Origin of the sequence: Pseudomonas morbosilactucae (assembly GCF_023241715.1) — a bacterium.
Classification (GTDB): Bacteria; Pseudomonadota; Gammaproteobacteria; order Pseudomonadales; family Pseudomonadaceae; genus Aquipseudomonas; species Aquipseudomonas morbosilactucae.
In genome coordinates this window covers 1-57,671 of record NZ_JALQCW010000006.1, presented here as the reverse complement: position 1 = coordinate 57,671, position 57,671 = coordinate 1, and the positions used below count along the sequence as shown (strand labels likewise).

Here is a 57,671-nt window from a genome sequence, read left to right as displayed (position 1 = left end):
CGAGAAGATCAAGCCGGCGGCGCTGGTGCTGTTTTCCAACCATGCGCCGGCCGCCGAGCTGCCACGACGCCTGAATCGCCTGGCCATGACCCTGGATTGCCCTTTGATGCTGGCCGGCGATACCGCCGAACTGGCCCAGGACAGTCTCGCCACTTCACCGGTGGCCTGCCTGGGTAACGACGCACGGGTGATCCCACAACGGCTGCGGCAGTTTCTCAGCGGCAAATTGGATACCTGAGCGCGGGTCAGGCGTGAAGGGCGGGATGGGTCAGGCGATGTTGTTGCAGGATGAACTGGCGTAGCCGCTCGGTTTCTTCCAGATCGCTCTGGTCCAGGCGGTAGGCATAAAAGCCGCTGTCAGTCTCGCGCTCGAACTTGCCATGCAAGGCGATGCGCTCATAACCCGAGGGGCTGAACCACAAGGCGAACTGCTTGGGCGGTTTGGTGCGGTTGCGGATCTCCAGCAGTACCCCTTTGAACGACACCTCGTGAACCCACAGCTGCCCGGGTTGGCCTTTGGCGTTTTCCAGGGCCACCGGCTCATCCAGAATCAGGCGCCATGGCCGCACCATCGGGCCGTCCTCGTAGATGCTCGGCACGCCCAGGCGCAGGTGCAGGGCATGGAACTCGTCTTCCACGAGGTGCAGGGGGAAGGTCATTTGCTGATTTTCGAAATGCGCCTGGATGGTGACCTTTTCATTGGCGGCCAGCCGCGTGAGCAAATCACGAATCTGCGCGCCACCGTTGACCATCAGGCTCGAGTTGGCATCCCGCATGTTGAGTTGCGGGTTGTGCTGCATGGTCTGAATGAAGTCCAGTTCATCCTGGGTCAGTAGGGCATCGCGCATGGTCTGCTCGAAAGAAAAGGTTACAAAGTCGTCGGGGGAATATAGCTACTGACCACTAATTCGATAAATTGTTTTCGCCGTTTGTCGCCTTTATTGCGGCCAGCTCAGCCTGGGCTTCGGCCAGTTGCTGCTCCAGCTGGGCCAGCCGCTGTTGTGCCTTGACCTGCGCGGTGACGTCTTTCTGCACCCCAATGAAGTAGGTCAGTTGGTCGCTGTCGTTGAACACCGGGGTGATCGACAGCTCATTCCAGAAGTGGCTGCCGTCCTTGCGGTAATTGCGCAGGACCTGACGGCACGGCTGGCCTTGGCTCAGGGCCTGACGAATCGCCACCAGGCCTGGCTGGTCGCGATCGCCGGACTGGAGAAAGCGGCAATCCTGGTACAGCACTTCGTCGGCGCTGTAGCCCGTGAGCCGCTCGAACGCCGGGTTCACGTAGATCACGATGTTGTCTTCGCCTTCCTGTTCGGCGACCACAATGCCGTCGTTGGAGGCGTTGATCATCCGTTGCAGCAAGTGAGCATTGATCATCATCAGGTTCCGCAATCGTTCGGCAGGTGCCGCATTTTAAGAGATGCCGGCAAGCTGTCCACTTGCCATTAGCTTTTGGGACGACCGCCCAGGGTCCGGATTTTAGCGCCTAGCTGTTAATATCCCAGTCTTTTACTCAGCTTCAGGATCAGATTGATGAAAGTCGCCATCCTTTCCGGCTCGGTGTACGGCACGGCTGAAGAAGTCGCCCGGCACGCTGCCAACCTTCTCAAAGCCGCAGGTTTCGAGGCCTTGCACAACCCCCGCGCGACCCTGGCGGAGCTCCAGGCGTTCGCCCCACAAGCCTTTTTGGCCGTGACCTCCACCACGGGCATGGGTGAGCTGCCGGACAACCTGGTGCCGCTGTATTCGACCCTTCGTGACCAATTGCCCGCCGCTTGGCGTGGCCTGCCTGGGGCGGTGATCGGCCTAGGCGACTCCAGTTACGGCGACACCTTCTGTGGTGGTGGCGAGCAGATGCGCGAGCTGTTTGCCGAGCTTGGGGTTACCGAGGTGCTGCCGATGCTGCGCCTGGACGCGAGTGAAAGCGTGACCCCGGAAACCGATGCCGAGCCTTGGCTGGGCGATCTGGTCAAGGCGCTGCGCGGCTGACCCTGCGCTCGCGCAGCAACGCCAGCCAGGCTTGCGCGGCCTTGGACAGATAGGCCCCGCGACGCCAGATAAAGGCAATGTCCCAGCGCAGGTACTCGGGGGCCTTGAGGGTCAGGCGCACCACGCCTGGCCTCACCAGGCCCCGGGCGACCACGCTGGGCAGCAGCACCACGCCTTGCCCGGCAGCCACCAGGGCCGCGAGAAAATCCGCCTGGCCGCTGCGCCCGCCTTCCTTGGGGGTAAAGCCCACTTGCTGGCAGGCCTGGAGCAGGCGATCGTTGAGCACGAAGCTGCGCTGATACAGCAGGAAGGGCGTCTCGGCCAATTCCTCCAGCCGCACCTGAGCATTCATCGCCAAGGGGTGGTCGGCCGGCAGCAGGGCGTCCAGAGGTTCGTCGCAAAAAGACTGGTAGTCGAACAGCGGGTCTTTGGGCGTCAGGCTGCCGCCCAGTTCCAGCTCGCCGGTTTGCACCGCCTGCTCGATGTTCAGGCTGCCGCCTTCCAGCAGTTGCACACTGATGTTCGGGTAGCGTCGGCGGTATTCGGCGAACAACCCGGCAAACAGGGCATCGCTGCCCAGCAGCGGCAAGCCCAGGCGCAACTCGCCACGGGCCAATTGGCTCAAGTCATCCAATTCACTGAGCAATTCGCTGCGCAGCCGGAGCATGCCTTCGGCCCGTTGCAGGACCACGTTGCCGGCCGCCGTCAGGTGAATATGGGAACCCTGGCGATCCAGCAGCGGGGTTCCAAGGCTCTGCTCCAGCTGGGCGATTTGCTTGCTGACCGCCGACTGGCTGATGTGCAGGGTCTTGGCCGCTTGGGTAAAACCGCCTTGATGGATCACTTCGACAAAACTGCGCAGCTGCTTGAAGTCCATGGCCTGAATTCCATTTTGGAATGCCTTCCAGTCTAACAATTCGCTTCGGTGATGGTGGGCGCTTCTTTAACATGAACGCCTGCGAGGACCGAAGCCGATGAACATTGCCACCTTCAAACACCTGGGCCGACTGCTGGCCGAACTGGCCATCCTGCTGGCGATTTACCTGCTGGGCTGCCAGTTGGCGAGCTGGCTGGCCTGGCCGATTCCCGGTGGGGTGATCGGGCTGGCGTTGCTGTTGCTGGTGTTCGCCCTGGGCTGGGTCAAGCCGGCGGCGTTGCAGTTGGGCGCGGGGTTGTTGATGGCCGAGATGTTGCTGTTTTTCATCCCCGCGCTGATGAGCCTGCTGGACTACGGCGGCCTGCTGCGCGAGGACGGTTGGCGGATCCTGTTGGTGATCGGCGTCAGCACCTTGATGGTGATGCTGGTCACGGCCTTTACCGTGGAGTGGGCTTGCCGCTGGCGGATGCGCCATGACGCTTGAGCTGATGCCGATGTTCTGGCTGGCCCTGACGCTGGGCGCGTACCTGTTCAGCCGCTGGTTGTATGCCCGCAGCGGACGCTACTTGCTCTCGCCGCTGATCCTGGTGCCGGCCCTGTTGTTGGCGATTGCTGTGCCGATGCACACGGCGTACGCCGAATACGCCGCCAACACCCACTGGCTGATGCTGGTGTTGGGGCCGGTGACCGTGGCCTTCGCGGTGCCGATCTGGCAGCAACGGCATTTGCTGATGCGCCATTGGTCGGCGCTGTTGCTCGGGATGCTGGCCGGCAGCACCGCCTCCATTGCCAGTTCCTTTGGCCTGGCCAGGGTCCTGGCGCTGGACAGCTCGGTGACCTTGTCCCTGGTGCCGCGCTCCATCACCACACCCTTCGCCATGCCCCTGGCCCATGACCTGGGCGGCGTGCCTGAGTTGACCGCGGTGTTCGTGATGTTCACCGGCGTCTTTGGGGCCCTGCTGGGTGGCGTGCTGCTGCGTTGGTTGCCGTTGCGCAGCGCCCTGGCTCGCGGTGCCCTGTTTGGCGTTGGGGCCCACGGTGCGGGCGTTAGCCGGGCCCGTGAAGTGGGCGGTGAAGAGGGCTCGGTGGCGGGGCTGGTGATGGTCCTCACCGGGCTGCTGAATCTGTTTGCCGCGCCGGTGCTGGCCTGGTTGTTATGAGCGCCATCGGCTGCGTCAGGGGCCATTCTCGGCACTGACTCGCTCGGTCAGTAAGCTGGCTGCCAATGCAACTACGCCAGCCTCGGCGGCTGGCTAGACTGCTGTTCATGCCTGCCCACACATAACAAAAAAAACCAGCATCGAGGTCCTTGCCGTGAGCCTAGCCCCCGTTCCATCGACGCAGAGTGTGAAAGAGCAAGTCAGCGCGGCCGAGTGGCAAACCCGCGTCGACCTGGCGGCCTGTTATCGCCTGGTGGCGATGCATGGCTGGGACGACCTGATTTTCACCCATATTTCCGCCAAGGTGCCGGGCACTGAAGACTTCCTCATCAACCCCTTCGGCTTGATGTTCCACGAGATCACCGCCTCCAGCCTGGTGAAGGTCGACCAGGCCGGCAACAAGCTGATGGCCAGCCCCTACGAGATCAACCCGGCCGGCTACACCATTCACAGCGCGGTGCATGAAGTGCGTCACGACGTGGTCTGTGTGCTGCACACCCACACGGCTTCCGGGGTGGCGGTGTCGGCCCAGCAGCAGGGCGTGTTGCCCATCAGCCAGCAATCCCTGTTCGTGCTGTCGAGCCTGGGTTACCACGCCTACGAAGGGGTGGCCCTGAACCCTGAAGAGAAGGTGCGCTTGCAGGCGGACCTGGGGCCGAACAATTTCCTGATGCTGCACAACCACGGGCTGCTCACCTGCGGCAGCACCATCGCCGACACTTTCCTGATGATGTTCACCTTCCAGCGCGCCTGCGATATCCAGGTGCTGGCCCAGGGCGGCGGCGCGGCCTTGATCGCCATCGAACCGCAGGTCCTGGCTGGTGCCCGGGCGATGATCGCCGGGGTGACCAAAAGCGCCCAGGGCATGGGCGGAGCACTGGCCTGGCCGGCGCTGCTGCGCAAGCTCGATCAACAAGACTCGGGTTACAAACTCTAATGCCACTGGCCGAGATTCCCCTCTCCGTCTGGCGCAAGCGCGGGCGCAGTTTCATGTTTCGCGGGCAGGCCATTCGCTATTGGGTGGCCGGTCACGGCGAGCCGCTGCTGCTGATCCATGGTTTCCCCACGGCCAGTTGGGATTGGCATTACCTGTGGCAACCCCTGGCCCAGCGCTACCAAGTGATTGCCTGCGACATGCTGGGGTTTGGCGATTCGGCCAAGCCGCTAGACCATGCCTACAGCCTGCTGGAACAGGCGGACTTGCAGCAGGCATTGCTGGCCCACTTGAATATCGAGTCGCCGCTGCATGTGCTGGCCCACGATTATGGCGACAGCGTTGCCCAGGAGCTGTTGGCCCGGCATTACGAGGCGCGGCTGACCCTGGCCAGTTGCGTGTTTCTCAACGGCGGCCTATTCCCCGAAGCCCATCGCCCGGTGCTGATGCAAAAACTTCTGCTCAGTCCGGTGGGCTGGATGCTTGGGCGCACCTTCAGTCGTGATGCGCTGGTGAAGAGTTTCAGCCAGATTTTCGGCCCGCAGACCCGCCCCAGTGAAAGCGCCCTGGATGACTTCTGGAGCCTGGTGGAAAGCAATCATGGGCCGCGCATCCTGCACAAATTGATCGCCTACATCCCCGAACGCCGGCTCCTGCGTGAACGCTGGGTCGCCGCGATGCAGCGCAACGACGTGCCGCTGAGCTTGATCAGTGGCGCGTTGGGCTGCACCTCCGGGGCAGACATGGTCGAGCGTTACCGCGAACTGATCCCCAATCCGCAGACCGTGCTGCTGGCCGGGATCGGTCAATATCCGCAAACCGAAGCCCCGGTCCAGGTACTCCGGCATTACCTGGGCTTTCGCGAAAAGCTCGTGCTGCCGCCGCTGAAAATGGCCTGACTGCGACGCATCGCCTAGGCCCTGTTCCGTGCGTTCTGCCCGATCCTGCGGGCCCTGCTTGCCCCGACCTGGGCGATCATCCTGCTGCCTTATTGCCCACCATTCAGCCGCAAACGTATTTATTGTGACCAGAAGCCGCCTGCCTGACACTCGGGGCATTGTCCATTGCCCCCGTTGGAGTTCGGTATGAGTGAGTCTGTACGCTTCGAAGATAAAGTCGTGGTCATTACCGGCGCTGGCGGTGGCCTGGGGCGGGCTCATGCATTGCTGTTCGCCAAACACGGGGCGCGAGTGCTGGTCAACGACCTGGGCGGATCCACTCAAGGCGAGGGCGCCAATGCCTCGGCGGCGGATCGGGTGGTGGCGCAAATTCGTGAGGCCGGCGGCATTGCCGAGGCCAACCATGATTCGGTGACCGACGGGGAAAAGATCGTGCAGCACGCCCTGGATGTCTTTGGCCGGGTCGATGTGGTGGTCAATAACGCTGGCATCTTGCGGGACAAAACCTTTCACAAGATGGACGACGCCGATTGGGACCTGGTGTACCGGGTGCATGTCGAGGGTGCCTATAAAGTCACCCGCGCCGCCTGGCCTCATCTGCGTGAGCAGGGTTATGGCCGGGTGATTTTCACCGCGTCCACTTCAGGCATCTACGGCAACTTCGGCCAGTCCAACTACGGCATGGCCAAGTTGGGGCTGTACGGCCTGACCCGCACCCTGGCGATCGAGGGCCGCAAGAACAACATCCTGGTCAACGCCATCGCACCCACCGGCGGCACGCGCATGACCGAGGGGCTGATTCCGCCGCAAGTCTTCGAACAGCTGAAGCCGGAACTGGTGAGCCCGCTGGTGGTGTACCTGGGCAGCGAGCAATGCCAGGAAACTTCCGGCCTGTTCGAAGTGGGCGGGGGCTGGATGGGGAAGGTGCGCTGGGAGCGCAGCCTGGGGGTCGGCTTCGACCCGCGCCAGGGCTTTTCACCGGAGGAAGTGGCGGCCCACTGGCAGCAGATCTGCGACTTCGAAGGCGCGGCCCACCCTGGGGATAACATCGAAGCCCTGAAGGAAATGATGCACAACCTGCAAAAGTACGCCCTCTGAAACTCGGCACAGGGCGGGCCGGGAGAGCGCGGTTTTACTCCTGAGGCCGGGCTCTTTATGCTCGATGGGCAGTGGACGCCCCCGACGCATAAGGAGCCGTAGGCATGTACGAGTCAAAAGACCAGCCCGTGTTATCCCGCTTGTTGTTTGTCCGCCGGTTGTTTCTCCACGCCCTGGTGGTGCTGGCGCTGATTGGTTTTTCCATCGGCCTGGGCATCATCGGGTACCTGTATTTCGAAGAAGGAATGCCCCTTCACGACGCCCTGATCAATGCCGCCATGCTCTTGGGCGGCGTGGGGCCCGCCAGCTTGCCGACCACCCCCGGCGGCAAGCTGTTCCTCGCCGGTTATGGCCTTTACGCCAACATCGTGTTTGCTGCGACCATCGGCCTGCTGCTGTCGCCAGTGGCGCATCGGCTGCTGCACCGGTTTCATTACGATGACGGCGACACCGCCTAGGCGCCTGCCCTGGCCCGTGTTTTCCACAGGCATAAAAAAAGGCCGCTGCAAGAGCAGCGGCCGAAGTAAGACGTTAGATCAAGGAGCTACCAATCAACGTCAGTGAACCTGGGGGAGCGGCCTGAACCCAAGGGCTTCAGGCGCGCTGGAAAGGGTTATGCCCCGGTGCTGCAACAGCACCTCGGCGGCAGTGACGGGCGCTTTGCCGTGACTGCGCGACAAGAATAAGTGCTTGTTGCGTAATGAAAAATAGTCAATTGGGACAAGGACTGTTACATCCTGGACAACAGTGGCCCGCTCCAGGCTTCATCCCCGCCATCCATTCCCCTGATGCAGCGGCATCCAGCCCATGCATAAGCCTCTGAACAGCCCCGCTGGCGCAGGCATTCACTCCTTTGAGCGACACTGCGAATACCTCCTTGGTGCGCTTATCGCACCCGGTACAGCGGCAGTAGGGTGAGGCCTTCTGTCACTCACCGGGGAAGACGCATGACAAAAACAACAATGCGCGCCATCTTCACGCCGCAGGCGCTGGCCGTCGCGGTGGCCATGGGCTGCAGTGCCCAGGCTCAGGCGGTTTCATTCAATATTGGCGAGATCGAGGGGCAGTTCGATTCGTCGCTGTCCGTCGGCGCCAGTTGGGGCATGCGCAATGCCGACAAAGACTATGTGGGCACGGTCAATGGCGGCCGTGGCCAGTCCTCCACCGGTGATGACGGACGCCTGAATTTCAAGAAGGGCGAGACCTTCTCGAAAATCTTCAAGGGCCTGCACGACCTGGAACTCAAGTACGGTGACACCGGCGTGTTCGTGCGTGGCAAGTACTGGTACGACTTCGAACTCAAGGATGAAGACCGCGAGTTCAAGCCCATCAGTGACCACAATCGCAAGGAAGGCTCCAAGTCGTCCGGTGCGCAGATCCTCGATGCCTTCGTCTATCACAACTACTCCATCGCCGACCTGCCCGGCACCGTACGCGCCGGCAAGCAAGTGGTCAGCTGGGGCGAAAGCACCTTCATCGGCAACTCCATCAACAGCATCAACCCGATCGACGTGTCGGCATTCCGGCGCCCCGGTGCCGAGATCAAGGAAGGCCTGATCCCGGTGAACATGCTGTTCGCCTCCCAAGGGCTGACCAACCAATTGACTGTGGAAGGCTTCTATCAACTGGAGTGGGACCAGACGGTCCTGGACAACTGCGGCACCTTCTTTGGTGGCGACGTGGCAGCGGACGGCTGCACCACCGGCTACACCGTCGGCAGCCCGGCCATCAGCCCGTTGCAACCCTTGGCCGCCGGCGCCGGCCTGGGCTTCGAGGTCAGCCGCGAGGGGGTGATCCTGCCCCGGGGCGGCGACCGTGATGCGCGGGATTCCGGCCAGTGGGGCGCGGCCCTGCGCTGGCTTGGCGACGAAACCGAGTACGGCCTGTACTTCATGAACTATCACGCCCGTACCCCGATCGTCGGCACCACCACCGCCAACGTCAGCCTTGCCACGCTGGGGGCGCTGGCTGCGGCCGCCAACGGCATTGTTCCGGGCAGCGGCGCGGGCCTGGTGCAAAGCGTGATGCTCGGCCGCGGCCAGTACTACCTGGAATACCCGGAAGACATCCGCCTGTACGGCGCCAGCTTCTCCACCACCTTGCCCACCGGCACCGCGTGGAGCGGCGAGATCAGCTACCGGCCCAACGCCCCGGTGCAAATCAACACCAACGACGTGACCCTGGCCCTGCTCAACCCCATCGCGGGCGGTGCAGCTTCACCGATTTCAAGCGCCATGGGCGCCGACAATACCGGCTACCGGCGCAAGGAAATCACCCAACTGCAAAGCAGCATGACCCAGTTCTTCGACCACGTACTGGGGGCCGATCGCCTGACCCTGGTGGGCGAAGCCGCGATCGTCCACGTCGGCGGCCTGGAGTCGAAAAGCCAGCTGCGTTATGGCCGCGACTCGGTCTACGGGCAATACGGGTTCAACGGTGACACCGACGGTTTTGTCACCGCGACTTCCTGGGGTTATCGCGCCCGGGCCATCCTCGACTACAACAACGTGATCGCCGGGATCAACCTCAAGCCCAACCTGTCCTGGTCCCACGACGTCAACGGCTACGGCCCCAACGGCCTGTTCAACCAGGGCGCCAAGGCGGTGAGCCTCGGGGTGGATGCCGACTACCGCAACACCTACACCGCGAGCCTCAGTTACACCGACTTTTTCGGCGGTGACTACAACACCCTCACCGACCGTGACTTCCTCGCGTTGAGCTTCGGCGTGAACTTCTGATCCGGCTAAGAGAAGGACGACTTTGATGCGCAAGATGATTCTGCAATGCAGTGCCTTGGCCCTGAGTTTGCTGGCCGCCAACGTGATGGCGGCGGTCTCCCCCGACGAGGCGGCCAAGTTGGGCACCAGCCTGACCCCGCTGGGAGCGGAGAAGGCCGGGAATGCCGATGGCTCGATCCCGGCCTGGACCGGTGGCATTCCGAAAAACGCCGGTGCGGTGGACAGCAAGGGCTTCCTGGCTGACCCGTTCGCCAATGAAAAGCCCCTGTTCATCATCACCGCCGCCACGGTGGACAAGTACAAGGACAAGCTCTCGGACGGCCAGGTGGCGATGTTCAAGCGCTACCCGGAAACTTACAAGATCCCGGTCTACACCAGCCATCGCACCGTGGGCCTGCCGGCGGAAATCTACGAGTCGGCCAAGCGCAGTGCGCTGAATGTGCAGGCGATCAACGACGGTAACGGCCTGGCCAACTTCACCGGCAATCGCTACTACGCCTTCCCGATTCCGAAGAACGGCGTGGAGGTGCTGTGGAACCACATCACCCGTTATCACGGCGGCAACCTGCGCCGCATCATCACCCAGGCCACGCCCCAGACCAACGGCAGCTACACGCCGATCCGCTTCGAGGAAGAAGTGGCGGTGCCGCAGCAGATTCCGGACATGGACCCGGCCAAGGCGGCCAACGTGCTGACCTTCTTCAAGCAGTCGGTGACCGCACCGGCGCGCCTGGCGGGCAACGTGCTGCTGGTCCACGAGACCCTCGACCAGGTCAAGGAACCGCGTTCGGCGTGGATCTACAACGCCGGTCAGCGCCGGGTGCGCCGGGCCCCGCAAGTGGCCTATGACGGCCCGGGCACCGCCGCCGACGGCCTGCGCACCTCGGACAACTTCGACATGTTCTCCGGCGCGCCGGACCGCTACGACTGGAAGCTGGTGGGCAAGAAGGAGATGTACATCCCCTACAACAGCTACAAGCTGGATTCCCCCAGCCTCAAGTACGACGACATCATCAAGGCCGGGCATATCAACCAGGACCTGACCCGTTATGAGCTGCACCGGGTCTGGGAAGTGGTCGGTACCGTCAAGCCCAGCGAGCGGCACATCTACGCCAAGCGCCACATGTATCTCGACGAGGACAGCTGGCAGGTGGCCCTGGCGGACCACTACGACGGTCGCGGTCAGCTGTGGCGGGTCGCCGAAGGCCACGCTCAGTTCTACTACGACCACCAGGTGCCGGCGTACACCGTGGAAACCCTGTACGACATCATCGCCGGCCGTTACATCGCCCTGGGCATGAAGAACGAGGAGAAGCACAGCTTCGAATTCGGCTTCGCGGCCAAGGCGGCGGACTACACCCCGGCGGCACTGCGAGCCAGCGGCGTGCGGTAACGCGGTGGATACATTTGATGGCAAAAGGCGACCTTTGGGTCGCCTTTTTTATGGCTGCCGATCAGCGCACTGAATGTTTCTCAACAAGCGCCAAGGACAGGGCTAGGGTGAGTCCACGCAGGCTAAAACTATAAAAAGGCACGCCGCAATGACCGCCATGAGTCACCGTCTGGACCGTCCTGGATTCATGCCTCGCTTGTCCGCTCACCATCTGTCCCGCCCTCGCTTGAGCACGCCCTTGCTGGCCTCCACGGCCCGGGTCAAGGTGCTGTGCGCACCACCCGGAAGTGGCAAGACTGCGCTGCTGGTCGAGTGCCTGTCCCAGGCGCCGGCGTCGATCCACATCTGTTGGTTGTCCCTGTGCGGCATGCCGCGCAGCCCCGAGGATTTCTGCGCGCAACTGGCCGCTGCCCTGGGCCTGGCGGAAGGCGATGAGCGAGCGCTGCTGGATCACCTGGCACAACGTCAGGCGCCGACTTGGCTGTGCCTCGATGACTATTGCCGGGTCGCGGCGCCGGAACTGGACCTGATGCTCGATCGCCTGCTGGCGGTGGATAACCCGGCCCTGAGCTGGTGGCTGGGCACCCGGCGGCGGCCTCAATGCAATTGGCCGCGCCTGTTGCTCGACGATGAGTTGTACGAGTGCGACGGCCCGACCCTGGCCTTTGGCCTGGAGGATATCCAACAGTTGTTGCAGCAGTTGCCCCAACCCCTGGGCGCACAGACCGCCAGCCGGATTCTGCAACGCAGTGCCGGCTGGTGCGCCGGGGTGCGCATTGCCCTGCTCGAAGGCAGCGAGTGGGTGGCGACGCCCTGCAAGCCGGGGCGGCCCAATACTTTGCTGGAGTACCTGGAACACGAACTGTTCGGCGTGCTGGCGCCGGAGTTGGCGGAAACCTGGCAGGTACTGGCGCACTTGCCGCGCTTCAATCCTGCGCTGTGCGAGCACTTGTTCGGGGCCGGGGAAGGCGCTCAGTACCTGCGCACGCTGCAGGAGCAAGGTTGCTTTATCGAGCCCTGGCAGGGCTCGTCCGAATGGCTGCAAGTCTTTACTCCGCTGGCCCGCTTGATGCGCGACGAGCCTTGGCCGGCAGGGCGTTCCTGGCATCGGCGGGCCTGCCAGTGGTTCACCGCCGAGCAGGACTGGCAGGCGGCGTTCGAGCAAGCCTTGCTGGCCCATGAATATGAAGTGGCGGTCAGCCTGTTGCAGCACTTCAGCTTCGAGTCGCTGTTCCAGCAGCAGAACCTGGTGCTGCTGTTGCGCCTGTATGAGCAGCATGGGGCCGAGTTGCTGGTGGGCAGCCCGCATCTGGTGGGGCTGGTGACGGCGGCGTTGTTGTTTGCCGGGCGCTTCGCCCAGGCGCAACAGTGCATCGAGCACATGGCGCGTTTTGCGCCGCAGCCTTCGGCCGATCTGCAACGCCAGCTGCTGGCGCGCTGGCAAGCCCAGCAAGGCTGGCTATTGCATCTGCAAGGCCAGATGGAGCCAGCCCGTGAGCATTTTCTCCAGGCGCTGTGCGTGCTGGCCGACAGTGCCTGGCCGACCCGTTTGTTGTGCCTGTCCGGGCTGACCCAGCAGGCCCTGCTCAAGGGTGAATTGGACGTGGCCCAAGGCCTGAACCGTGAGGCGCTGTGCCTGGCGCGGGCCCAGGACTCGTTGCTGTTTGAGGCCTTGCTGGAGTTGGATCATGGGCAACTGCTGGAGCAGCGTGGGGCGCCCCACCGGGCGCAGGCCCTGCTCGACGACGTGGCCGAACTTCTGGCCCGACAGCCGGTGCCGGCCACGCCGCTGTTGGGGCGCATAGCCCTGCGTCGAGGGCACCTGGCGTTGCGTCAGGGACGTGAGAGCGAGGCGGCGGGTTACTTTCAGGTGGGCCTGGAAGACTGCCTGCTGAGCCATGACAAACGCGCGTTGTACGGCTTTCTTGGGCAGGCGCAGTTGGCTGCCAACCAGCGCGATTACGCCCAGGCCTTTGTGCGCCTGCGCGATGCCGAACGCCTGATGCAGCAACGGCAGATTCCAGACACCGTGTACCGCGGGGTGTTGTTGCAGGTCAGCAGTCATTTCTGGCTCCAGCAGGGCCGACCGGAATTGGCCCTCGAAGCCTTGAGCCGAGTCTTGCGGCACTACCGTGGCCCGCAGGCCGTGCAGGCGCCCCCGGCGACGCTGGAGCTGATCCCGCGGATTGAATACCTGCTGGTGCTGGCCGAAGTCTATTTGGGGCAGGCGCCGGCCGCGATGGCGACCTTGCAGGGGAGGGTGGAGTGGGCCCGCTGCCATGGCATGTCAGGGCTGGAGACCGAGTTGCAACTGGCCTTGGCCGAGGTCGCATATCTGCAAGGCGACCGGCGCGTGTCTGCCCAGGCCCTGGAGGCCGGGTTGCAACTGGTGCAGCGTTGCCATTTACCCCAGGCGCTGCTGGACCTGCGCCTGCGGCAACCGAAGCTGTTGCAGACGCTGGAGGGCCTTGAATCCCCTGAGTTCGGCTTGCCAGGCCCTCAAGCCGACGCCGGGGCCAACCCGTTGAGCCTGCGTGAACTGGAAGTCCTGCAGTTGATCGCCCAGGGCAGTTCCAACCTGCAGATTGCCGAGCAGTTGTTTATATCCCTGCACACGGTCAAGACCCACGCCCGGCGTATTCACAGCAAGCTGGGGGTGGAGCGGCGCACCCAGGCTGTGGCTCGGGCCAAGTCCCTGGGGTTGATGGGCTGAGCGAGGGCCGTCACCCGGTACTCAGGGTTGGTAACCCATGCGCCAGCTCACGGCCTGGCTCGCCGTCAGCAGACGCTGGGCCGCCGGGCCATGTTCATCGGCGTGGAACAGCGAGGCAGGTCCCACCACCGTGAGCACGGCGGCGATCTTGCCGGTGGCATCGAACACCGGCGCCGACAAGGCATCGACCCCCGGCATCAGCAAACCATGCACATGGTGCAGGCCGCGGGCGCGGATCTGTTCGCCGAGCTCGGCGTACTCGCCCTCATCGGACAGTGCATGGGCGCTGTTGGTTTGCAGTTCCTGCTGGCGCAGTTCGAGGGTTTCCCGGGCAGGCAGGTAAGCACCAAACACCAGGCCGGTGGACGAACTGAGCAGGGGCAGGACCGAGCCCAACTGGGTGACCACGGTCACCGCCCGCACGGCCGGTTCGATGTGCACCACGGTCGCGCCCTGATTGCCCCAGACTGCGAGGAAGCAGGTTTCATTCAGCTCGTCGCGCAGCTCGGCCAAGGGCAGGGCGCTGACTTTCAACACGTCCATGCTGTTCAAGGCGGCCAGGCCCACCCGCAGGGCTTCGCGGCCCAGGCCATAGTGGTTGGTGGCGCTGTTCTGCTCGGCGAAGCCACTGGCGATCAAGGCTTGCAGGTAGCGGTGGACCTTGCTGGCCGGCATCTGCACATGTTCGGCCAGGCGCGACAGGGAAGTGGACGGCGACAGTTCGGCCAGGGCCTTGAGGATGTCCGTACCGACCTCCGCCGAGCGGACTTTCTGTTTGCCGGAGCTGTCGCTGGTGCTGCGGGGCTTTTCCATGGTGGTGCTGTGATCCCGGGACGAATGGCGGTCTTTATAGCTTGACGCTATTCGGCAATCAAATTACGTTGTGCGTAATTCAATTACGATAAAAATAAACCTGGCGTGCCGAGCACTCTCACAACGGAGTCGTCGGCCACCGCCTGCTCCCTGCATAGGAGGCTCCATGAATCTCGATTCCACGGCGACGGTGCTCGCCTATCAGTCGGGTTTTGGTAATGAATTTTCCAGCGAGGCCCTGCCAGGCGCCTTGCCAGTTGGCCAGAACTCCCCGCAAAAGGCCCCCTACGGTCTGTACACCGAACTGTTCTCCGGCACCGCCTTCACCATGGCCCGCAGCGAAGCCCGGCGCACCTGGATGTACCGTATCCTGCCTTCGGCCAACCACCCGTCCTTTACCAAACTTGAACGTCAATTGGCGGGTGGGCCCCTGGGCGAGGTGACGCCCAATCGCCTGCGCTGGAACCCGTTGACCATTCCCGCTGAGCCGACCGATTTCATCGAGGGCCTGGTGAGCATGGCGGCCAACTCGGCGGCGCAGAAACCGGCGGGTATCAGCCTCTATCACTATGGCGCCAACCGCTCCATGGAACGGGTGTTCTTCAACGCCGACGGCGAGCTGCTGCTGGTGCCGGAGTTGGGGCGGCTGCGCATCGCCACCGAATTGGGGGTGCTGGATATTGAGCCCCTGGAAATCGCAGTCTTGCCCCGTGGCCTGAAATTTCGCGTCGAATTGCTGGACCCCCAGGCGCGTGGTTACGTTGCCGAAAACCATGGCGCGCCCTTGCGCCTGCCGGACCTGGGGCCCATCGGCAGCAACGGCCTGGCCAACCCGCGGGACTTCCTGACCCCGGTGGCCCATTACGAAGACCTCCAGCAGCCCACGCCCTTGGTACAGAAGTTCCTGGGCGAACTCTGGGGCTGCGAGCTGGACCATTCGCCGCTCAACGTGGTGGCCTGGCACGGCAATAACGTGCCCTACAAATATGACCTGCGGCGTTTCAACACCCTTGGCACTGTCAGCTTCGATCACCCGGACCCGTCGATCTTCACGGTGTTGACCTCGCCCACCAGCGTGCACGGCCTGGCCAACCTCGACTTCGTGATTTTCCCACCGCGCTGGATGGTGGCTGAGAACACCTTTCGGCCGCCATGGTTCCACCGCAACCTGATGAACGAATACATGGGGCTGATCCAGGGGGCCTACGACGCCAAGGCCGAAGGCTTCCTGCCCGGCGGCGCGTCGCTGCACAGTTGCATGAGTGCCCACGGGCCCGATGGCGAAACCTGCAGCAAGGCCATCAACGCCGAACTGCAGCCGGCCAAGATCGACAACACCATGGCGTTCATGTTCGAGACCAGCCAGGTGTTGCGCCCCAGCCAGTTCGCCCTGGCCTGCCCGCAATTGCAGAACAACTACGACGCCTGCTGGGCCACGCTACCCAGCTCCTTCAACCCGAATCGGAGATAACCCATGAATCAGCCATCCTTGACCCGCAGTTGGGTTGCCTCCGCCAACGGTCATGCCGATTTCCCCCTGCAAAACCTGCCGCTGGGGGTGTTCAGCACCCCGGGTTCGGCGGCCCGCAGTGGCGTCGCCATTGGTGAGCATATTCTTGACTTGGAGGCGGCCCTGGACGCCGGCCTGTTCGACGGCGCGGCCCGTACCGCAGTGGAAGCCACCCGTGGTGGGCAACTTAACGCTTTCTTCGAGTTGGGCCGTGGGGCCCGGGTCGCCCTGCGTGAACGGCTGCTGGAACTGCTCGGCGAAGGCGGCAGCCTGCGCGGAAAAATGGAAGCCCTGGGGGCCAGACTGTTGCCCTTGGCGGCGGATTGCCAACTGCACCTGCCGGCCCGCATCAGCGACTACACCGACTTTTACGTCGGCATCGAGCACGCGCAAAACGTCGGCAAACTGTTCCGTCCGGACAACCCGCTGCTGCCGAACTACAAGCATGTGCCCATCGGTTATCACGGCCGCGCGTCGACCGTCCGTGCGTCGGGCACCGAGGTCCGCCGTCCCAAGGGCCAGACCCTGCCGGCCGGGCAGAGCGAGCCGGTTTTCGGCCCCTGCGCACGCCTGGACTATGAGCTGGAACTGGGGATCTGGATCGGCCAGGGCAACGAGATGGGCGAGCCGATCGCCATTAGCGAAGCCGCTGAGCATATCGCCGGTTTCTGCCTGCTCAATGACTGGTCGGCGCGGGACATCCAGGCCTGGGAATACCAGCCGTTGGGGCCGTTCCTGTCGAAAAGCTTTATCACCAGCATCTCGCCCTGGGTGGTGACCGCCGAAGCCCTGGAGCCGTTCCGCCGTGCCCAGCCGGCACGCCCGCAAGGCGACCCGCAGCCGCTGCCGTATCTGCTGGACCCGCGCGACCAGGCGGGCGGCGGCTTCGATATCGAGCTGGAGGTGCTGCTGCTGACCGAGGCCATGGCTGAGCAGGGCCTGGCCCCCCAGCGCCTGACCCTGAGCAACACCCAGCACATGTACTGGACCGTGGCGCAAATGGTCGCCCACCACAGCGTCAACGGTTGCCAGTTGCAGGCCGGTGACCTGTTCGGTTCGGGCACCTTGTCCGGGCCGCAAGAAGGGCAGTTCGGCAGCCTGCTGGAAATCACCGAGGGCGGTAAAAAGCCCATCGAACTGGCGTCCGGAGAAGTGCGCAAATTCCTTGAAAACGGCGACGAAATCATCTTGCGCGGGCGCTGCCGCCGTGAAGGTTTTGCCTCCATCGGCTTCGGCGAATGCCGCGGCAAAGTCGTGCCTGCCCGTTAAGAGGTCGTGCCATGGAGCTCTATACCTACTACCGCTCGACCGCGTCGTACCGGGTGCGCCTGGCCCTGGCCCTCAAGGGCCTGGATTTCCAGGCGGTGCCGGTCAACCTGCTGGTGCCCAAGGGCGGTGCCAATCGGCAGCCGGAGTACCTGCGCATCAATCCTCAGGGCCGGGTGCCGGCCTTGCGTACCGACGAGGGGGCGGTGCTGATCCAGTCCCTGGCGATCATCGAATACCTGGAGGAATGTTATCCACAGGTGCCGTTGCTCTCCCGTGACCTGCTCAGCCGCGCCCATGAACGGGCGGTGGCGGCGGTGATCGGTTGCGATATCCATCCGCTGCACAACTCCAGTACCCAGAACCTGCTGCGTGACTGGGGCCACGATGACGGGCAAGTGCAGGTGTGGATCGACCATTGGATCAGCCAGGGGCTGGGAGCCGTGGAGCAATTGATCGGCGATCGGGGCTTCTGCTTTGGCGAGCAGCCGGGGTTGGCGGATGTGTTCCTGATTCCGCAGCTGTACGCCGCCGAGCGCTTCAAGGTGCCCTTGGCGAGTTATCCACGGATTCTCCGGGTGGCCGCCCTGGCGGCCGAACACCCGGCGTTCAAGGCGGCCCATCCGGCTCATCAGCCCGACACCCCCTGAGGCCCGCGGCAGTGCTGCCGCCGGGCCGTCCGGGTTCAGTGCACGATGGTGCTGGGTGGCAAGTGCCCTAGGCGCTCGGTCAGGCGCAAGCGCTGGATCGGGTCCTCGCTGAGCAGCAGCGCATGCTCCAGGTCGAAACGTTCGGCGTTGGGGCATTCCAGGCGTTGGTACAGGCTGGCCCGGGCCAAGTAGTCGGCGGCGCTGCCATTGCCCAGCTCCAGCACCCGCTCGGCATTGATCAGGGCTCCCAGGTTGTCATCGCAGGCCAGGTGCAATTGGCGCAGGTTGCGTGACAGGCGCTGAAGCATCTGCTGTGGTTCGGCGGTCACCAGGTGCTCGGCCGAGAGTTTGAAGTTGGCACCGTACTGGCGCTGCAGCAATTCCCGGCAATCGTTGGGGTACAGGCGGCGTCCGCCGCAAGGGTCCAGCAGGTGATCGGCGCCGGGCACCCGCAGCAGAAAGTGCCCGGGGAAATTCACCCCGACCATGGGGATCTCCAGCCGGCGTGCCAGTTCCAGGGCAATCAGGCCGAGGGCCAGTGGCTGCCCGCGGCGCCGTTGCAGGACCTTGTCCAGCAAGGCAGCGTGGGGGCGTAGGGGCAGGTGCTCGTCCTGCTGGAAACCCAGGTCGTTCATCTGCCGCAGCAAGGGTTGGCCCAGCTCGCTGACCGGCAACAGCGGCAAGCCGGCACTCACCCGTTGCTGCAGCGCCTTCATTTCCTCGAGCAACAGGCCTGGCACGACCTGTGGGTCGTGCTCGGCGGCAATCCACAGCGCGGCTTCGAACAGGGCGGGCGGGGAGCGGTGCAGGCAGGCGAAAAAAGCTTGGCGCGGGTTCATCTCAACCTCCGACGGATGCCTCGTTTTAGCCTCGTCTCAAGCGTTCGTCCAGTGCTGTACATAGTCGGTAGCAGGTTATTTCCCAAAGGCTGTAAACCGGCGCTGCTTATTCTTGCGCGCTCCAGCAATTTTCAGGCGCAGGCCTATACTGGCGACTACAAGAAGTGACTCGGGAGCCCGACAATGTTCGCTCTCATGCAAAGCACTCGCCTTGAATCGCTGCACTTGAGCGTCGACCCGATCACCGGGTTGAAGGCGGTCATTGCCATCCATAACAGCCGACTGGGGCCCGCCCTGGGAGGTTGCCGTTACCTGGCCTACCCCGACGACGAAAGTGCCGTGGCGGATGCCGTGCGCCTGGCCCAGGGCATGAGCTACAAGGCGGCGCTGGCCGGCCTGTCCCATGGCGGCGGCAAGGCGGTGATCATTCGCCCGGCCCATGTGGAAAACCGCGCCGCGCTGTTCGAGGCCTTTGGCCGTTGCATCGAGCAACTGGACGGCCGCTTCATCACCGCCATCGACAGCGGCACCTCGGTTGCCGACATGGATTGCATCGCCCAGCAGACCCAGCACGTCACCAGCACCAGTGCTGCTGGCGACCCGTCGCCCCACGCGGCCATGGGGGTGTTCGCCGGCATTCGCAGCACCGCCATGGCCCGCCTGGGCAGCGACAACCTGGAAGGCTTGCGCGTGGCGGTGCAAGGCTTGGGCAATGTCGGTTTTGCCCTCGCCCAGCAATTGCACGCCGCCGGCGCGGAGCTGCTGGTGAGCGACATCGACCCCGGCAAGGTGCAACTGGCCATGGAGCAACTGGGCGCCCATCCGGTGGCCAATGACTCGTTGCTCAGCACTCCGTGCGACATCTTTGCCCCTTGCGGCCTGGGCGCGGTGCTCAACAGCCACAGCGTGGCGCAACTGCGCTGCTCGGCGGTGGCCGGTTCGGCGAACAACCAACTGACCCATCTGGATGTGGCTGACCAACTGGAGCGGCGGGGCATCCTCTATGCACCGGACTACGTGATCAACTCGGGCGGCCTGATCTACGTTTCACTCAAGCACCAGGGCGCGGAACTGAGCACCATCACCGCTCATTTGTCGAAGATCAGCTCGCGCCTGACCGAAGTCTTCGCCCACGCCCAGGCAGAAAAACGCTCCCCCGCGCGGGTCGCGGACGAGTTGGCGAACGCGTGTTGTATCGCTAGCTGGCAGGCAGCCCCATTTCAAGATTGTGGACAGGTGTGCGCAGCGACTGCTGTGTCGCCCGCCGATTTTCTGTTCTCTGAAGGGCTGTAAACAGGCCGTTTTTCAAGCGTTCGGGCGCTCCCATCGCAACGCTGCGGACAGCCCCGTGGCCTGTGGCTTGCGGCATTTTTACGAGCATTTTTTTGACGTCTATTTTTTGACTAATGGCTTTTTGATGGTAAAGGATGATTGCAAAGCGCTATCAGCCTGATTACGATGCCCGCACTTTCAACAAGTGCAGATGACTCAAGGGATGAGTTTTTTCGGCTGCACTTGGGTCTGTGCCGTGGGCGGAATTCCCCCTCGGCGTCGAGATCGTAATCCGTCGAAGGTCATGGATGTCCTACTCAAGCAAGCTCTCAGCGCATTACCTCGAGATCGCCCAAACCGCTATTTCCAAAGAGCGATTTGCCGGCGAGGACGTGCGGTTCTCCAGTGAATATGAAGCCCTGGAAAGCGAGCTGAACAAAGCCCAGTCAATGCACGAAAGCGGGCAGATCGACTGGCTGAAAATCCTCGAAAACAGTGAAGCGCTGCTGCGCACCCAGTCCAAGGACTTACGGGTGGCGGCCTGGCTCACCTGGGCCTTGTTCCAGCGCGAATCCTTTCCTGGACTGTTGGCGGGCGTCGGCCTGTTGCAGCACCTGTGCGCCGAGCACTGGTCCGAGGTTCATCCCGGTAAACCGCGAACTCGGGCGGCCGCCATCAGTTGGCTGGTGCCCCGGCTGGAGCAGGTCCTGGGTGAGAACGTGGCGATCAAGGAACAGCTGCCGCTGTTTCGCCGCCTGGTGGAATGCCTGCAAGGCCTCGATGCAGCGCTGACTGAACACCTGGGCGATGACGCGCCGCTGTTGCTGCCCATCAGCCGGCGCTTGTCGAGCATGGTGCAGCGCGCCGCCGACAATCAGCCCGAACCCGGTGTGGTGGGCGCGGCCGTGGCCCAGGTCAAGCAGGCGGCCACGCAACTGTTCACCCCGGGCGCGCCCATCGACAACGAGAAAGAAGCTCACAAGGCCCTGCGGGCGTTGCAGGAAAGCGCCCGCCCGCTGTGTGCCTGGTGGCTGCGGCAGAAGGCGTCCGATGTGCGTGCGTTGCGTGTCAATCGCACCATGCTGTGGCTGCCCATCGACGCAGTCCCCGAGCGCAATGCCGAGCAGATCACCGTGCTGCGCGGGCTGCCGGCCGACAAGCTGAAGCAGTACCAGGAGCGCTTCAACAACGGCCAGTTCGCCGATCTGTTGGTGGAGCTTGAAGCCAGCCTGGCCAAGGCGCCGTTCTGGTTCGACGGCCAGCGCATGGTCTGGGAATGCCTGATGGAACTGAACGCCGAGCAGGCGATGCGCGAGGTGGAGTTTCACTTTGCGCTGTTGCTGCAACGCCTGCCGGGGGTGGTGGAGTTGCGCTTTCACGATGGCGCCCCCTTTGCCGACCCCGCCACCCGGGCCTGGATCAGCGCCAACGTCATGCCCCACCTGCAAAGCGCCAGCGCGCCGCGCAAGGTCGAAGTGGCCTCGGCCAACCAGCCGGCCTGGGAACTGGCCCTGGAAGAGGTGCTGCCGGTGCTGCGCAAGGACGGTCTGAAGGCCGCGGTGCAGATTCTCAAGCAGGGCCTGCAGGCCGCCCATGGTGGCCGGGTGCGTTTCTTCTGGCTGTTCAGCCTGGCGCGCCTGTGCTTCCTGGCCAAGAAGTACGAATTGGCCAAGACCCAACTCGAAACCCTCGATCAAGAATTGCAGAACTCGGGCTTGCATGCCTGGGAGCCTGATCTGGCGCTGGATGTGCTGCACCTCCTGCATAGCTGCTGTGAGTTGTTGCCGCAAAACCACGCCGTGCGTGAACGCAAGGAAGAGATTTATCGCAGGCTGTGCCACCTCGACCTCGAAGTGGTGCTCGATTAGGCCCCCCCGGGCCGTACACAAGGAGAAACGCCATGGCCAAAGAAGGCTCGGTAGCCCCCAAGGAACGCATTAACGTCACCTTCAAACCCGCCACCGGTGGTGCTCAGGAAGAAATCGAGCTGCCGCTGAAACTGTTGGCGATCGGTGACTACACCCAGCGTGCGGACGAACGCAAGGTGGAGGATCGCAAGCCCATCAGCATCGACAAGATGACCTTTGACGAGGTCCTGGCCAAACAGGAGTTGAGCCTGACCCTGAGCGTGCCCAACCGTCTGCAGGACGACGGTGAGATGGATGAGCTGGCGGTCAAGCTGCGGGTCAATTCGATGAAGGACTTCAACCCGGCGAGCCTGGTGGAGCAAGTGCCTGAACTGAAAAAACTGATGGAGCTGCGTGATGCCCTGGTGGCGCTCAAAGGTCCGTTGGGCAACGCCCCGGCGTTCCGCAAAGCCATCGAAGGCGTGCTTGCCGACGATGAATCCCGTGGTCGGGTCCTGGGTGAACTGGGCCTGAGTGCCGCCACCGCCAAGGACGCTTAAGCCCCATCCGCTAAGGAAGCCAAGATTATGAGCAGCAGCGCAGCACAGCAAAGCAGCACCGAAAACGGCGAGTACAGCATTCTCGACAGCATCATCGCCGAAACCCGCCTGACCCCGGACGACGAAGCCTACGACATCGCCAAACGCGGCGTGTCGGCCTTTATCGAAGAATTGCTCAAGCCGCAGAACAACGGCGAGCCGGTAAAAAAGGCCATGGTCGATCGCATGATCGCCGAGATCGACGCCAAGCTCAGCCGGCAGATGGACGAGATCCTCCACCACGCTGATTTCCAGTCCCTGGAGTCCGCCTGGCGCGGCCTGCAGTTGCTGGTGGACCGCACCAACTTCCGTGAAAACATCAAGATCGAAATCCTCAACGTCTCTAAGCAGGACCTGCTGGACGATTTCGAGGACTCGCCGGAAGTGATGCAGGCCGGCCTCTACAAGCACATCTACACCGCCGAATACGGCCAGTTCGGTGGCCAGCCGGTAGGCGCGATCATCGCCAACTACTTCATGTCCCCCAGTTCGCCGGACGTGAAACTGATGCAGTACGTGTCCAGCGTGGCCTGCATGTCCCACGCGCCGTTTATCGCCGCGGCCGGGCCGAAGTTCTTTGGCCTGGAAAGCTTCACCGGCCTGCCGGACCTGAAAGACCTGAAGGATCACTTCGAAGGCCCGCAGTTCGCCAAGTGGCAGAGTTTCCGCCAGTCCGAAGACGCCCGTTACATCGGCCTGACCGTGCCGCGCTTCCTGCTGCGCAACCCGTACGACCCGGAAGAAAACCCGGTCAAGTCGTTCGTCTACAAGGAAACCGTGGCCAACAGCCATGAGCATTACCTGTGGGGCAACACCGCCTATGCCTTTGGTACCAAACTGACCGACAGCTTCGCCAAGTTCCGCTGGTGCCCGAACATCATCGGCCCGCAAAGCGGTGGCGCGGTGGAAGACCTGCCGTTGCACCACTTCGAAAGCATGGGCGAGATCGAAACCAAGATCCCGACCGAGGTACTGGTCAGCGACCGTCGTGAATACGAACTCGCCGAGGAAGGCTTCATTTCCCTGACCATGCGCAAAGGCAGCGACAACGCGGCGTTCTTCTCCGCCAGTTCGGTGCAGAAGCCGAAGTTCTTCGGCATCAGCGCCGAAGGCAAGGCTGCCGAGCTGAACTACAAACTCGGCACCCAACTGCCGTACATGATGATCGTCAACCGCCTGGCCCATTACCTGAAAGTGCTGCAGCGCGAGCAACTGGGGTCGTGGAAGGAACGCACTGACCTGGAGCTGGAACTCAACAAGTGGATCCGCCAGTACGTCGCCGACCAGGAAAACCCGAGCGCCGAAGTGCGTGGCCGTCGTCCGCTGCGTGCCGCGCAGATCATCGTCAGCGATGTGGAAGGTGAGCCGGGCTGGTACCGCGTAAGCCTGAACGTGCGCCCGCATTTCAAATATATGGGGGCTGATTTCACCCTGTCGCTGGTGGGCAAGTTGGACAAAGAGTAATCGGGAGAAAGGTCATGAGCGGATACGGCAGCCTGTTCGAACGCCTGAGTGGCGAAGCCGACAAACGCGTCGGTTGGAGCCGCGAGGCCTGTGCAACGGTTTCAGTGGCGGCCCATCTGGGCAAGATGCTGAGCACCCGTGCGGGGAGCGTGCAAACGTTGGCGGACTACGGGCTGCCGGATCTGAATGACATGCGCCTGAGCCTGCACGACGCCTTGAGCCAAGCCCGCTTGGCGATCGAGAGTTTTATCGAAGCCTACGAGCCGCGCCTGACAAATGTGCGGGTGGTGTCCCTGCCGCGGGATCACGACCAACTCAAGTTGCCTTCAGTATCGAAGGCCTGCTGGAAGTGGAAGGGATCAAGCGCCAGGTGAGTTTTGCCGCGCGCTTGAATGGCAGTGGCCAAGTCAAAGTCAGTTAACAAACCCGGGATTGAAAACATGCAGTTCCTGGTTTGCAACATAAGTTGCAAGCGTGAGCTTCAACTATGAGGTTCAAACAGCCATCGAATAATAAGTGGCTGGCCGGGAAGCACTTCCCTGTTGTGCAGTGCTTTGTATCTCTTAGTTCGGTTGTTTGTTTCAGAAGTCCAGAACGCCCCTGCAAACGGGCGGGCCTGGCGATTCAACGCGGCGCCTGAATCCAAGGCCCGCAGAGGAGGATGAGTGTTATCTGTTCGACGGCCAATTGCCGGCGCCGCGCGCGTTCGCCTGTCAAACCCTGTTCGGGTCTGTGGCAAGTGATGTGGTGGGCCTTTGTCGAACCCTTGAAATCAACTTGTCAGCGTTGGGTGTATAGCGACCCGAGGCTGTTTGAAGACGTGCCTTGCCGGGGCAATAACCTCAAGGTTTTGCCCGGCTAATTATTGCGAATACGACAAACAGGTAATCCGAAGTGTCCTTCAACTACTACTACCAAAGCGAACTCACTGCGCTGCGCCAATTGGGTCGCCGTTTCGCCGAACGTAGTCCGGCATTGGCGCCGTTTCTGGGCCAGGCCGGGCGGGACCCGGATGTGGAACGCCTGCTTGAAGGGTTCGCCTTTCTCACGGGGCGGCTGCGGCAGAAGTTGGATGACGAGTTGCCCGAACTCAGCCATTCGTTGATGCAACTGCTGTGGCCGAACTATATGCGGCCATTGCCGGCCTTCAGCATCTTGCAGTTCGACCCGTTGAAGCAGTCCGGGCCGGCGCTGCGGGTGGAGCGCGATACGCCAGTGGAAAGCAAGCCGATCGATGATGTGCGCTGCCGCTTTCGCACCTGCTACCCCACCGAGGTCCTGCCTCTGGACCTGACGGCCTTGAACTATTCGGTCAAGGGCGGTGGCGCCCTGCTTAGCCTACGCCTGGAGATGAGTTGCGACGGGCACATCGGGGAGTTGAACCTGAGCCGCCTGCGCCTGCACCTGGCCGGTGAGCGCTACATCAGCCAGATGCTCTATCTGTGCCTGTTGCGCAACCTGGAGGGCATCGAACTGGTGCCCCTGGGCATGGACGGCAAGCCGTTCCCCGGAGCCAACGGCGAGGGCATGGCGTTCAAGATGCCGGGCAGCCGGGTGCAGCCGGTGGGGTTTGCCGAAGAAGAGGCGTTGATCCCGTACCCGCTCAATACCTTTCGCGGCTATCGCTACCTGCAGGAGTATTTCGCTTTCCAGGACAAGTTCCTGTTCGTCGACCTGAATGGCCTGGACCTGTTGCAGTCGCTGCCCGAGGAAACCCTTAAGCAGATGCGCGGCCTGGAGCTGCGTTTCGACATCCTCAAGGGCGGCATCCAGCGCCTGCGCCCGACCCTGGACAACGTCAAGCTGTACTGCACGCCGATCGCCAACCTGTTCAAGCACGACGCTTTGCCGATCCGCCTGGACGGCAAACAGGACGAGTACCTGCTGCTGCCTGCCGAGTACGACCTGGAAAACTGCGGGGTGTTTTCGGTGGAAACCGTCACCGGCTGGAAGCCCGGCGGCCTGGGTTACCAGGAGTACGTGCCGTTCGAATCCTTTGAGCACGACCCGAGCTTCGACGTCCCCCACAGCAGCCCGCACTACAGCATCCGTCAGCGCTCCTCGTTATTGCATGACGGCCTGGACACTTACTTGAGCTTTGGCATCCGCCACACCGAAGCCCATGAAACCCTGTCCATCGAGCTGACCTGCACCAACCAGAACCTGCCGCGCCGGCTCAAGCTGGGGGACATCAACCAGCCTTCCGAAGCCACCCCGGAGTTCCTCAGCTTCCGCAACATCACCCCGGTCACGTCGAGTTTTGCACCGCCGTTGAACCGCGACTTCCTGTGGAAGCTGATCAGCAACATGTCCCTCAACTACCTGTCGCTGGCCAACGTCGACGCCTTGAAGGTGATTCTCGAAACCTACGACTTGCCGCGCTACTACGACCAGCACGCGGAGAAGGTCAGCAAACGATTGCTTGGCGGGCTCAAGTCGATCCGTCATGAACACGTGGACCGGCTGCACCGTGGCCTGCCCCTACGCGGCTTGCGTACTGAACTGACCATCGACCCCGAAGGCTACATCGGCGAGGGCGACCTGTTTGTCTTCGCCTCGGTGCTCAACGAGTTTTTTGCGCTGTACGCCAGCCTCAATTCCTACCACGAGCTGCGGGTGAAAAGTACCCAAGGAGAGGTGTACCAATGGACACCACGTATGGGCCTGCAGCCCCTGCTCTAAGCGGGCTGAGCCGGGTTATTCGCGAGTACTCGCTGTTTCAGGCGGTACTGCTGGTGCTGGATCGGCTGCGCGAGGTGCACCCGCAACTGAGCGAGGAAGACCTTTACGACCAGCTGGAATTCCAGGCCAACCCGAGCCTGGGGTTTCCCGGCAGCGACGTCGATCGCGTGGAGTTTTTCCAGGAGCACGGGCAACTGCGGGCGCGCCTGCGCTTCAACCTGATCGGGCTGTTTGGCTCCGGTTCGCCGCTGCCGGCGTTTTATGGCGAAGAGGCCTTGGGCGATAGCGAAGAGGGCAACCCGACGCGCAACTTCCTCGACCTGTTCCACCACCGCCTGCAACGCCTGATGCTGCCGATCTGGCGCAAGTACCGCTACCGCGCCAGCTTCCAGAGCGGTGCCCTGGACCCGTTCTCGTCCCAGCTGTTCGCCCTGATCGGCCTGGGCGGCGAAGACATTCGCCGGGCCAAGGAACTGAACTGGAAACGCTTGCTGCCGTACCTCGGTTTGCTCAGCCTGCGCGCCCACTCGGCGGCGCTGATCGAAGCGGTGCTGCGCTACTACTTCAAGCACGCGGACCTGGTGATCGAGCAATGCATTGAGCGCCGGGTGGAGATTCTCCAGGAGCAGCGCAATTGCCTGGGCCAGGCCAACAGCCTGCTGGGCGAAGACCTGGTGCTGGGCGAGCGGGTTCGCGACCGCAGCGGCAAGTTTCGCATCCACATCAGCCAGCTGGACTGGCAGCGCTTCCACGAGTTTTTGCCGATTGGTTTCGGTTACCAGCCGCTGTGCGCGCTGGTGCGTTTCACCCTGCGTGACCCCTTGGACTACGACATTCGCCTGGTGCTGCGCCAGGAAGAAATCCGCGAACTGCGCATCGGTGAGCAGAACGCTTGTCGCCTGGGCTGGACCAGCTGGCTGGGTCGTGAACGCGCGGATGGCGTGGTGACCCTGGGTAGCAAAATTCATTAAGGACGGATGAACATGATCAACCTCGACTTGCAACAACTTATCCAGGCTCTGGACGCCGAGACCCGCCGAGACCTGGAGCGCTCCGCCGAGCGTTGCGTGGCCCGGGGCGGCAGCAAGATCCTCGTCGAAGACCTGTTGCTGGGGTTGCTGGAGCGGCCCCAGGGGCTACTCGCCCGTGGTTTGCAGGACGCCGGCGTGGACCTCGGCGAGCTGAGCGCAGCGTTGCAGTCGCGGGTCGAGCACAGTGCCTCGCGCAACCCGGTGTTCGCTCCGGAATTGGTGCAGTGGCTGCAGGACGCCTTGCTGGTGGCCAACCTGGAACTGGGCCAGACCCAGGTCGAGCAGGCGGCGTTGATTCTCGCCCTGCTGCGCAATCCCATGCGCTACGCGGGCAGCCGTTATCAACCCTTGCTGGCCAAGTTGAACATCGAGCGCCTGAAGGATTTCGCTCTGGCGCAGAACGCCCCCGCCAACCCGGGCAGCCCCGCGGTGGGCGGCGAGTCGTTGTTGCAACGTTTCACCCACAACCTCACCCAGCAGGCCCGTGACGGCCAACTCGACCCGGTGCTGTGCCGCGATGAGGCGATCCGCCAGATGGTCGACATCCTTGCTCGGCGACGCAAGAACAACCCCATCGTGGTGGGTGAGGCCGGTGTCGGTAAAACCGCCATCGTCGAAGGCCTGGCCTCGCGGATTGCGGCCGGTGAAGTGCCCCAGGTGTTGCAAGGGGTTGAACTGCTGGCCCTGGACATGGGCCTGTTGCAAGCCGGCGCCAGCGTCAAAGGTGAGTTTGAGCGGCGCCTCAAAGGGGTGATCGACGAGGTCAAGGCTTCGCCCAAGCCGATCATTGTGTTTATCGACGAGGCCCACACCCTGATTGGCGCGGGTGGCAATGCCGGCGGTTCCGATGCGGCCAACCTGCTCAAGCCGGCCCTGGCCCGGGGCGAACTGCGCACCATTGCCGCCACCACCTGGGCGGAATACAAAAAATACTTCGAGAAAGACCCGGCCCTGGCTCGGCGTTTCCAGCCAGTGCAACTGCACGAGCCAACGGTCAATGAAGCCGTGACCATCCTGCGTGGCCTGGCTGGGGTGTACGAGAAGAGCCACGGCATCTACCTGCGCGACGACGCTGTGGTGGCAGCGGCCGAGTTGTCGGCCCGTTACCTGGCCGGGCGACAACTGCCGGACAAGGCGGTAGACGTGCTCGACACCGCGTGTGCCCGGGTGCGTATCAGCCTGGCGGCAGCGCCTGAAAGCCTGGAGCGCCTGCGCGCCGAACTGGCCGAAGGGGGGCGGCAATGCCAGGCCCTGCGTCGGGACGCCGAGGCCGGCCTGAACATCGACCAGGAGGCCCTGGCGCTGCTGGAAGCGCGGCTGGTCGAGGCACAAGCGCAGCAACAGGCCCTGCAAGCGCGTTGGAACGAGCAGCGTGAGTTGGCCGAGCGCCTGCTGCACTTGCGTCAGCAACTGGCCAAGGCCCGAGAGGCTGAACCCACGTCGTCGGATGAATCGCTTGAAGAGCACGAGGTTCAGCCGGGACTGGTGGCTGCCGAGGACAGGCTCGACGTCGCGGCCCTGGAAGCGGCGCTGCATGCGACCCAAAGCGCCCTCAGCCTTGCCCAGGTGCATGAGCGCCTGGTGAGTTTCGAAGTGTGCCCGCGCCTGGTGGCTGAGGTCATCAGCGCCTGGACCGGCGTGCCCCTGGCCCAACTGGCCCGGGAGCACAACACCAAGGTGGTGAACTTCGCCGCTGACCTGCGCACGCGGATCCGTGGCCAGGAGCAGGCGGTGCAGGCCCTGGACCGCTCCATGCGTGCCAGCGCTGCCGGCCTGAACAAGCCCGATGCGCCAGTGGGGGTGTTCCTGCTGGTGGGCCCCAGCGGCGTCGGCAAGACCGAAACCGCCTTGGCCCTGGCCGACCTGTTGTACGGCGGCGAGCGTTTTATCACCACCATCAACATGTCCGAATTCCAGGAGAAACACACGGTTTCACGCCTGATCGGTGCGCCGCCGGGTTACGTCGGTTACGGCGAGGGCGGCATGCTCACCGAAGCCGTACGGCAGAAACCCTACTCGGTGGTGCTGCTGGATGAGGTGGAAAAAGCCGACCCGGACGTGCTCAACCTGTTCTATCAAATCTTCGATAAAGGCGTGGCCAACGACGGCGAAGGGCGCGAGATCGACTTCCGCAACACCCTGATCCTGATGACCTCGAACCTGGCCAGCGAGCAGATCAGTGCCCTGTGCGAGCAGGCCGAACGGCCAAGCGCCGAGACCCTGGAAGCGACCATTCGCCCGGCCCTGAGCAAGCACTTCAAGCCGGCGCTGCTGGCCCGCATGCGCGTGGTGCCTTACTACCCGGTGAGCGGCCCGGTGTTGCGCGAGCTGATCGACATCAAACTGCAGCGCCTGGGCGAGCGCCTGCTACGCCGGCAGTTGGGGTTCAGCTATTGCCAGAACCTGGTGAGCCATTTGGCCGAGCGCTGTACCCAGAGCGAAAGCGGGGCGCGGTTGATCGACCACTTGCTGGAGTCGCACCTGGTGCCGCTGGTGGCCGACCGGCTGCTGGAGGCCATGGCCCGTGGCGAGTCCCTCAAGCAGGTACACGCCACGCTGGATCACAGCGCCGGCGTGACGTGCGAGTTCGCCTGAGGTGGGTGTGATGTTCACATGTGTCCCGCAACCCTTGATCTACGCCGAGGCCCTGCTGGCGCAATTTTCCGGCTTGTCCCGGGCGGCGGAAGGGGCCGTGTTGCTGGGGGAGTTCGTCCAGGGCGTGGCCGAGCTCAGCGGCTGTGAACTCAGCCAGTTGTTCTTGCTGGATGCAACCCATACCCGCCTGGGGCTGAGTGCCGAATGCCTGGGCGGGCTGCTGCAACCACGGGAAGCGGCCAGCCTGCCGGCGGACTACAACGGTGAGCAACTGCTGCAATTCGCCCTGTGCCAGAACCGGGTGCTGAGCCTGCAGGGCTTGAGCACCAGCCTGCATGAGACCAGTTTCCTGCCGGCCCAGGGTGCGCCCTGGCAGTCGCTGCTTTGTGTGCCCCTGGTCAACTCGCGCAAGGCGGTGGAGGGCCTGCTGCTCTGCGCCAGCCGGGAGCAGGTGGACCTGCAAGGCTTTGCCGATTCCCTGGGGCAATTGGGTTCCTTTGTGCTGGCGCAACTGGAGCTGCTCCAGCGTTTGCGGCGGCCTTCCGGGGAGGTGACGCCGATGGGCGACACCGTGGTCAATGCCAGCGGCTACGGCTTGATTGGCAGCAGCCAGGCCATGCGCCAGACCTACCAGTTGATCAGCAAGGTGCTGCACAGCCCCTACACCGTGTTGCTACGGGGGGAGACCGGCACCGGCAAGGAAGTGGTGGCGCGGGCCATCCATGACTACGGCCCGCGGCGCTCCCAGGCATTTATTGTGCAGAACTGCGCAGCGTTCCCGGAGAGCCTGCTGGAGAGCGAGCTGTTCGGCTACCGCAAGGGTGCCTTTACCGGCGCCGACCGCGATCGCCCGGGGCTGTTCGATGCGGCCAATGGCGGGACCTTGCTGCTGGATGAAATCGGCGACATGCCGTTGTCCCTGCAAGCCAAGCTGTTGCGCGTGTTGCAGGAGGGTGAGATCCGCCCCTTGGGCTCCAACGACACCCACAAGATCGACGTGCGCATCATCGCGGCCACCCACCGCGACCTGGCGGTGCTGGTCAGTGAAGGCAAATTCCGTGAGGACCTGTATTACCGCCTGGCGCAATTTCCCATCGAGTTGCCGGCCCTGCGCCAGCGCGAGGGCGACATCCTCGACCTGGCCCGGCACTTCGCCGACAAGGCCTGCAGCTTTCTGCGACGTGACCCGTTGAACTGGTCAGACGCGGCCCTGCAGCACCTTGGCGGCTACAGCTTCCCGGGCAATGTGCGCGAGCTCAAGGGCCTGGTGGAGCGGGCGGTGCTGCTGTGTGAAGGCAGCCAACTGCTGGCCGAGCACTTCTCGTTGAGCACCGAGACGCTGCCCCAGGACAGCGGCCTTAACCTGCGCGAGCGGCTGGAGAAAGTCGAGCGCCACCTGTTGCTCGACTGCCTGCGCAAGAACGCCGGCAACCAGACCCTGGCCGCCCGCGAACTGGGCCTGCCCCGACGCACCCTGCTGTACCGCCTGGGTCGCTTGAACATCAATCTCGGCGACTTCGAGGGATAAGCGGCCATGACGGGTTCACGCTCACTTTTCTTTTCTTTACACGGTGCCTGCCGGGCGCCGCGTTCCGTGCATCGTCCACCCATGGAGACTTCCTGATGTCCCTACGTCACTGGCCAGCCGTGCTGCTGGCCCTGGTTGTCCTGAGCGGCCTTGGCGGCTGCGGCGGCAACTACAAATTCAACGACAACACCTATCGCCCCCTGGGTGATCCGCAAGCGGTCAATCGCGGCAAGTGACCGCAAGGAGCATCACCATGGAATTGGTATTCGAAATGCTCAACACCAAGCAGTTCGTGCCCACTGAGTTGAGCAGCAAGACCTTCAAACAGGCCGGCGGGGTGATCGGCCGTGGCGAGGATTGCGATTGGAGCATTCCTGATCAAAAGCGCCACCTGTCCAATCATCACGCCTTGGTCAGCTACCGCGATGGCGGCTTTTTCCTGACCGATACCAGCAGCAATGGCATCCAGGACGGTGACAGCGGCGCGCGTATGCGCAAGGGCGAGCCGCGCCGCATCGAGCACGGCAGTGTCTACCAGTTGGGGGACTTCCAGATTCGCGCGCGCCTGCGCCAGCCGGTGGAAAGCTTCGAGGCCGAGGTCGGCCTGCCCCAGGCGGCCGGCAGCATCATCCCCGATGACGCTTTCCTTGAACTTGACCCCCTCAACGCCCTGGACCGGGACGACACGCAGCTGTCACCGATCGACGAACTCAGCGCCCTGAATGTGCGGCACCAAGAGCCGGTGCAACTGGCGGACTACGCGCGCATCGACGTGGAAACCCTGCTGGTGCCGGAACTGGTGGCCCCGCCAAAGGCCGCTGCGGTGGTCGAGGCGGCGCCGGTAGCGCAGCAAAGCGAGCCGTTCTGGGGCCAGTTCGGCGCCGCACTCGGGGTGGACTTGCGGGGCATGGACCACGCCGCTCGTGAAGCGCTGGCGCTCCAGGCGGCCAGCCTGCTCAAGCAGAGCATCGGTGGTTTGCAGCAAAGCCTGCGTACCCGCAGCGAACTGAAAAACGAGCTGCGCCTGGCCCAGAGCAGTGTCCAGGGCGTCAGCGGCAACCCGCTGAAATTCGCCCTGGAAGCCGGCGAGGCCCTGGGCCTGCTGTTGCGCGGCAGCAAGCCTGGGCAGTTGTCCGCCGAGCAGGCGGTGGCCCGTGCCTTCCGTGATGTACAGGCGCATCAAGTGGCGTTGCTGACGGCCAGCCGCGCCGCCCTGCGCGGCACCCTGGAGCACTTTGCGCCGCAGCAACTGACCCTGCGTTTCGAGCGCGACCGCAAGCCGTTGCTGGCCACCGCCGGCAGCCGCTGGAAAGCCTACAACCGCTACCACCAGGCCCTGTGTCAGGACGACGAGTGGAGCGAGCGTCTGTTGGCCCGTGACTTCGCCCAGGCCTATGCGGAGCAGGTGCGCCTGATTTCCACCCTTCACACTGATTTTCAAGGATGACCTTCATGTCCCGCCGCTCGACCCTGCTGTTCAAGGCGCTGTCAGCGCTGATTGTCCTGGTGCTGCTGCCTGGCTGCGTCGCCATGTCGCCGTACTCGACCATGACCAAGCTCAACCTGCGCCTGACTGGCGGTGAGCAGCTCAACCTGGACCTCAACGGTCGGCCCTCGCCGATCGTGGTGCGGCTGGTTGAGCTCAAGCACCCGGTGGCTTTTGAAAATGCCGATTTCTTCAGCCTCTACGAGCGTGCCAAAGAGTCCCTGTCCCCGGACCTGGTGGTCAGTGAAGAGCTGGAACTGCGCCCCGGTGAAACCCTCGACCTCAAGCTCAGCATCGCTGACGGCAGCCGCTTCGTCGGCGTGCTCGCAGCCTACCGCGACCTGGAACAGACCCAATGGCGGTACGTGCTGCAGATCACCCCGGTGGAGCAGAACAACGTCGACCTGACCCTGGACCAGACCGGCATCCGCAATACCCACACAACCCTGGCCAAGGCGGATGACCCTTCATGAACGTGCACAAAATCATCTGGCAGGAAGGCATGCTCCTGCGCCCGCAGCACTTCCAGCACAACGACCGCTACTACGACTACCAGATGAAGACCCGCACCCAGTTGCTGGGCAGCTACAACTGGGGGTTCCTGGGCCTGGAGATCGACCAGCAGTTCCTCAACATGGGCAAGCTGGTGATCAGCCAGGCGTCCGGCGTACTGCCCGATGGCAGCCTGTTCGAACTGGGCGGCAACATCGAGCCGCTGGCCCTGGACATCCCGCCGAACACCGGCAACGCCCCGATCTACCTGGCATTGCCCTTGGTCACCGGCAACCACATCGAGTCGCGTCGCCCGGAGCAGTCCGACGTGCTGGCCCGCTACACGGTGTATGAAACGGAGATCAGCGACTCCAACGCCGGTGACGACTCCAGCAGCCAGCTCAGTTGTGGTCGCCCGGACTTCCGCCTGCTGCTGGGTGAGCAACAGAGTGACCAGGCCTATGTGAAGCTCAAACTGTGTGAGGTCCTCGACACCACGCCGGATGGGGTCATCAGCCTGGACGGCGACTTTGTGCCGACCTTCATCCACACCCATGGCTCCGGCTACCTGCTGTCGTGCCTCAAGGAAGTGATCAGCATGCTCGGCCACCGAGGCGACACTATTGCCGAGCGCATTCGCTCCAACGGCAAGGTCGGTGGCGCCGAGGTCGGGGACTTCATGATGCTGCAACTGATCAACCGCACCGAGCTGTTGCTGCGTCACTACCTGGGCCTGGACCAGGTTCACCCCGAAGAGCTGTACCGCATCCTGCTGACCATGCTCGGCGATCTGGCGACCTTCGCCAGCGACAGCAAACGCCCGCGCCTGGACAGCCGTTACCAGCACAGCGACCAGGGCGCGAGCTTTCGCAAACTGATGGACGCGATTCGCCAGGTGCTGTCCATGGTGCTGGAGCAACACGCCATGGAACTGGCCCTGCAGACTCGTCAGTACGGGATTCTGGTGGCGCCGCTGCACGATCACAAACTGCTCGAGTCAGCGTCGTTCGTGCTGGCGGCCAGCGCCAACTGCGACTCCGAGGAACTGCGCCAGCGCCTGCCGGCGCACCTGAAAGTCGGCCCGGTGGAGCGCATCCGCCAACTGGTCAACCTGCACCTGCCGGGGATCAAGGTCAAACCGCTGCCGGTGGCACCGCGGCAGATTCCGTTCCACTCCAACAAGACCTATTTCATCCTCGAATTCAATGCCGAGGACCAGGAACAACTGGAGCGTTCCGGTGGTTTCGCCTTCCACGTGTCCGGCGAATTCTCCGAGCTTGAACTGAAATTCTGGGCCATAAGGAACTGACCCCAATGATCAAGGACATGGAACACCAGCAGGATGACAAGACCGTCCTTCTCGATCGCCAGGGGCACGGCCCGGCACAGAGCCCGCTGACGGATTTCGCCGCGCCACCGCGCTTCGAACAGTTGGAAGAACGGATGATCTACGCCGCCCGCCTGGGGCCGGCCGAAGCCATCAACATCAGCCTCAACGCCTTGGTGGCGGCCGCTTCCGAGCTGTTGTCGGAGGTGGTGCGGCTCAAGCACAGCGAGACCCGCGAAGACCTCTACGCGTTGAACGAGCGGCTGACCGCCGGGTTGAAAATGTTCGAGGCACGGGCGCTGCACAACGGTGCCGAAAGCAGCCAGGTGATGACCGCTCGCTACGTGCTCTGCTCGGTGCTTGACGAAGCCCTGGTGACCACGCCTTGGGGCAATGAAAGCGAGTGGTCGCAGATGAGCCTGCTGAGCAGCTTCCACAACGAGACCTTCGGTGGCGAGAAGTTCTTCCAGCTGTTGGATCGGCTGTCGAAGAACCCGGTCAAGCACCTGCCGATGCTGGAACTGATGTACCTGTGCCTGTCCCTGGGGTTCGAGGGCAAGTACCGGGTCATGGCCCGCGGCATGCTCGAACTGGAAGGCATCCGGGATGCGCTGTACCGGCAGGTGCGGCAGTTGCGTGGCGATGCGCCGCGCGAGCTGTCGCCGAACTGGGAAGGCCTCAGCCACAAGCGCAATGGCCTGGTGCGCATCGTGCCCTGGTGGATGGTGGCGCTGTTCGCCCTGGTCTGCCTGGTGATGATGTATTCGGGGTTCGCCTGGGTACTGGGCGAGCAGCGTGAAACCGTGTTGCAACCTTATCAGCCGCTTGATGCAGGCGTGGTCCGGCCGCAGTCGTAATACAGGGATGTGTGATGAAAAAGTTCTTCAAGAAAGCCGCGGACTTCCTGTGCAAGCCCTGGGTCTGGACCCTGTTGCTGGTACTCGTGGTGGCGCTGCTGGTGTGGTTCGTCGGGCCGTTGCTGGCGGTCGATGACAACAAGTTCTGGGAAAGCGCGGTGGCGCGCTTGCTGACCATCAGCGTGCTGTTCCTCATCTGGGGCCTGAGCATGGTGTTTGTCAGCTGGCGCTCCGGGGTGCGCAAGAAAGCCGTGGAAGAGAGCGACGACGGCCAGGAACGCCTGCGTCGCGAAGAGCAGATCGACGAGGAACACAAGGAACTGCGCAGCCGCTTCAATGACGCCCTGCGCACCCTCAAGGCGTCGAGCCTGTACCGCGGACGCAGTGAGCGCTGGCGCAACGACTTGCCCTGGTACCTGGTGATCGGTCCCCAGGGCAGCGGCAAGACCAGCCTGCTGGATTTCTCGGGCCTGGAATTTCCCCTGAACAAGATCGAGCGCAAGCTGACCCGCGACACCAGCGGCACCCGGCATTGCGACTGGTATTTCGCCGACCACGCGGTGCTCATCGACACTGCCGGCCGCTACCTGACCCAGCCCAACACCGAGGTGGACGGCAGTGCCTGGAACACCTTGCTCGGCCTGCTGCGCAAGCGCCGTCGCGGGCGTCCGCTGAATGGCGTGCTGGTGAGCATTCCCCTGGACCTGCTCAAGGGTGGTAACGAACAGGAACTCGACACCCTGGCCCGTCAGGTGCGTGCGCGCTTGCAGGAGATTCACCAGAAACTGCACGTCGATGTGCCAGTGTACCTGGTGCTGAGCAAGGCCGACCAACTGCTGGGCTTCGACGAGTTCTTCGACCAACTGACCCGGGAAGAAACAGACCAGGTCCTGGGCAGCAGTTTCCGCAAGGACCAGAGCGGCACCGATGTGGCCGTTCTGCGCCAGGAGTTCGAAGGCCTGCTGCGGCGCCTGAACAGCCAGGTGATCATGCGCATGCACCAGGAGCGCGACACGCAGCGCCGGGGTCGCATCCTCGATTTTCCGCATCAGTTGGGGCGGATCGGCGAGCAGCTGTGCCTGTTTGTCGACATGGCTTTCACCGGCAACCGCTACCAGCGTGCCAGCCAACTGCGCGGCTTCTACCTGACCAGCGCGCCGTACCTGACCGAACGGCTCGATCAGGACACCGCGGGCATCGGCGCCAGCCTGGGGCTGTCGGCCGGGATCTTGCCGACCCTGCGCAGCGGTCGGGCGCGCTTCATTCATCACTTGCTCAGCCGGGTGATTTTCCCCGAGGCGGACCTGGCCGGCCTGGACAAGCGCGAACGCAGCCGGATTCATTGGGGCCAGCGGGCGTTGTATGTCGGGGCGCTGGCGGTTCTGGGGCTGTTTGGCCTGCTCTGGACCGGTGGTTTTTCCGCCAACTACGAACGCCTGGAAAACCTCCGCGCCCTGGCCCAGACCTGGTCCCAGCAACGGGCCGCCCTGAGCCCACGAGACGACTCGATAGCCTTGCTCAAGGTCCTCGACAGTGGCTTTGCCGCCACCCGGGTATTCCCTCCCAAGGGCGATGTGGGCTGGCATGAGCGCTTCGGCCTGTATCAGGGCGAGGCGAGCAACCCGGTGCTGTTGAACGCCTACGAGCGTGAGCTGGACACCCAGTTGTTGCCGCGCATCGGGCAGATGCTCGAAGGGCAGATCCGCGCCAACCTGCGGGACCGCGAGCGCCTGCTCAACAGCTTGCGCGCCTACCTGATGCTGAACATGCAGGACCGGCGTGATGCCGCCTGGCTCAAGGATTGGGTGGCCAGTGACTGGTCGCGGCGCTACGCCGGCAATACCGCTGTGCAAAATGGCCTGAACAGCCACCTGGATCGTTTGCTGGCGCTGCCGTTCAGCTACCCACTCAACGATGCGCTGGTGACTCAGGCGCGCCAGGTATTGCGCAGCGAGTCTTGGCCAACGTGGTGTATCGGGTACTGCGGGAGCAGGCGCGGAGCCTGCCGGACTATCGCCTGAGCCAGCATTTGGGGCCCCAGGGTGGGCTGTTTGTCGGTGCGGATTACGTGATCCCGGGCTTTTACACCCAGCAGGGTTACCAGCAGTATTTCTCGGTCCAGGGCTCGGCGCTGGTCACCGAACTGCTGCGTGACAACTGGGTGCTGGGGGAGGGCAACGGCATCAGTGACATGGACCTGCGACGCTTGATGGTGGAGCTGGAGCAGCTGTATTTCCGTGACTACGCCAACTACTGGAGCGAGGCCGTCGGCCAGGTGGGCTTGCAGCCGTTCAACGACGCCGGTGAAGGGGCGGACCAGATCGCCGGCCTGACCTCGGCCAACTCGCCGATCCTCCAACTGCTGGTGGAAGTGCGCGAGAACACGCGCTTCCAGGCGATTGCCGAGAGCACGGAAGAACTGGGCGCGGTTGTGGATAAAGTTGCCGAGAAGGGTGGGGCGCTGGGCAAAGTGGCGGCCGTGGCGGCGGGCAAGGCCCAGGAAGCCCTGGCCAAGAACCTGCCAGATACGGCGAAGAAATCCCTGCAGCGGCGCTTCGAACCCCTGCATCGCCTGCTGGATGACAACAACGGGCCGGCGGCGGACCTGACCCCGGTGTTGCTGGCGCTCAACGACCTGCAACTGCAACTGGCCAGCCTGGCCCGGGCCGCAGCCGGAGCAAATGGCCTTTGAAATGGCCAAGTCGCGCATGGGCGGCCAGCGTGATGCCCTGAGCAACCTGCGCAATGCCTCGCAGCGCCTGCCGCGCCCGGTGGGTGTGTGGTTCAACCTGCTGGCCGAGGACACCTGGCGCCTGGTGCTGGACGACTCGTACCGCTACCTCAACCAGCGTTACCAGAGCGAGCTGTACAGCGTTTACGACAAGACCATCAGCAAGCGCTACCCGTTCACCGCCCACAGCACCAGCGACGTTGCCATCAGCGACTTCCGCGAGTTCTTCAAGGCCCAGGGCATTGCCGAGCGTTTCTTCGACACCTACATGCGGCCCTTTGTCAGCGGCGACCCGGGCAGTTACCGGCTGCGCAGCGTCGATGGCCACAGTCTGCCGATGTCGAAGATCTACCTGGAGCAGATCGCGGCGATGCAGCAGATCCGCCAGAGCTTCTTCGCCGAGAACCCGGCTGAGCCGCAACTGCAATTCCGGCTTGAGCCCTACACCCTCGATTCGTCGGTGAGCCGGGCCGAGTTCCGCTTCGGCAACCAGCAGCTGGATTACCGCCACGGCCCGATCGTGCCGATGAACTTCAAATGGCCAACGGATGCCGAGGACGGTCGCGCCAGCCTGGTGCTGGACAAGATGGCCGGGCGGCCGATCGGGATCGAGAAAAACACCGGGCCCTGGTCGCTGTTCCGACTGTTCGACCTGATGCAGACCGAGTACCTGACCGGGCGTGATGTGCTGGTGCTCAAGGCCGACCTGGGCGGGCTGCGGGCCAACTACGTGTTGACCAGCCAGCGTGCGCCGAACCCGTTCGACATGGGCGTGTTGCGTACCTTCCGCATGCCGGTGCAGCTTTGATGGCGAGCACCCACCCCTGGCGCAGCGCAGCGCGCACCGACCCGGGCAAGGTCCGGGCGCGCAACGAGGACGCCTTTCTCGACTGTCCACAGCAAGGGCTGTGGGCAGTGGCGGACGGCATGGGCGGGCACCATGCCGGTGATCTGGCCAGCCAGTTGATCGTCGCCAGCCTTGCCGAGTTGCCGCCCCAGGCCAGCTTCGATGAGCGGCTCAAGGGCTTGCGCCAATGCCTGCACTGGCTTAACCGGCGCCTGGGCCAGGAGCTGACGGTCACCGCTGAACGGCGCGACAGCATCATGGGCAGCACCGTGGTGGCGCTGCTGCTGGAAGGCAATCGCGGGGCCTGTATCTGGGCCGGCGACAGCCGCTGTTATCTATGGCGCGGGCAGCGTTTGTACCAGCTGTCCAAGGACCATTCGCTGCAGCAGCAACTGATGGATGAGCAGCAGATGAGTGCCGAGCAGGCCAGTGCCCACCCGGCCGCCAGCGCCCTGACCCGGGCAGTCGGGGCCTGTGAGCAATTGACCCTGGATGTGCTGGAACTGGAGGTGTACCCAGGGGACGTTTTCCTGCTGTGCAGCGACGGCCTGTACCAGGGCCTGAGCAGCGATGCCCTGGGCCGCGCCCTGAGCCTGGGGCATGCCCAGGTGGCCCTGGAGCGCTTGTTCGACGGGGCCTTGAGCGGCGCCGCGCGGGATAACCTGACGGCGGTGGTGATACGCCAATGAGTGAACTCAATGCTGGGTTGGAGGGCATTCTGCTGAGCGAGGAAGAGGCCAACAACCTGACCTATTTCGCCTTTGCCAAAGCCCACGCCGCACCGCGCCCGGCCCCACCGACCAAAGGCAAGGGCCGACAACGTGCCAAGGGCCGGGCCAAGCCCAAGCCACTGGTGGCCGCTGGCGGCTTGCCCGAAGTATTGGGTGGGCGTTATCGCCTGGAACGCCTGCTGGGCGCCGGTGGCATGGGCGTGGTCTACCGCGCGCGGGACCTGTTGCACGAGCAGTTCGGCGACCCGTCTCCCTACGTGGCGCTCAAGGTGCTCGGCGAGGAGTTTTGCCACTCGCCGGACGCCAGCGCCTTGCTCTACAGCGAGTTCGCCCTGACCCGGCGTTTGAGCCACCCCAACATCGTGCGCTTGCACAGCTTCGAGGTGGACACCCAGTGTCAGCGTGCCTTTATCACCATGGAGCTGATGCACGGGCCGACCTTGGACAAATGGCTGTGTGAGCACCCTCTGGGATTGCCCTGGAACCAACTGCGGGAAGTGTTGCTGCCGCTGCTCGATGCCCTGGCCTACAGCCATGGGCGCGGGGTGATGCACGGCGACCTCAAGCCGAGCAACGTCATGCTTGGCGAAGACGGTGTGCGGCTGTTCGATTTCGGCCTGAGCCAGGCCGAGGAGGGCGTGCTCGCCGGCCTGCCGCACCTGAGCCGGGGGCGCTTCAACGCCTGGACCCCCAGTTATGCCGCCCCTGAGTTGCTGGAACAGGCGCCGCTGTCGGCCGCCGCGGACCTCTATGCCCTGGCGTGTGTGATCTACGAACTGGCCTGCGGCAAGCACCCGTTTCGGCGCCTGCCATCGACCCAGGCCCGGGACGAGCGCCTGGACCGTCAGTTGCGGGCTCCCGAGCATTTGCCGGCTCACCTCTGGCCGGCGTTGCGCACGGCCCTGGCGTTCGATGCCGCAGACCGTCGCATCAGCGCCAGCGAGTTGCGCGAGGCCCTGGCCGAGTCGCCGTCGTGGTTGCGACGTTGTTGGCCTGGCCGGCGGGGCTGAGGTAGGGCGGCGGGTACAGAAAAGAACAGAACACTGCGCTGGCCCCCTTGGCCGAGGGTTTGGCCAAGTGCGCAAGAAGTTGCGCAGTGGGTTGTGGATAAGTGTGTGGATAAGGTTCTGGAGGCTAGGTGCTTCGGTGGTTGTGGGGGAGTGCGCAAGAAGTTGCGCAGTACTGCGCAACTTCTTGCGCAATGCTGACCGGCCAAGGCCGGGTAAATCCGCTGAAACTCCCTGTACACACGCCTAAGTGATTGAAATATAAGTGATTCCAATATGATGGCATGGCTTTTGATATCTCCTCCCACTACCTGGCAGGCGATGGTGCCTGTCGGTCCCGATTTTTCAGCAAGGAGAGCACCCATGGCTACACCCGCGTACATGTCCGTCACTGGCACCAAACAAGGCCTGATCACTGCTGGCGCCTTCACCGCCGATTCGGTGGGCAACACTTATCAGGAAGGCCACGAAGACCAGGTCATGGTCCAGGGCTTCCAGCACGAAGTGATCATTCCCCGTGATCCGCAATCCGGCCAGCCGACCGGTCAGCGCGTACACAAGCCGGTGATCATCACCAAGGTCTTCGACAAGGCCTCACCGCTGCTGCTGGCGGCCCTGACCTCGGGCGAGCGCCTGACCGAAATCGTTATCCACTGGTACCGCACGTCCGCTGCCGGCACCCAAGAGCATTACTTCACCACCACCCTTGAAGACGCAATCATCGTTGACATCAAGGACTACATGCACAACTGCCAAGACCCATCGAACGCGCACTTCACCCACCTGGAAGACGTGCATTTCACCTACCGCAAGATCACCTGGACCCACGAAGTCTCCGGTACTTCCGGTTCCGATGACTGGCGCACTCCAGTGGCCGGCTAAGGCTGCCTGGCGTTGCGTCCCTCGCCGGCATTGGCCGGCCGAGGGCTGTTGTACCCCCTGAAGAATTTCGACCTGTGCTGATGGGCCTTGGGCCTGTCAGCACAGGCCGCAGCATTGCACGAGGAACAAGGGATGTTCTCACCGGCCAACCAGCCCCATTTCACGCTGACCCTTGAGGGCGCGGACTTTCAGGTCCTGGCTTTCAAGGGCCGCGAAGCCTTGAACACACCGTTTGAATTTGAACTGGAGCTGGTCAGTGAAAAGGCCTCGTTGAACCTCGAAAGCCTGCTGCACAAGCTGGCGTTCCTGCAGCTGTCACCCACTGGCAGCGGCATCCATGGGCTGGTCTATAGCATTGCCCAGGGCGAGGCCGGGAAACGCCTGACTCGTTATCGGATTTCCCTGCGCCCGCAACTGGCCTACCTGGCCCATCGCACCAACCAGCGGATCTTCCAGCAGATGACCGTGCCGCAGATCATCTCGGCGGTGTTGGAGGAGCACGGGATCCTCGCCAGCGATCATCGCTACCAGCTCAGCGCGGTGTACCCCGAGCGCATCTACTGCGTGCAGTACGACGAGTCCGACCTGCATTTCATCCAGCGCCTGTGTGAAGAGGAGGGGATCCACTATCACTTCCAGCACAGCGAACAGGCGCATTTGCTGGTGTTTGGCGACGATCAGACGGTGTTCCCCAAGCTTGCCCCCGTGGCCTATCAGCAAGACACCGGGCTGGTGGCCGAGGTACCGGTGGTCAAGCGCTTCGGTTTGCGCCTGGCCACCCGGACCAGCCGCACCACGCGCCGCGACTATGACTTCACCAAGCCGCGCATCGAGCTGGAGAGCGACGCCAAGAGCGGCGCCAAACCGGACCTGGAAGACTATGACTACCCGGCGCGTTTCACCGATCGCGAGCGCGGCAAGCACTTGGCTAATCGGGCCCTGGAGCGGCATCGCAGTGACTACCGCCTGGCCGAGGGCAACAGCGACCAGCCGGTGCTGGTGACCGGGCATTTCATGACCCTGACCGACCATGCCAACCCGGCGTGGAATGACCTGTGGCTGCTCACTGAAATCCACCACGAGGGCAAGCAGCCCCAGGTTCTGGAAGAGGTGATCAGCAGCGACGTCACCGACCACAAGGACGACTTTCACCAGGGCTACCGCAACCACTTCTGCGCCACGCCTTGGGACGTGCCTTATCGTCCGCCCCTGGACCATCCGAAACCCAAGGTCCTGGGTTCCCAGCGAGCCGTGGTGACCGGCCCGGCCGGCGAAGAGATCTACTGCGACCCGTACGGGCGAGTGAAGGTGCAGTTCTTCTGGGACCGCGAAGGCCGCTTTGACGACAAGACCACCTGCTGGATGCGGGTTGCGTCGAACTGGGCCAGCCAGAGTTTCGGGGCCATCTCGCTGCCGCGCATTGGCATGGAAGTGCTGATCACCTTTCTGGAGGGCGACCCTGATCAGCCCCTGCTCACGGGTTGCCTGTACCACGGGGTGAACCTGCCGCCCTACAAGCTGCCGGACTTCAAGACCCTGGCCACGGTCAAGAGCAAGGAATACAAGGGCAGCCGCGCCAACGAACTGCGCATCGACGACACCACCAGTGAAATCAGCATCGCCCTGCGCAGCGACCATGGCGCCAGTGCCATCAACCTCGGCTACCTGACCCACCCACGGCCGTCGGGTGGCCAGCCGCGGGGTGAAGGTTTCGAGCTGCGCACCGACCGCCACGGCGCGGTGCGGGCGGCGGCCGGCTTGCTGATCACCACCGAGCCCCGGCCCCACGAAAGCAAACACCACAAGGACTTGCCGGAAACCGCCGAACGCCTGGCCACCGCCAGCGAGCAGCAGGACGGCTTTGCCATTCAGGCTCGGGAAAACCAGGCCCAGGAAGCCGGGGACCAGGATGACGTGGCCAAGGCCATGCACCGGCAGCACAAAGGCATTCTCGGGACCGGCCCGGGGGACGTGACCACCAACGAGTTTCCCGAGTTCGTCGAACCCCACCTGGTGCTGGCCAGCCCGGCCGGCATCGCCCTGACCACCCCACGCTCCAGCCATATCGCCACTGGCGAGCACCTGGCCTTGAGCAGCACCGGTCACACCAGCCTGGCCATCGGCAAACGCTTGCTGGCCAGTGCCAGCCAAGGCATGCGCCTGTTCGTGCAGAACCTGGGCTGGCGCCTGGTGGCGGCCTCCGGTGACATCGACATCCGTGCGCTTAAAGACAGCATCAACCTGCTGGCCAAGCTGAATGTCACGGCCAACGCCGACCGCATCACCCTGACCGCCAAGACCGAACTGGTGATCCAAGGCGGTGGCAGCGCCACGGTCTACAACGCCGGAGGCATCACCCATTCCACCACCGGGCCCTACACCGCCCACGCGGCGAACTTCGCCTACACCGGGGCCAAGAGCAACGCCGGGGTGTTTCCCGAGCCGCCGAAACCGAGCAAGGGCACCCTGGAACTGTTCAACCAGTACGCCAACCGCCTGGGCATCAAGGGGGGCGAATTCGAAGTGATCGACGCCTTGGGCAAGAGCCTCAAGGGCACCCTCGACGCCAAGGGCTTCGCCACCGTGGCCGGCGCCGCTCCGGGCCCGGCCCGGGTGCTGTTCGGGGCCGACCCGGCGGACACCTGGAGCCAGGGCAGCTACGTCGGCAAACCCGAGTGGCCGCCAAAGCTGCCTGGGGCCGACAGCATTCCGGCCCAGGTCCAGTCGATGGTTGCCAGCGTCCTGCCCAGCGGCAGCAGCGAACTGCTGGAGCAGGGCAAGGGCCTGGCACAAAGCGGCATGGGCCTGATGCAAAGCGCCCAGGGCGCGATGCAGACCGCGCAGCAGGTCAAGGGCGTGGTGCAGGGCGGGGTCGCCGGCCTGCCGCCACTGGCCAGCGCCGCCATGCCCAGTGCCTCGTCGTTGCTGGGGGCGGCGAGCAAGACCGGCCAACTGCCGAGTTTGCCCAGCCTGCCAAGCCTGCCCGCGGTGAGCCTGCCCAAGATGCCTCTCCAGACGCCAAGCCTGATGGCCGGTGAGGTGCTCTCATGAGCACTGAAACCACCGCCGAAACCTCCCGCGAGGTTCAAGTCGCGATCGTCCCGCTGAACCTCATCGAGGTCGAGGACGTCGGCCTTGGCGCCGCGAAGTTCGACACCTGGTTGCGCGAGGTCAGTGGCGACCTGGTCAACCTGGAGCGCATCAAGAACGTCTCCGGCGCCTTGCCGGTGGTGGGCAACGTCATGGCCTTGATGGATGCCCTGGGGGACATCGTCAACCTGGCCAACAGCAAGGAGCAGGACCCGTTTATCTGGGTCAGCCTGGGGATCAATCTGATCGGCGTGATCCCGCTGCCGCCGGGCATGGCGGCGGCGCGCATGAGCCTGCGGCCGATGCTGTCGCTGGTGCGCCAGGAGGGCAAGGCGATACTGGGCGACGCCCTGATCGAGACCATCGTCAGCCACCTCAACGCGACCATCGTCGGTGAGCTTGAAGACTTCGTCACGCAAGCCGAGGGCCAGCTCAAGACGGTGCTCGATGACGCCGGCAAGTTCGGCGAAAAAATGATCAATCAGATCGTCGACGGCCTGGAAGCCTTGGTCAACGGCACGCTCGACTCCACAGGCGACCTGGACGCGGCGAGCAAAAAACTCAGTGCTGCGGGGGACAACCTGCTGCATGACCCCAGCGCGACCATCGACAACTTCTTTGCCGCCGCCTTCAGCGCCTACAAAGCCGGGGCCAAGGGCCTGGCCAACAGCCTGAGCAGCAGCGTGGTGCCCAAAGAGGTCAAGGCCGAGGTGCTGCGCCAGACCCCGAAATTGCGCGCATTGGGCCCGCAATTGCGTGTCGAGCTGAACAAATTGGGGGATGCCAAGGCCGAGCATTCCATCGAGGCCATGCGCCTGATCCTCGCCAGCGGCACCACCAAATGGCGGCTGCGCAATAAACACGGGCAAGGCACCAACGTTAAATCAGACGCCACCAGCCAGGCCAAACACAAGGCGGGGGCGGGCGAGGTGGAGCAAACCGCGACCGAGATACCGGCCAAGGGCAGCCCCAGTTGCTGCAAGAACGGTGCGCCCTCGGGGACCGGGCCGAGCATCAGTTTTGCCATGGGCTCGGAAAGCTTCAGTCACACCGATTTCAGCCTGCCGGGCCCGTTCCCGATCGACTGGACCCGGACCTACTGTTCGAGCCTGGCGGCGTACGACCAGGGTGTGCTGGGTGCCCGTTGGATCAGCGAGCTGACCACCCGTTTTGACCTGGGCGATGACGGCGTGATGTTCCACGACCTCGATGGCCGCAGCCACGCTTACCCGCTGCCCAAGGTCGGCCTGTTCCACTATGACCCGATCGAAAACCTGACGCTGGTGCGCCCCAGCGAGCAACAACTGGTGCTGTGCCGTGGTTTCGAACGCAAGGAAACCTACGTCCGCTACGGCCAGCGTTATCTGCTGAGCGGCGTGGTGCTGCGCAACGGCGCGGGGATCATGCTGCACCACGAGCATCGGCATAACGACCTGCCGGTGCTCTCGGACCTGATCACCTATCAGGACGACATCAGCGAGGTGCTGTTGCACCTGGGCACGATGATCGACGAGCAGGGTCGCCTCACCGGCGTGTGGGAAATCCGCGACGGCGCCCCGCAACGGCAACTGTGCCGCTATCAATATGACGCCTATGGCGACCTGGTTCAGGCCCAGGACGAGAACGGTTCGGCCTGGAGTTATCGGTACCAGCAGCACTTGGTCACCCGATACAGCGACCGCACCGGGCGCGGCATGAACCTGCAGTGGCAGGGCAGCGGTCCGGATGCCAGGGCCGTACGCGAGTGGGCCGATGACGGCAGCTTCGACACCCGTCTGGAGTGGGATAAAAACATTCGCCTGACCTACGTCACCGATGCCCATGGGCAGGAGACCTGGCACTACTACGACGTCCTTGGCTACACCTACCGCATCCGCCATGCCGACGGTCGTTCCGAGTGGCTGTTCCGCGACAGCGCGAAAAACGTGGTGCGCCATGTGCACGCCGACGGCAGCACCGACCGCTATAGCTACGATGACCGCAGTAATGTGCTGGAGCACATTCGCGCCGACGATACCGTGGTGCATTACGCCTATGACGACCAAAGCCAACTGATCAAGATCAGCGACGCCGAGGGCGGCCAGTGGCTGCGTGAGTACGATGACCGCGGCAACCTGGTGGTCATGGAGGACCCGCTGGGCAACAAGACCGAGTACGCCTACAACGCGGCGGGCCAGCCCACGGCGATCAAGGATGCCAACGGCAACGAGAAAAAACTCGACTACAACGATGCCGGGCAATTGACCGAATACGTGGATTGCTCCGGCAAGGCCAGTGCCTGGGAATACAACGTCCTGGGGCAGATGGTCGGTTTCACCGATGCCGCCGGCAACAAAACCGAGTACCGCTACAAGGCCGGCCAACTGGTGTTGATCAAACACCCGGACAAGACCGAAGAGCGCTTCGAGCGCGACGCCGAAGGCCGACTGCTGGCCCACGTCGATGGCCTTGAACGCTGCACCACCTGGAGCTACACCGAGGGCGGGATGATTGCCGAGCGGGTCGATGCCGCGGAGCAGACCCTGCGTTATCGCTGGGACCGCCTCGGGCGCCTGCTGGCCCTGGAAAACCAGAACGAACGCCGTGCCCACTTTCACTACGACCCCATGGGCCGGCTGCTGGAAGAGACCGGGTTTGATGGCCGCACCACCCGTTACCAATACGACCCAAGCTCCGGTCGGCTGCACAGCACCCTGAATGGCGAACGCAGCATTGCGGTCAAATTCGACCCAATGGGCCGCCTGGTCGAGCGCCAAGCCAGCCTGAACACCCTGTCGCAACGGGAAACCTTCGCCTACGACGGCAACGGCAACCTGGTCATGGCCAGCAACGCCGACAGCCGCTTGCAGTGGTTCCACGACCCGGCCGGCAACCTGGTCCGTGAGCACCAGCACTACCTGAGCCTGGAACAGCCCCAGGTTGCGGTCTGGCAGCACGAGTACGACGTGCTCAACCAGCGCATCGCCACCGTGCGGCCCGACGGCCACCGCGTCAGTTGGCTGACCTACGGCAGCGGCCATCTGCTGGGCATGCGCCTGGACCAGCACGAACTGATCGGCTACGAACGGGACGACCTGCACCGGGAAATCGCCCGTCACCAAGGCAACCACCTGCTGCAAACCCAACGCTGGGACCCGGCCGGGCGCCTGCAAGAACAATTGCTGGGCCGCAGCGACGACAACAGCACCCTGATCAAGCGCGAGTACCGCTACGACGCCGCCGGGCAACTCACCGACATCAACGACAGCCGCCGTGGCCCGCTGGCCTACCGCTATGACCCGGTGGGCAGACTGCTCAGCGCCACCAGCCGCTTGGCCGTGGAAACCTTCGCCTTCGACCCGGCCGGCAACCTGCTCGACGACCCAACCCACGCCATCCAGCGGCCCCTGGACCAGGACCCCAAACGCAGCAAACTGCTGGACAACCTGCTGCGCGAATACGCTGGCACCCACTATGAATACGACGACCGCGGCAACCAGATCCAGCGTTGGCAAAACGGCAGCTACAGCCGCCTGCGCTGGGACCTGTTCGACCGCCTCGTGCACTTCGAAGACCCGCGTCTGGCCGTGGAATACGCCTACGACGCCTTGGGCCGACGCCTACACAAAAACTCCAGCGCCCACTACAAACGTCGCCCCGAAGCCGGCTCCCAATGGAACCGCAACGAACAGGCGCGCCGACAACGAGAACTCGGCTGCGGCTTCACCCTCTACGGCTGGGACGGTGACAACCTTGCCTGGGAAAGCAGCCCGGCCCAACACGAAAGTGGCACCGGCCGCACCGTGCACTACCTGTTCGAACCCGGCAGCTTCGTGCCCGTCGCCCAAGCCATCCGCCACCAACCCATCCGCCTGCTGAACCAACCGACCTACAGCGGCGACTACGACATCGACCACGACCCCCTGTGGAACCACAAACCACAGGCCCACCCCTTCGACGCCCTGGCCTGGTACCAATGCGACCACCTGGGCACACCGCAAGAACTCACCGACCAGCACGGCCGCGTGGCCTGGAGCGCACAGTACAAGGCGTGGGGAGAAATCAAGGAACAACGCACGGACTGGGCCGTGCAGCAGGGCATCACCAACCCGATTCGGTTCCAGGGGCAGTACCACGACCCTGAGACAGGGCTGCACTACAATCGGTATCGGTACTATGATCCGGCGGTTGGGCGGTTTGTTAGTCAGGACCCGATTGGTTATGCGGGTGGGTTGAATTTTTATGGATATGCGCCGAACCCAGTGGAGTGGGTCGATCCATTAGGTTTGGCAAAAAAGGCGCCTTCAAAACATGCTTTACGAGATGGCGAGGGGGCTACTGCAGAGGAAATAGCCGCAAGTAAAGTTGGTGGTGGGCATCGAAATGGGCAGTGTAAGATTCGTAATAATAGATTGGAAATAAGACCTCCAGAAGGATACAAGTGCTGGCGATGTGGGGAAACTTCAATGAATCCGGATGATATGCACTTAGGACACAAAAATGTTCCAACTTCGAAAGGCGGAAATTTGGAGCCTGTAAACGTAGATCTTGAGGGGGCTTCATGTAATCTTAGTGCTGGTAGTAGTGGCTATGTGAAGGAAGGAATGTCATGTGTTGAACGCGGGAGCTGTGGGGCACCTTATGGTCGATGATCCGTCAGAAATTGAGATCGAAGTATTTGCTGGGCCGAGTTCTACAGGACCTGTTTTTGAAAAAGTCCATGCTAGAAAAATTGAAGAGCATATTTATGAATTGCTTTCCTCTCCAGGTCTTACTTTGAACATGGCGAGCGGGGATGTAATCTCGATAAAAAATAAAGCTGCTCCAGCAGAGATTCTAAAAAGAGGTGGGAATTTTTGTATTCATATTTATGCGGACTTTATACCTGAGGAGTATATAGTGGCACTGGCTAAGGAGGTCCGTGAAGAGATAGGAGGTATATTGGATGGAAGGAATAACTGGGATCTTTGTTTGACTATTCCATCTAAGGTTGGGATGCAAAAGATTAATGAGTTTTTTGATAAGTTTACTGGGCTTACAGGGGTTCAGTGGTACTACGCAAATGTTTATAAAAATCTTGATGATCCTGAGGATGAAACGCTTTTGTATTGGTGGTTGAATAGTTAGTAGGTTTTGGTTTTTAGTGTGTTTATGGGGTTGTTTTTTTTGGGCTTGTGCTGGCTTGATAATAGGGGTCTTGTGAAAGACATCATCAGATTGGGCGATTCCACCACTCACGGCGGTGCAGTCCTTGAAGCGTTTTCCCAAACCAATCTCAATGGAAAACCCATTGCAGGAGTGGGCCATAAAGTCAGCTGTCCGCTGTGCAAGGGTGTTTTTCCTATCGCTGAAGGCAGTAGTACTTACACGGTAGATGGCACTCCGATAGCGCTTGATGGAATGAAAACCGCTTGTGGAGCAATTCTGATAGCCAGTGGGCCGAAGGGCGCTGTAGTTAGCTAGCAGTTAGTAGTAGTTTACATCTTGCAGGTAGTTTCTGGCGTGTTCTTCCGAACTGAATGAAGTACTTTGAGTTTGATCGTAAAGGACCTGGTTCTCGTACTGCCAGCAAAATGGCACGGTACCCATAAAGCTCCCCATTCATCCAGTAACGATCTTTACAATGCTTTAAGGTTATGTATGAATTCAATTGATTTTAATAAGTTCAATATTGGTTCGATTATTCGGCCAACTGAAAAGTCTGATGCGCTTAAACACCAGCTTGGATTTTTGATTAAGGTTTTGGAAACGTTGGATATTAAGTTCTCTGGTTGCGAGAATGATCCTTCGTACCTTGTGAAAAAATATATTGGCGGTGAAATACCTATTGAAGAATGTAAGGCGGAGGCTTCAGGCTGGTGGGCGAAAATAGATGAGAAAGGGGCAATACGAGAATTTAAGGATCGAGAGGTGTTGATCGCACGGCTAGCTATTTGTCTGCTGTCAAATGATGAAGACGACATTTCTATTCTAGGAGATAACCTTTCGTGGTTTTTTGAGGTGTTGGGTTTCTTGGGAGTGGATATGACGAAGCCAGTTGAAATGATGATTGAATACTTTGAGTTTAAATAAGATTTAATGTCAATAAAAGGTGATGCTTTTTGCAAGGCTCCTTTTTAAGTACGCTGAAATAGGCTGTGAATAGTGTTTTTTCAGAAGGGGGCTGTGCTTTATTGATCTAATTCAAGTGTGGTGCAGGTTTTCCAATGATACCTAATGGAGCGCCGAAGCGTTTTCCCAAACCGATCTCAATGACAAACCACATTGCTGTGGGGGTTATAAATTTAGCTGTCCGCTATGCAAGTGCATTTTTTCTATCGCGAAGGCAGCAGTATTGACACGGTGGATGGGGCTTCGGTAGCGCTTGATGACATGAAAACCACCTGCGGGGCTGGGCTGATCAGTGGATCGAAGGGGGATGTGACCCGCGAGCTGCTTTGGAATAATAGTTTTTATCTGGCGAGCGTTCGCAGAAGTGGATCTGCAGATCCTTTGACGGGGTGAGTCTGACTTTTGTACTACCAGAAAATTGGATTTTCTGTTTGTTTTTACTTCTTGCAGTGGACTCAATATGAAAACCTTCGCTTCAATAGTGTAATTATCGGTGCTTTAACCTCTGTCAATGTTGCACACGCTGATGGGCCAGACCCAACGGCGCTTAAGGGTATGTACGACATGAGTCGTGCTAGCTACGGCTTGGTCAGCTTCTGCGTAGATAAGGGCTTTCTGAAGTCGGATAGCATTGGATAATGCCGAGAAAATGGTCACTTATATTTCGGGTATTCCTGCGGAGTTTGACAAGAGTGACGGTGACGAGATGGAGAAGTATGGCCGTGAGGGCAAGATCAAATTGGCCAGTGGCAAAATTTCCAACTTGGAAACTGATGCTCCTCAGGGCGTCGAAGCATGGTGCGCAGGCGCGGATGCTGGCATACGCAAAGGGTTGAAGAATTTCTAATAACGAAACACTCCCATCGTTAGCTGAGCTTCAGGGCGCTTGCTTAATGTGGGCGCCCGATGTCGTACACGGTGCCAACAGCGTGAACTCGACCCCAGCTTCATCCTCACAGGCTGGAACTGCGGAAACCTGATTTTGCTCATGGCTTGGCCATATAGGCATACGCGTCTAATCTTCCCGGTTGGGCCGATCCATGTGGATTGGAGGATCGGCCAGCAGTCCGACGAGGCATCTTGCCAACCGTAAGCGGGAACAGAGTCTATACATCAGCGCAGTGATAACGATGAAGATTAAAAAGATAATTGAAGATGAAAAGATAATTGAGCACTGTCATACAGGCGAGCGGCTGAGTCCTAGTCAGTCAGACTTACTTTCGGCGCTGGACCGCTTGGACGGCATGACATTCAGCTTAACTCTGTTTTTTATCGACGAAGAAAATTTTATGAGTGTCGGCGGCGGAGCTGAAAATGCATATATTGTTTTCGTCGCTACAGAGGTAGATCAGCGGTTGTCCACGTTGGTCAATGCAAATCTTTCTGGTACGGGGATTCGCGATGTAGTCGTAGGGGGGCAATCCGGTAGCTATCCCTGTAACCAATGTGTTGATAAACATATGGCGAAAAAAGCCTTGCTGTATTTTGGTGCGAGTGGCGCTACGGATCCCAATTTGTCTTGGGTGCATGAGAACTGAGAGTGTCGTGTTTAGGGAAAGGCGGTCTCTTGAGTTGATGCGGTTTTGGTTAGGTTTTTTATTTTTTAAGCTCTCGGGGGGAGTGGGGGTATGAGCACAATTGATTTATCAGGTGTTGATGCGCAACAGAGAGATATTTGTGAGAAATACGGACTGCCCATGCACCCGCCTGAAGCTATGGTAGCTATCGCATTGGATACATTACAAAAATCGCCCATTTATGGCTCAAGGATAGAACTGCCGGAGAATGGAACGATCAGTTGGTTTATTCATGGTGGAGAGTATTCCGCGGTAAGCGGTTTTTATCAGGCACTGCACACCGATCATTTGCTGGAAGAGCTTCCAGAAGTCTTAAAATATCTATCCTTGCCAGAGGGCGCGAGATTTATCATTGATAAAGAGGGCTACGAGGATGTCTGGATGTCAGATCAGAGTAGTGAAACATGATTACCCATTCCGTTAGTCAAAATGAGTGCACTTCGGAGTTTGCTGGACGGCCCGCCAGGGATTTGCAGTTGTATGCGGCGGTATGTTTGGAGGTTTATTGTAAGTGGAAAGGTTTTTCTCACCCGTCTATTGACCAGTTGATCAAGCACCTAAATGACTACCCTCTAAATAACGAGTTGCCTGCGTGGGAAAGAAGGGGAGCATCATTGCCACTGAATGGGCGAGGGGATGAGATACCCCATGATCTTGTGGTGTTGATATCACCTAAAAGTATTGATGAGTTTTCTGCTGTTGTTGAGAGTGTTGTTGAAGTCGGTTTGGTGGATATGCACGGGGCTGCCACTGATTTGCCGTTCATATTTTTGAATAAGGTTATTTCTATATTGCGTTGTAATAATATTGATCTGCCTCCTTCAGTAGGCGACTGAGCGTGTTGTTCAGAATGTTTGAGGTGTTGTAAGGCTTTAATTGCAGATAAGAAGCAGGGTGTGGAGTAAGGTCTGGGAGCTCCATTGGCTGGGTTTTATATCAAGCGAGGTCTGAAGTTTTTTAATTTGGTTGAAATGGTACTGGTTGTGTAGAGTGAGTTGGGTTTTTAATAAGGACGTTGCGGGGTTGTTTTATGATTTGCGATCATCCAGAAATTTCGATCAAGGTCTATGTCGGTTCAAATGCCGAAGGGCCTGTTTATGAAAATGTGCACGCTCGAAAGATTGATGAGCATATTTATGAGCTGTGTTCGTCTCCAGGTCTGGCCCTGAATATGGCGATCGGCGATATCATTTCAATAAAAAATCAGAACGGCCCGGCAGAAGTTTTGAAGCGAGGCGGAAATTTTTGCATTCATATTTATTCGGACTTTATCGAGGAAGAGTACATTGAAGACCTGCAGGAAGCAGTTCAAGTGTCGCTGGGCGGCACATTGGATGGCCGGTATAAGGGTAACCTCTCTCTGAATGTGCCAGCCAAAGCCGGTATGCAGAATATTAATATGTTTTTCAATCGATTCACTGAGGTGACGGGTGTTCAATGGTATTACGCGAACATCTATAAAAATCTCGATGATCTTGACGATGAAACGCTTTTAAATTGGTGGTTAGATAGCTGATAAATATTCTGCCCAAAGCAAAATAAGTAAAAAGGGCTGAAGTTGGTCGCTAAGGATTAAGATTGATGAAATTTTGGATGTCTGGCGAAGTTGATGTTGATTTGAATGGTAGTGAGAGAACCGTTAGAAATAAAATACAGCTTGCCATGATTGATGCTTTGTCTGGTGCATCAATCGATAAGGGCATAGAACGATGGTCGTTTGTATCCATCATTTTGTCTGAAAAATTTTTAGTGGGAATGCCTGAAATCGTAAGAAAAAATAGTCGGAGAAAGGAGCTCGAATTTCGTTTGCACGTACCTCATGCAAAATTTAAGGACGCTAACGATCAAAAACAAATTTCTATGATACTCAATGCCCTTGAACGATCTGTTTTTTTTATGGATAGGTTTAAAGTTAGTAAAAAAGATCAGCATACTTTTTTGGATGCCATCAATAATGTGAGAGTAAAGTTGCTTAATGAATGTTCTGGCATTTAAAGAATGCTGATGATGGATGAGTTTTATAGGGTCTAGATATTGATTGAGCTGGTAAAATCGGGAAAGGACCGTGCGAGCACCTATAGGGTTTACATACCCATGGGCACCCAAGATCTGGCTGCTGGAATGCAGGTTTATGTGGGTGATGTTCCGGGTTTTGATGACAACGATAATTAGGCGTTTCCAATTTCTGTTATTGAGTTTGGGTTTGAGTGTGGATATCTGGGGGAGTCCTTTCAGTATGCTGTTGATTTGGCGTTCAGGCAGAAGCCAACTGCCTCCAGTTCTGCAAGAACGATCAGATTGGCTACCAGAACAATTTGAGGTCTTACACGTTGAAAAAACTACGGTTCTGCCCCGACTTTATAAGCCTCGATAAGGCCCACTCTGGGGGGGGATGCCTGTTGCCAAGCAGCATCACTTGGCCAGTCGATGAAGGCGGACAAGGTCTTCTGCATTTGTTCACCCTCCCTGCCGAGTGGGTGGTGAGTGGTGCAGAGGGTTGGTTGTCGGTATTCACACCCTTTGACTTGGCAGACACCTACCTTCATTGGGAGGAGCTTACTGCTGATGGAAGAAACCATTCAGTGGTTATTTTTCATGACAACAATGGCCCCAGCCGAAATGAGTATTCAAAGGCGGTATCTGAGGCGAGAAGAATCACCTTGGAGCATGCTGACGAAGAGGATTTGTCTCGCGGATTCGGCTCAAAAATAGGCAGGCCAACGGTTTGGTTGCAAGATCAGGAGACAGTTGTTGATCACGAGTGCCTTATTACCGTGAGTGGGGAGGATATCGATATAGGTTTCTCTGAGGAACCTTGCATGTTCTCCGATGGAATGGTTTACGTTTTTTTAAAGCAGAACTTTCAGCTTGCGACTAGACCAAGCGCTCAGGGCCTGATCACCTTTCAATTCACCTGATTCGCCAAGGCCATGGGTTCGAACAGAATCAAGTGAGCCCTTCAGGAGCGTGCTCCGTGTCGCCCTCGTTTACGCACCGCCATGAAAAAAGCCCTGTGCCATTGGCGCAGGGCTTATTCAATTCGTGTGTCGCTTATTTAGCGGTCTTGCTCGGCTTTGCCGGTTTGCTCGGTGCTGCGGGTTGCTCCGATTCGATCGGGTCAACCGTTTCGGCCACCGGGGCCGGTACGCTGAGCAGTTCGGACAAGGCGTCCGGCTGGCTCTTGAATGCCCTGGCGAACACGTCACGGTTTTTCGCCATGTAGATCCCGGCTTCTTCCACTTGCTGCTCGGTCAGGGACGGCACAGCTTTTTGCAACACTTCGGACAACAACTCAGCCAGCTCAAGCATTTTGTCATGACGATCAGCTTCGGCTTTATCCATGAACAAGCGCTCCAGATCTCGGCTGCTGCGGTATACCACTTCGACGGCCATTCACCACCTCACATGCCTTCACGATAATGGGTCTGTTACGACTACTGTGTTTATATACAGGCCGCAGGATAGGGGAAACGCCGGCCTTTGGATAGTGGCTTTTTAATGTAGTCGGGATTTTTGTTCTGTGGTGCATGAGGGCGTTACGTGCCTTGCGGCACCGCGCCATCATCTCAGTGTCGGGGCTCTGGCCTTTTTTCTGCATGCAGAACAACCGTCACGTCCAACCTGCATCATCCGGTCGAAACGACCTAAGGAATAACCATCGTGAAAATCAATTGGGCCGAGAACCTGCGGCAGAACGTTCATCAACTGGCCGAGTCCCTGGGCAATCTGTTTGTCGAGTCGTTCCACTATCTGGCGCTGTTCGCCATCGGCGCGGTCACTGCGTGGGCGGCGGTGATGGAGTTCTTGCAGATGATCGAGGTCGGTCATATCAAGATCGATGACATTCTCCTGCTGTTCATCTATCTCGAATTGGGGGCCATGGTCGGGATCTACTTCAAGACCAACCACATGCCGGTACGCTTCCTGATCTACGTGGCGATCACCGCGCTGACCCGGCTGCTGATTTCCAACGTGTCCCACCACAATCCACCGGACCTGGGGATTATCTACCTGTGTGGCGGGATCTTGCTGCTGTCGTTCGCCATCCTGGTGGTGCGTTATGCCTCTTCGCAGTTCCCGTCGGTGAAGATCGAGCACCCGCAGCGCAAGACCGGTGCGGGTTCCAGCGAACACCCTGAGGTGGAAAAGGGCGAGCTTTAAAGCCCCGCGGCCAGCCTTGGCTGGCCTTTGGCCCCAGGCGGCGGCAGCGTCAGGCTGTCGCTGTTGGTCATGGCTTCAAGAATCGCCACGGCGCTGTGGCCCTGTTCGATGGCGATGCCGAATTGAATGCTTTGCACCAGGCGCTTGAGGCGCTGCGGGTCGTTGCGCTGGGCGGCACTGATCATGCGTTTGGCGACGACGCGGCCGGCTTTGGACAGGGTCAGCATGATGCTGCCGTCCAGGCCCTGGATGCTGAGGTTGACCCGGTATTCCGGGGTGAAGGCATCGGTAATCAGTTGGAAAGGGTTGTCCATTGTGCGTCACCGCTTGATTGGATCGTGCAGTCATTGACCGGCTGTGATCGGGATTAGTTCGCGTTTCCAGACCACTGGCAGGTCAGTCGCTTGAGCGTTTTCAATGTCCGTATTGCTCATTGTCAGACAAAGCAAAGGACATGCCGGGAACCGCCGCGACCAATAAACCCCGGCATAAAAAA

The 57,671-nt window shown here is 61.3% G+C and carries 48 protein-coding genes and 4 pseudogenes (1 of these 52 running past the window's edge); 45 read left to right on the top strand and 7 right to left on the bottom strand.

Annotation, left to right across the window (positions count from 1 at the left end; genetic code table 11):
* Positions 1–238: the 3' portion of a MerR family transcriptional regulator gene (locus M1B34_RS03520; protein ID WP_268264458.1), read on the top strand. The gene continues 722 nt to the left of window position 1, outside the view; only the last 238 of its 960 coding nucleotides appear in the window; the start codon falls outside the window, past its left edge; it ends in the stop codon at positions 236–238.
* Positions 239–245: 7 nt separating this feature from the next.
* On the opposite strand, the gene M1B34_RS03515 is transcribed toward M1B34_RS03520, so the two are convergent.
* The gene (locus tag M1B34_RS03515) at positions 246–848 is read right to left on the bottom strand and encodes a hypothetical protein (RefSeq protein WP_268264457.1); all 603 of its coding nucleotides are present in this window, start codon (positions 846–848) and stop codon (positions 246–248) included.
* Between the two features lie 55 nt (positions 849–903).
* Entirely contained in the window at positions 904–1,377 is a 474-nt protein-coding gene (locus M1B34_RS03510) for a PAS domain-containing protein (protein WP_123337531.1), read from the bottom strand.
* A 156-nt stretch (positions 1,378–1,533) separates the two neighbouring features.
* Between M1B34_RS03510 and M1B34_RS03505 the strand changes: the two genes are divergently transcribed.
* Entirely contained in the window at positions 1,534–1,989 is a 456-nt protein-coding gene (locus M1B34_RS03505; RefSeq protein ID WP_123337102.1) for a flavodoxin, read from the top strand.
* Here the strand turns inward: M1B34_RS03505 and M1B34_RS03500 are convergent.
* Positions 1,970–2,866, bottom strand: a complete 897-nt coding sequence (locus tag M1B34_RS03500) for a LysR family transcriptional regulator (protein ID WP_268262857.1) — start codon at positions 2,864–2,866, stop codon at positions 1,970–1,972. The two genes, M1B34_RS03505 and M1B34_RS03500, sit on opposite strands and share 20 nt — an antisense overlap.
* A gap of 97 nt (positions 2,867–2,963) precedes the next feature.
* On the opposite strand from M1B34_RS03500, the gene M1B34_RS03495 reads away from it, so the two are divergent.
* From M1B34_RS03495 to M1B34_RS03455, 9 genes are all read left to right on the top strand, one after another.
* Positions 2,964–3,350 carry a CidA/LrgA family protein gene (locus tag M1B34_RS03495; protein ID WP_123337098.1) on the top strand — a complete coding sequence of 129 codons (387 nt, stop codon included), beginning with the start codon at positions 2,964–2,966 and terminating at the stop codon, positions 3,348–3,350.
* Entirely contained in the window at positions 3,340–4,026 is a 687-nt protein-coding gene (locus M1B34_RS03490) for an LrgB family protein (RefSeq protein ID WP_268262856.1), read from the top strand. Before M1B34_RS03495 ends, M1B34_RS03490 begins: the two co-directional genes overlap by 11 nt.
* A gap of 154 nt (positions 4,027–4,180) precedes the next feature.
* Positions 4,181–4,963 carry a class II aldolase/adducin family protein gene (locus tag M1B34_RS03485; RefSeq protein ID WP_123337094.1) on the top strand — a complete coding sequence of 261 codons (783 nt, stop codon included), beginning with the start codon at positions 4,181–4,183 and terminating at the stop codon, positions 4,961–4,963.
* The gene (locus tag M1B34_RS03480) at positions 4,963–5,859 is read left to right on the top strand and encodes an alpha/beta fold hydrolase (RefSeq protein ID WP_268264456.1); all 897 of its coding nucleotides are present in this window, start codon (positions 4,963–4,965) and stop codon (positions 5,857–5,859) included. The genes M1B34_RS03485 and M1B34_RS03480 overlap by 1 nt, the downstream gene beginning before the upstream one ends.
* A gap of 186 nt (positions 5,860–6,045) precedes the next feature.
* Complete coding sequence (locus tag M1B34_RS03475) at positions 6,046–6,957, top strand: SDR family oxidoreductase (protein ID WP_123337091.1); 912 nt, start codon at positions 6,046–6,048, stop codon at positions 6,955–6,957.
* Between the two features lie 104 nt (positions 6,958–7,061).
* A complete protein-coding gene (locus tag M1B34_RS03470; protein ID WP_268264455.1) occupies positions 7,062–7,415 on the top strand; it encodes a hypothetical protein in 354 nt (117 codons plus the stop codon).
* A 489-nt stretch (positions 7,416–7,904) separates the two neighbouring features.
* The gene (locus tag M1B34_RS03465; protein WP_123337087.1) at positions 7,905–9,695 is read left to right on the top strand and encodes a DUF1302 domain-containing protein; all 1,791 of its coding nucleotides are present in this window, start codon (positions 7,905–7,907) and stop codon (positions 9,693–9,695) included.
* 25 nt (positions 9,696–9,720) lie between these two features.
* A complete protein-coding gene (locus tag M1B34_RS03460; protein WP_123337085.1) occupies positions 9,721–11,088 on the top strand; it encodes a DUF1329 domain-containing protein in 1,368 nt (455 codons plus the stop codon).
* 148 nt (positions 11,089–11,236) lie between these two features.
* Positions 11,237–13,801: a LuxR C-terminal-related transcriptional regulator gene (locus M1B34_RS03455; RefSeq protein ID WP_268264454.1), complete on the top strand. Its 2,565-nt coding sequence runs from the start codon at positions 11,237–11,239 to the stop codon at positions 13,799–13,801.
* A gap of 21 nt (positions 13,802–13,822) precedes the next feature.
* Here M1B34_RS03455 and M1B34_RS03450 read toward each other — a convergent pair whose 3' ends face one another.
* On the bottom strand, positions 13,823–14,614 hold the full coding sequence (locus M1B34_RS03450; RefSeq protein WP_268264453.1) for an IclR family transcriptional regulator: 792 nt from the start codon (positions 14,612–14,614) through the stop codon (positions 13,823–13,825).
* 166 nt (positions 14,615–14,780) lie between these two features.
* Between M1B34_RS03450 and hmgA the strand changes: the two genes are divergently transcribed.
* Genes hmgA through maiA form a run of 3 tightly spaced genes read left to right on the top strand, consistent with a single transcriptional unit; the run spans position 14,781 to position 18,040 of the window.
* Positions 14,781–16,085 carry a homogentisate 1,2-dioxygenase gene (gene hmgA / locus M1B34_RS03445; RefSeq protein ID WP_268264452.1) on the top strand — a complete coding sequence of 435 codons (1,305 nt, stop codon included), beginning with the start codon at positions 14,781–14,783 and terminating at the stop codon, positions 16,083–16,085.
* A 3-nt stretch (positions 16,086–16,088) separates the two neighbouring features.
* Positions 16,089–17,393: a fumarylacetoacetase gene (gene fahA, locus M1B34_RS03440; RefSeq protein ID WP_268264451.1), complete on the top strand. Its 1,305-nt coding sequence runs from the start codon at positions 16,089–16,091 to the stop codon at positions 17,391–17,393.
* Positions 17,394–17,404: 11 nt separating this feature from the next.
* The gene (gene maiA, locus M1B34_RS03435; RefSeq protein WP_268264450.1) at positions 17,405–18,040 is read left to right on the top strand and encodes a maleylacetoacetate isomerase; all 636 of its coding nucleotides are present in this window, start codon (positions 17,405–17,407) and stop codon (positions 18,038–18,040) included.
* A gap of 35 nt (positions 18,041–18,075) precedes the next feature.
* Here maiA and M1B34_RS03430 read toward each other — a convergent pair whose 3' ends face one another.
* Positions 18,076–18,879: a SirB1 family protein gene (locus tag M1B34_RS03430; protein WP_123337073.1), complete on the bottom strand. Its 804-nt coding sequence runs from the start codon at positions 18,877–18,879 to the stop codon at positions 18,076–18,078.
* Positions 18,880–19,062: 183 nt separating this feature from the next.
* Here M1B34_RS03430 and M1B34_RS03425 point away from each other — a divergent pair.
* The 30 genes and pseudogenes from M1B34_RS03425 to M1B34_RS03275 all read left to right on the top strand — a co-directional run.
* A pseudogene (locus tag M1B34_RS03425) lies at positions 19,063–20,061 on the top strand (Leu/Phe/Val dehydrogenase); the annotation flags it as partial.
* A gap of 398 nt (positions 20,062–20,459) precedes the next feature.
* The gene (gene tssA / locus M1B34_RS03420; protein ID WP_123337069.1) at positions 20,460–22,019 is read left to right on the top strand and encodes a type VI secretion system protein TssA; all 1,560 of its coding nucleotides are present in this window, start codon (positions 20,460–20,462) and stop codon (positions 22,017–22,019) included.
* Positions 22,020–22,051: 32 nt separating this feature from the next.
* The gene (tssB, locus tag M1B34_RS03415; RefSeq protein WP_123337067.1) at positions 22,052–22,558 is read left to right on the top strand and encodes a type VI secretion system contractile sheath small subunit; all 507 of its coding nucleotides are present in this window, start codon (positions 22,052–22,054) and stop codon (positions 22,556–22,558) included.
* Positions 22,559–22,585: 27 nt separating this feature from the next.
* Positions 22,586–24,061: a type VI secretion system contractile sheath large subunit gene (gene tssC, locus M1B34_RS03410; RefSeq protein ID WP_123337065.1), complete on the top strand. Its 1,476-nt coding sequence runs from the start codon at positions 22,586–22,588 to the stop codon at positions 24,059–24,061.
* Positions 24,062–24,075: 14 nt separating this feature from the next.
* Positions 24,076–24,482: pseudogene (gene tssE, locus M1B34_RS03405) on the top strand (type VI secretion system baseplate subunit TssE).
* A gap of 473 nt (positions 24,483–24,955) precedes the next feature.
* Positions 24,956–26,743, top strand: a complete 1,788-nt coding sequence (gene tssF, locus M1B34_RS03400; RefSeq protein WP_268264449.1) for a type VI secretion system baseplate subunit TssF — start codon at positions 24,956–24,958, stop codon at positions 26,741–26,743.
* Positions 26,707–27,714, top strand: coding sequence for a type VI secretion system baseplate subunit TssG (gene tssG / locus M1B34_RS03395; protein ID WP_268264448.1), 1,008 nt, complete (start codon positions 26,707–26,709; stop codon positions 27,712–27,714). The genes tssF and tssG overlap by 37 nt, the downstream gene beginning before the upstream one ends.
* Positions 27,715–27,720: 6 nt before the next feature.
* A complete protein-coding gene (tssH, locus tag M1B34_RS03390; RefSeq protein WP_268264447.1) occupies positions 27,721–30,369 on the top strand; it encodes a type VI secretion system ATPase TssH in 2,649 nt (882 codons plus the stop codon).
* Positions 30,370–30,379: 10 nt separating this feature from the next.
* Positions 30,380–31,897, top strand: a complete 1,518-nt coding sequence (locus M1B34_RS03385) for a sigma-54 interaction domain-containing protein (protein WP_268264446.1) — start codon at positions 30,380–30,382, stop codon at positions 31,895–31,897.
* Positions 31,898–31,992: 95 nt separating this feature from the next.
* Positions 31,993–32,133, top strand: a complete 141-nt coding sequence (locus M1B34_RS03380; RefSeq protein WP_123337053.1) for a type VI secretion protein — start codon at positions 31,993–31,995, stop codon at positions 32,131–32,133.
* 17 nt (positions 32,134–32,150) lie between these two features.
* Complete coding sequence (gene tagH / locus M1B34_RS03375) at positions 32,151–33,344, top strand: type VI secretion system-associated FHA domain protein TagH (protein WP_268264445.1); 1,194 nt, start codon at positions 32,151–32,153, stop codon at positions 33,342–33,344.
* 5 nt (positions 33,345–33,349) lie between these two features.
* Positions 33,350–33,856 carry a type VI secretion system lipoprotein TssJ gene (gene tssJ / locus M1B34_RS03370; protein WP_268264444.1) on the top strand — a complete coding sequence of 169 codons (507 nt, stop codon included), beginning with the start codon at positions 33,350–33,352 and terminating at the stop codon, positions 33,854–33,856.
* Positions 33,853–35,184 (top strand): type VI secretion system baseplate subunit TssK, encoded by a 1,332-nt coding sequence (gene tssK / locus M1B34_RS03365; protein ID WP_268264443.1) that lies wholly within the window; start codon positions 33,853–33,855, stop codon positions 35,182–35,184. The genes tssJ and tssK overlap by 4 nt, the downstream gene beginning before the upstream one ends.
* A gap of 5 nt (positions 35,185–35,189) precedes the next feature.
* Complete coding sequence (icmH, locus tag M1B34_RS03360; protein ID WP_123337047.1) at positions 35,190–36,059, top strand: type IVB secretion system protein IcmH/DotU; 870 nt, start codon at positions 35,190–35,192, stop codon at positions 36,057–36,059.
* 14 nt (positions 36,060–36,073) lie between these two features.
* Positions 36,074–39,598, top strand: a pseudogene (gene tssM, locus M1B34_RS03355) (type VI secretion system membrane subunit TssM).
* Positions 39,598–40,326, top strand: a complete 729-nt coding sequence (locus M1B34_RS03350) for a PP2C family protein-serine/threonine phosphatase (protein ID WP_123337043.1) — start codon at positions 39,598–39,600, stop codon at positions 40,324–40,326. Before tssM ends, M1B34_RS03350 begins: the two are co-directional and overlap by 1 nt.
* Positions 40,323–41,378: a serine/threonine-protein kinase gene (locus M1B34_RS03345; RefSeq protein WP_268264442.1), complete on the top strand. Its 1,056-nt coding sequence runs from the start codon at positions 40,323–40,325 to the stop codon at positions 41,376–41,378. Before M1B34_RS03350 ends, M1B34_RS03345 begins: the two co-directional genes overlap by 4 nt.
* Before the next feature lie 360 nt (positions 41,379–41,738).
* Positions 41,739–42,257 carry an Hcp family type VI secretion system effector gene (locus M1B34_RS03340; protein WP_123335791.1) on the top strand — a complete coding sequence of 173 codons (519 nt, stop codon included), beginning with the start codon at positions 41,739–41,741 and terminating at the stop codon, positions 42,255–42,257.
* 132 nt (positions 42,258–42,389) lie between these two features.
* A complete protein-coding gene (locus M1B34_RS03335; RefSeq protein ID WP_268263861.1) occupies positions 42,390–45,308 on the top strand; it encodes a type VI secretion system Vgr family protein in 2,919 nt (972 codons plus the stop codon).
* Positions 45,305–49,978 (top strand): RHS repeat-associated core domain-containing protein, encoded by a 4,674-nt coding sequence (locus M1B34_RS03330; protein ID WP_268264441.1) that lies wholly within the window; start codon positions 45,305–45,307, stop codon positions 49,976–49,978. Before M1B34_RS03335 ends, M1B34_RS03330 begins: the two co-directional genes overlap by 4 nt.
* A complete protein-coding gene (locus M1B34_RS03325) occupies positions 49,968–50,453 on the top strand; it encodes a DUF4265 domain-containing protein (RefSeq protein WP_268264440.1) in 486 nt (161 codons plus the stop codon). Before M1B34_RS03330 ends, M1B34_RS03325 begins: the two co-directional genes overlap by 11 nt.
* Positions 50,454–50,525: 72 nt before the next feature.
* Entirely contained in the window at positions 50,526–50,789 is a 264-nt protein-coding gene (locus M1B34_RS03320; RefSeq protein ID WP_268264439.1) for a PAAR domain-containing protein, read from the top strand.
* Between the two features lie 177 nt (positions 50,790–50,966).
* Positions 50,967–51,398: a hypothetical protein gene (locus M1B34_RS03315; protein ID WP_268264438.1), complete on the top strand. Its 432-nt coding sequence runs from the start codon at positions 50,967–50,969 to the stop codon at positions 51,396–51,398.
* Positions 51,399–52,068: 670 nt separating this feature from the next.
* Positions 52,069–52,284 carry a hypothetical protein gene (locus M1B34_RS03305; protein WP_268264437.1) on the top strand — a complete coding sequence of 72 codons (216 nt, stop codon included), beginning with the start codon at positions 52,069–52,071 and terminating at the stop codon, positions 52,282–52,284.
* A gap of 283 nt (positions 52,285–52,567) precedes the next feature.
* On the top strand, positions 52,568–52,975 hold the full coding sequence (locus M1B34_RS03300) for an Imm1 family immunity protein (RefSeq protein ID WP_268264436.1): 408 nt from the start codon (positions 52,568–52,570) through the stop codon (positions 52,973–52,975).
* A gap of 90 nt (positions 52,976–53,065) precedes the next feature.
* Positions 53,066–53,422 carry an immunity protein Imm33 domain-containing protein gene (locus tag M1B34_RS03295; protein ID WP_268264435.1) on the top strand — a complete coding sequence of 119 codons (357 nt, stop codon included), beginning with the start codon at positions 53,066–53,068 and terminating at the stop codon, positions 53,420–53,422.
* On the top strand, positions 53,419–53,850 hold the full coding sequence (locus tag M1B34_RS03290) for a hypothetical protein (RefSeq protein WP_268264434.1): 432 nt from the start codon (positions 53,419–53,421) through the stop codon (positions 53,848–53,850). The genes M1B34_RS03295 and M1B34_RS03290 overlap by 4 nt, the downstream gene beginning before the upstream one ends.
* 194 nt (positions 53,851–54,044) lie before the next feature.
* Positions 54,045–54,530 (top strand): DUF4265 domain-containing protein, encoded by a 486-nt coding sequence (locus M1B34_RS03285; protein WP_268264433.1) that lies wholly within the window; start codon positions 54,045–54,047, stop codon positions 54,528–54,530.
* A 65-nt stretch (positions 54,531–54,595) separates the two neighbouring features.
* Positions 54,596–55,009 carry an Imm44 family immunity protein gene (locus M1B34_RS03280; RefSeq protein WP_268264432.1) on the top strand — a complete coding sequence of 138 codons (414 nt, stop codon included), beginning with the start codon at positions 54,596–54,598 and terminating at the stop codon, positions 55,007–55,009.
* A gap of 404 nt (positions 55,010–55,413) precedes the next feature.
* Entirely contained in the window at positions 55,414–55,932 is a 519-nt protein-coding gene (locus tag M1B34_RS03275) for a hypothetical protein (RefSeq protein ID WP_268264431.1), read from the top strand.
* Between the two features lie 235 nt (positions 55,933–56,167).
* On the opposite strand, the pseudogene M1B34_RS03270 reads toward M1B34_RS03275, so the two are convergent.
* Positions 56,168–56,407 (bottom strand): annotated as a pseudogene (locus tag M1B34_RS03270) (YebG family protein); the annotation flags it as partial.
* Between the two features lie 267 nt (positions 56,408–56,674).
* On the opposite strand from M1B34_RS03270, the gene M1B34_RS03265 reads away from it, so the two are divergent.
* Positions 56,675–57,175 (top strand): phosphate-starvation-inducible protein PsiE, encoded by a 501-nt coding sequence (locus tag M1B34_RS03265; protein WP_268263851.1) that lies wholly within the window; start codon positions 56,675–56,677, stop codon positions 57,173–57,175.
* On the opposite strand, the gene M1B34_RS03260 is transcribed toward M1B34_RS03265, so the two are convergent.
* Positions 57,172–57,489, bottom strand: coding sequence for a DUF3509 domain-containing protein (locus M1B34_RS03260; RefSeq protein WP_123337021.1), 318 nt, complete (start codon positions 57,487–57,489; stop codon positions 57,172–57,174). The two genes, M1B34_RS03265 and M1B34_RS03260, sit on opposite strands and share 4 nt — an antisense overlap.
* Positions 57,490–57,671: the final 182 nt, after the last annotated feature.

Excerpts from the sequence above, each read along its gene's own strand:
- M1B34_RS03515 (WP_268264457.1), bottom strand. The coding sequence starts at position 848 with ATGCGCGATGCCCTACTGACCCAGGATGAACTGGACTTCATTCAGACC.
- M1B34_RS03510 (WP_123337531.1), bottom strand. The coding sequence starts at position 1,377 with ATGATCAATGCTCACTTGCTGCAACGGATGATCAACGCCTCCAACGAC.
- M1B34_RS03505 (WP_123337102.1), top strand. The coding sequence starts at position 1,534 with ATGAAAGTCGCCATCCTTTCCGGCTCGGTGTACGGCACGGCTGAAGAA.
- M1B34_RS03500 (WP_268262857.1), bottom strand. The coding sequence starts at position 2,866 with ATGGACTTCAAGCAGCTGCGCAGTTTTGTCGAAGTGATCCATCAAGGC.
- M1B34_RS03495 (WP_123337098.1), top strand. The coding sequence starts at position 2,964 with ATGAACATTGCCACCTTCAAACACCTGGGCCGACTGCTGGCCGAACTG.
- M1B34_RS03490 (WP_268262856.1), top strand. The coding sequence starts at position 3,340 with ATGACGCTTGAGCTGATGCCGATGTTCTGGCTGGCCCTGACGCTGGGC.
- M1B34_RS03480 (WP_268264456.1), top strand. The coding sequence starts at position 4,963 with ATGCCACTGGCCGAGATTCCCCTCTCCGTCTGGCGCAAGCGCGGGCGC.
- M1B34_RS03475 (WP_123337091.1), top strand. The coding sequence starts at position 6,046 with ATGAGTGAGTCTGTACGCTTCGAAGATAAAGTCGTGGTCATTACCGGC.
- M1B34_RS03470 (WP_268264455.1), top strand. The coding sequence starts at position 7,062 with ATGTACGAGTCAAAAGACCAGCCCGTGTTATCCCGCTTGTTGTTTGTC.
- M1B34_RS03465 (WP_123337087.1), top strand. The coding sequence starts at position 7,905 with ATGACAAAAACAACAATGCGCGCCATCTTCACGCCGCAGGCGCTGGCC.
- M1B34_RS03460 (WP_123337085.1), top strand. The coding sequence starts at position 9,721 with ATGCGCAAGATGATTCTGCAATGCAGTGCCTTGGCCCTGAGTTTGCTG.
- M1B34_RS03455 (WP_268264454.1), top strand. The coding sequence starts at position 11,237 with ATGACCGCCATGAGTCACCGTCTGGACCGTCCTGGATTCATGCCTCGC.
- M1B34_RS03450 (WP_268264453.1), bottom strand. The coding sequence starts at position 14,614 with ATGGAAAAGCCCCGCAGCACCAGCGACAGCTCCGGCAAACAGAAAGTC.
- hmgA (WP_268264452.1), top strand. The coding sequence starts at position 14,781 with ATGAATCTCGATTCCACGGCGACGGTGCTCGCCTATCAGTCGGGTTTT.
- fahA (WP_268264451.1), top strand. The coding sequence starts at position 16,089 with ATGAATCAGCCATCCTTGACCCGCAGTTGGGTTGCCTCCGCCAACGGT.
- maiA (WP_268264450.1), top strand. The coding sequence starts at position 17,405 with ATGGAGCTCTATACCTACTACCGCTCGACCGCGTCGTACCGGGTGCGC.
- M1B34_RS03430 (WP_123337073.1), bottom strand. The coding sequence starts at position 18,879 with ATGAACCCGCGCCAAGCTTTTTTCGCCTGCCTGCACCGCTCCCCGCCC.
- tssA (WP_123337069.1), top strand. The coding sequence starts at position 20,460 with ATGTCCTACTCAAGCAAGCTCTCAGCGCATTACCTCGAGATCGCCCAA.
- tssB (WP_123337067.1), top strand. The coding sequence starts at position 22,052 with ATGGCCAAAGAAGGCTCGGTAGCCCCCAAGGAACGCATTAACGTCACC.
- tssC (WP_123337065.1), top strand. The coding sequence starts at position 22,586 with ATGAGCAGCAGCGCAGCACAGCAAAGCAGCACCGAAAACGGCGAGTAC.
- tssG (WP_268264448.1), top strand. The coding sequence starts at position 26,707 with ATGGACACCACGTATGGGCCTGCAGCCCCTGCTCTAAGCGGGCTGAGC.
- tssH (WP_268264447.1), top strand. The coding sequence starts at position 27,721 with ATGAACATGATCAACCTCGACTTGCAACAACTTATCCAGGCTCTGGAC.
- M1B34_RS03385 (WP_268264446.1), top strand. The coding sequence starts at position 30,380 with ATGTTCACATGTGTCCCGCAACCCTTGATCTACGCCGAGGCCCTGCTG.
- M1B34_RS03380 (WP_123337053.1), top strand. The coding sequence starts at position 31,993 with ATGTCCCTACGTCACTGGCCAGCCGTGCTGCTGGCCCTGGTTGTCCTG.
- tagH (WP_268264445.1), top strand. The coding sequence starts at position 32,151 with ATGGAATTGGTATTCGAAATGCTCAACACCAAGCAGTTCGTGCCCACT.
- tssJ (WP_268264444.1), top strand. The coding sequence starts at position 33,350 with ATGTCCCGCCGCTCGACCCTGCTGTTCAAGGCGCTGTCAGCGCTGATT.
- tssK (WP_268264443.1), top strand. The coding sequence starts at position 33,853 with ATGAACGTGCACAAAATCATCTGGCAGGAAGGCATGCTCCTGCGCCCG.
- icmH (WP_123337047.1), top strand. The coding sequence starts at position 35,190 with ATGATCAAGGACATGGAACACCAGCAGGATGACAAGACCGTCCTTCTC.
- M1B34_RS03350 (WP_123337043.1), top strand. The coding sequence starts at position 39,598 with ATGGCGAGCACCCACCCCTGGCGCAGCGCAGCGCGCACCGACCCGGGC.
- M1B34_RS03345 (WP_268264442.1), top strand. The coding sequence starts at position 40,323 with ATGAGTGAACTCAATGCTGGGTTGGAGGGCATTCTGCTGAGCGAGGAA.
- M1B34_RS03340 (WP_123335791.1), top strand. The coding sequence starts at position 41,739 with ATGGCTACACCCGCGTACATGTCCGTCACTGGCACCAAACAAGGCCTG.
- M1B34_RS03335 (WP_268263861.1), top strand. The coding sequence starts at position 42,390 with ATGTTCTCACCGGCCAACCAGCCCCATTTCACGCTGACCCTTGAGGGC.
- M1B34_RS03330 (WP_268264441.1), top strand. The coding sequence starts at position 45,305 with ATGAGCACTGAAACCACCGCCGAAACCTCCCGCGAGGTTCAAGTCGCG.
- M1B34_RS03325 (WP_268264440.1), top strand. The coding sequence starts at position 49,968 with ATGGTCGATGATCCGTCAGAAATTGAGATCGAAGTATTTGCTGGGCCG.
- M1B34_RS03315 (WP_268264438.1), top strand. The coding sequence starts at position 50,967 with ATGAATTCAATTGATTTTAATAAGTTCAATATTGGTTCGATTATTCGG.
- M1B34_RS03300 (WP_268264436.1), top strand. The coding sequence starts at position 52,568 with ATGAAGATTAAAAAGATAATTGAAGATGAAAAGATAATTGAGCACTGT.
- M1B34_RS03295 (WP_268264435.1), top strand. The coding sequence starts at position 53,066 with ATGAGCACAATTGATTTATCAGGTGTTGATGCGCAACAGAGAGATATT.
- M1B34_RS03290 (WP_268264434.1), top strand. The coding sequence starts at position 53,419 with ATGATTACCCATTCCGTTAGTCAAAATGAGTGCACTTCGGAGTTTGCT.
- M1B34_RS03285 (WP_268264433.1), top strand. The coding sequence starts at position 54,045 with ATGATTTGCGATCATCCAGAAATTTCGATCAAGGTCTATGTCGGTTCA.
- M1B34_RS03280 (WP_268264432.1), top strand. The coding sequence starts at position 54,596 with ATGAAATTTTGGATGTCTGGCGAAGTTGATGTTGATTTGAATGGTAGT.
- M1B34_RS03260 (WP_123337021.1), bottom strand. The coding sequence starts at position 57,489 with ATGGACAACCCTTTCCAACTGATTACCGATGCCTTCACCCCGGAATAC.